The sequence below is a fragment of the Arthrobacter sp. Y3225116 genome, from assembly GCF_059091245.1.
Genome location: NZ_JBNHGL010000007.1, coordinates 1 through 48,987 on the forward strand (window position 1 = coordinate 1; position 48,987 = coordinate 48,987).

General features: G+C 67.3%; 54 protein-coding genes and 1 riboswitch. Of the genes, 26 read left to right on the plus strand and 28 right to left on the minus strand.

Features of this window, described 5'->3' with window-relative positions:
- The coding region (locus AC5RV2_RS01655; protein WP_494090880.1) for a PIN domain-containing protein at positions 1–440 on the plus strand (440 nt) is incomplete at its 5' end.
- A 299-nt stretch (positions 441–739) separates the two neighbouring features.
- The gene (locus AC5RV2_RS01660) at positions 740–2,050 is read left to right on the plus strand and encodes an Nramp family divalent metal transporter (RefSeq protein ID WP_494069197.1); all 1,311 of its coding nucleotides are present in this window, start codon (positions 740–742) and stop codon (positions 2,048–2,050) included.
- 189 nt (positions 2,051–2,239) lie between these two features.
- On the opposite strand, the gene AC5RV2_RS01665 is transcribed toward AC5RV2_RS01660, so the two are convergent.
- Both AC5RV2_RS01665 and AC5RV2_RS01670 read right to left on the minus strand, forming a co-directional pair.
- On the minus strand, positions 2,240–2,452 hold the full coding sequence (locus AC5RV2_RS01665) for a FitA-like ribbon-helix-helix domain-containing protein (RefSeq protein WP_494090881.1): 213 nt from the start codon (positions 2,450–2,452) through the stop codon (positions 2,240–2,242).
- Between the two features lie 111 nt (positions 2,453–2,563).
- Entirely contained in the window at positions 2,564–3,811 is a 1,248-nt protein-coding gene (locus tag AC5RV2_RS01670; RefSeq protein WP_494090882.1) for an NAD(P)/FAD-dependent oxidoreductase, read from the minus strand.
- A gap of 132 nt (positions 3,812–3,943) precedes the next feature.
- On the opposite strand from AC5RV2_RS01670, the gene AC5RV2_RS01675 reads away from it, so the two are divergent.
- Together AC5RV2_RS01675 and AC5RV2_RS01680 are read left to right on the plus strand one after the other, a co-directional pair.
- Positions 3,944–4,453 carry an Lrp/AsnC family transcriptional regulator gene (locus tag AC5RV2_RS01675; protein ID WP_494069200.1) on the plus strand — a complete coding sequence of 170 codons (510 nt, stop codon included), beginning with the start codon at positions 3,944–3,946 and terminating at the stop codon, positions 4,451–4,453.
- Positions 4,454–4,729: 276 nt separating this feature from the next.
- A complete protein-coding gene (locus tag AC5RV2_RS01680; RefSeq protein ID WP_494090883.1) occupies positions 4,730–5,446 on the plus strand; it encodes an NADPH-dependent FMN reductase in 717 nt (238 codons plus the stop codon).
- A gap of 166 nt (positions 5,447–5,612) precedes the next feature.
- Here the strand turns inward: AC5RV2_RS01680 and AC5RV2_RS01685 are convergent, their stop codons facing one another.
- The 3 genes from AC5RV2_RS01685 to AC5RV2_RS01695 all read right to left on the minus strand — a co-directional run bounded on the left by AC5RV2_RS01685 (position 5,613) and on the right by AC5RV2_RS01695 (position 8,024).
- On the minus strand, positions 5,613–6,863 hold the full coding sequence (locus AC5RV2_RS01685) for a hypothetical protein (RefSeq protein WP_494090884.1): 1,251 nt from the start codon (positions 6,861–6,863) through the stop codon (positions 5,613–5,615).
- A gap of 101 nt (positions 6,864–6,964) precedes the next feature.
- The gene (locus AC5RV2_RS01690; RefSeq protein ID WP_494069203.1) at positions 6,965–7,369 is read right to left on the minus strand and encodes a DUF4383 domain-containing protein; all 405 of its coding nucleotides are present in this window, start codon (positions 7,367–7,369) and stop codon (positions 6,965–6,967) included.
- 259 nt (positions 7,370–7,628) lie between these two features.
- Complete coding sequence (locus tag AC5RV2_RS01695) at positions 7,629–8,024, minus strand: SRPBCC family protein (RefSeq protein ID WP_494090885.1); 396 nt, start codon at positions 8,022–8,024, stop codon at positions 7,629–7,631.
- 170 nt (positions 8,025–8,194) lie between these two features.
- Here AC5RV2_RS01695 and AC5RV2_RS01700 point away from each other — a divergent pair, with 170 nt between their 5' ends.
- Positions 8,195–9,253, plus strand: coding sequence for an App1 family protein phosphatidate phosphatase (locus AC5RV2_RS01700; protein WP_494090886.1), 1,059 nt, complete (start codon positions 8,195–8,197; stop codon positions 9,251–9,253).
- A gap of 184 nt (positions 9,254–9,437) precedes the next feature.
- On the opposite strand, the gene AC5RV2_RS01705 is transcribed toward AC5RV2_RS01700, so the two are convergent.
- Positions 9,438–9,935 (minus strand): CarD family transcriptional regulator, encoded by a 498-nt coding sequence (locus tag AC5RV2_RS01705; protein WP_494001708.1) that lies wholly within the window; start codon positions 9,933–9,935, stop codon positions 9,438–9,440.
- Between the two features lie 80 nt (positions 9,936–10,015).
- Here AC5RV2_RS01705 and AC5RV2_RS01710 point away from each other — a divergent pair, with 80 nt between their 5' ends.
- Entirely contained in the window at positions 10,016–10,687 is a 672-nt protein-coding gene (locus AC5RV2_RS01710; RefSeq protein ID WP_494090887.1) for a TetR family transcriptional regulator, read from the plus strand.
- Positions 10,688–10,689: 2 nt separating this feature from the next.
- Entirely contained in the window at positions 10,690–11,100 is a 411-nt protein-coding gene (locus tag AC5RV2_RS01715) for a YchJ family protein (protein ID WP_494090888.1), read from the plus strand.
- Between the two features lie 94 nt (positions 11,101–11,194).
- On the opposite strand, the gene AC5RV2_RS01720 is transcribed toward AC5RV2_RS01715, so the two are convergent.
- From AC5RV2_RS01720 to AC5RV2_RS01730, 3 genes are all read right to left on the minus strand, one after another.
- A complete protein-coding gene (locus tag AC5RV2_RS01720; protein WP_494090889.1) occupies positions 11,195–11,539 on the minus strand; it encodes a DUF202 domain-containing protein in 345 nt (114 codons plus the stop codon).
- Positions 11,539–11,934 carry a YidH family protein gene (locus AC5RV2_RS01725; protein ID WP_494090890.1) on the minus strand — a complete coding sequence of 132 codons (396 nt, stop codon included), beginning with the start codon at positions 11,932–11,934 and terminating at the stop codon, positions 11,539–11,541. Before AC5RV2_RS01725 ends, AC5RV2_RS01720 begins: the two co-directional genes overlap by 1 nt.
- Positions 11,935–11,997: 63 nt before the next feature.
- Complete coding sequence (locus AC5RV2_RS01730; protein WP_494090891.1) at positions 11,998–12,273, minus strand: hypothetical protein; 276 nt, start codon at positions 12,271–12,273, stop codon at positions 11,998–12,000.
- Positions 12,274–12,425: 152 nt separating this feature from the next.
- On the opposite strand from AC5RV2_RS01730, the gene AC5RV2_RS01735 reads away from it, so the two are divergent.
- The gene (locus tag AC5RV2_RS01735) at positions 12,426–12,902 is read left to right on the plus strand and encodes an acyl-CoA thioesterase (protein ID WP_494069212.1); all 477 of its coding nucleotides are present in this window, start codon (positions 12,426–12,428) and stop codon (positions 12,900–12,902) included.
- A 27-nt stretch (positions 12,903–12,929) separates the two neighbouring features.
- Here the strand turns inward: AC5RV2_RS01735 and AC5RV2_RS01740 are convergent, their stop codons facing one another.
- Positions 12,930–13,349: a MarR family winged helix-turn-helix transcriptional regulator gene (locus AC5RV2_RS01740; protein WP_494090892.1), complete on the minus strand. Its 420-nt coding sequence runs from the start codon at positions 13,347–13,349 to the stop codon at positions 12,930–12,932.
- Between the two features lie 298 nt (positions 13,350–13,647).
- On the opposite strand from AC5RV2_RS01740, the gene AC5RV2_RS01745 reads away from it, so the two are divergent.
- Positions 13,648–14,256, plus strand: a complete 609-nt coding sequence (locus tag AC5RV2_RS01745) for a helix-turn-helix domain-containing protein (RefSeq protein WP_494090893.1) — start codon at positions 13,648–13,650, stop codon at positions 14,254–14,256.
- A 310-nt stretch (positions 14,257–14,566) separates the two neighbouring features.
- On the opposite strand, the gene AC5RV2_RS01750 is transcribed toward AC5RV2_RS01745, so the two are convergent.
- Complete coding sequence (locus AC5RV2_RS01750; protein ID WP_494090894.1) at positions 14,567–14,995, minus strand: DoxX family protein; 429 nt, start codon at positions 14,993–14,995, stop codon at positions 14,567–14,569.
- Between the two features lie 225 nt (positions 14,996–15,220).
- Entirely contained in the window at positions 15,221–15,835 is a 615-nt protein-coding gene (locus tag AC5RV2_RS01755; RefSeq protein ID WP_494090895.1) for a GyrI-like domain-containing protein, read from the minus strand.
- A gap of 72 nt (positions 15,836–15,907) precedes the next feature.
- On the opposite strand from AC5RV2_RS01755, the gene AC5RV2_RS01760 reads away from it, so the two are divergent.
- Together AC5RV2_RS01760 and AC5RV2_RS01765 are read left to right on the plus strand one after the other, a co-directional pair.
- On the plus strand, positions 15,908–16,657 hold the full coding sequence (locus tag AC5RV2_RS01760; protein ID WP_494090896.1) for a M50 family metallopeptidase: 750 nt from the start codon (positions 15,908–15,910) through the stop codon (positions 16,655–16,657).
- A gap of 209 nt (positions 16,658–16,866) precedes the next feature.
- Positions 16,867–17,169: a DUF4193 domain-containing protein gene (locus AC5RV2_RS01765; RefSeq protein ID WP_493979582.1), complete on the plus strand. Its 303-nt coding sequence runs from the start codon at positions 16,867–16,869 to the stop codon at positions 17,167–17,169.
- A gap of 54 nt (positions 17,170–17,223) precedes the next feature.
- On the opposite strand, the gene AC5RV2_RS01770 is transcribed toward AC5RV2_RS01765, so the two are convergent.
- The 3 genes from AC5RV2_RS01770 to AC5RV2_RS01780 form a co-directional block, all read right to left on the minus strand.
- On the minus strand, positions 17,224–17,874 hold the full coding sequence (locus tag AC5RV2_RS01770; RefSeq protein ID WP_494090897.1) for an SDR family oxidoreductase: 651 nt from the start codon (positions 17,872–17,874) through the stop codon (positions 17,224–17,226).
- Between the two features lie 194 nt (positions 17,875–18,068).
- The gene (locus AC5RV2_RS01775) at positions 18,069–18,890 is read right to left on the minus strand and encodes a family 1 encapsulin nanocompartment shell protein (protein WP_494090898.1); all 822 of its coding nucleotides are present in this window, start codon (positions 18,888–18,890) and stop codon (positions 18,069–18,071) included.
- Positions 18,887–19,345: a ferritin family protein gene (locus AC5RV2_RS01780; protein ID WP_494090899.1), complete on the minus strand. Its 459-nt coding sequence runs from the start codon at positions 19,343–19,345 to the stop codon at positions 18,887–18,889. Before AC5RV2_RS01780 ends, AC5RV2_RS01775 begins: the two co-directional genes overlap by 4 nt.
- 401 nt (positions 19,346–19,746) lie before the next feature.
- On the opposite strand from AC5RV2_RS01780, the gene AC5RV2_RS01785 reads away from it, so the two are divergent.
- Together AC5RV2_RS01785 and AC5RV2_RS01790 are read left to right on the plus strand one after the other, a co-directional pair.
- On the plus strand, positions 19,747–20,100 hold the full coding sequence (locus AC5RV2_RS01785; RefSeq protein WP_494090900.1) for a DUF3040 domain-containing protein: 354 nt from the start codon (positions 19,747–19,749) through the stop codon (positions 20,098–20,100).
- 140 nt (positions 20,101–20,240) lie between these two features.
- A complete protein-coding gene (locus tag AC5RV2_RS01790) occupies positions 20,241–20,624 on the plus strand; it encodes a hypothetical protein (RefSeq protein ID WP_494090901.1) in 384 nt (127 codons plus the stop codon).
- 95 nt (positions 20,625–20,719) lie between these two features.
- Here AC5RV2_RS01790 and AC5RV2_RS01795 read toward each other — a convergent pair whose 3' ends face one another.
- The 3 genes from AC5RV2_RS01795 to AC5RV2_RS01805 all read right to left on the minus strand — a co-directional run bounded on the left by AC5RV2_RS01795 (position 20,720) and on the right by AC5RV2_RS01805 (position 25,680).
- The gene (locus AC5RV2_RS01795; RefSeq protein WP_494090902.1) at positions 20,720–22,504 is read right to left on the minus strand and encodes an HNH endonuclease signature motif containing protein; all 1,785 of its coding nucleotides are present in this window, start codon (positions 22,502–22,504) and stop codon (positions 20,720–20,722) included.
- Positions 22,505–22,781: 277 nt separating this feature from the next.
- The gene (locus AC5RV2_RS01800; RefSeq protein WP_494090925.1) at positions 22,782–24,299 is read right to left on the minus strand and encodes an MDR family MFS transporter; all 1,518 of its coding nucleotides are present in this window, start codon (positions 24,297–24,299) and stop codon (positions 22,782–22,784) included.
- Between the two features lie 463 nt (positions 24,300–24,762).
- Complete coding sequence (locus tag AC5RV2_RS01805) at positions 24,763–25,680, minus strand: C40 family peptidase (protein WP_494090903.1); 918 nt, start codon at positions 25,678–25,680, stop codon at positions 24,763–24,765.
- A gap of 3 nt (positions 25,681–25,683) precedes the next feature.
- Positions 25,684–25,848, minus strand: a riboswitch (cyclic di-AMP (ydaO/yuaA leader).
- Between the two features lie 249 nt (positions 25,849–26,097).
- Between AC5RV2_RS01805 and AC5RV2_RS01810 the strand changes: the two genes are divergently transcribed.
- Positions 26,098–27,030, plus strand: a complete 933-nt coding sequence (locus tag AC5RV2_RS01810) for a LysR substrate-binding domain-containing protein (RefSeq protein ID WP_494090904.1) — start codon at positions 26,098–26,100, stop codon at positions 27,028–27,030.
- A 126-nt stretch (positions 27,031–27,156) separates the two neighbouring features.
- Here the strand turns inward: AC5RV2_RS01810 and AC5RV2_RS01815 are convergent, their stop codons facing one another.
- Together AC5RV2_RS01815 and AC5RV2_RS01820 are read right to left on the minus strand one after the other, a co-directional pair.
- Positions 27,157–28,518 (minus strand): MFS transporter, encoded by a 1,362-nt coding sequence (locus AC5RV2_RS01815; RefSeq protein WP_494090905.1) that lies wholly within the window; start codon positions 28,516–28,518, stop codon positions 27,157–27,159.
- Complete coding sequence (locus AC5RV2_RS01820) at positions 28,515–29,585, minus strand: MBL fold metallo-hydrolase (protein WP_494090906.1); 1,071 nt, start codon at positions 29,583–29,585, stop codon at positions 28,515–28,517. The genes AC5RV2_RS01815 and AC5RV2_RS01820 overlap by 4 nt, the downstream gene beginning before the upstream one ends.
- Before the next feature lie 285 nt (positions 29,586–29,870).
- On the opposite strand from AC5RV2_RS01820, the gene AC5RV2_RS01825 reads away from it, so the two are divergent.
- Positions 29,871–31,334: an aldehyde dehydrogenase family protein gene (locus AC5RV2_RS01825; RefSeq protein WP_494090907.1), complete on the plus strand. Its 1,464-nt coding sequence runs from the start codon at positions 29,871–29,873 to the stop codon at positions 31,332–31,334.
- 4 nt (positions 31,335–31,338) lie between these two features.
- On the opposite strand, the gene glsA is transcribed toward AC5RV2_RS01825, so the two are convergent.
- Positions 31,339–33,153, minus strand: a complete 1,815-nt coding sequence (gene glsA, locus AC5RV2_RS01830) for a glutaminase A (protein ID WP_494090908.1) — start codon at positions 33,151–33,153, stop codon at positions 31,339–31,341.
- Positions 33,154–33,373: 220 nt separating this feature from the next.
- Between glsA and AC5RV2_RS01835 the strand changes: the two genes are divergently transcribed.
- The 4 genes from AC5RV2_RS01835 (at position 33,374) to AC5RV2_RS01850 (ending at position 37,181) form a co-directional block, all read left to right on the plus strand.
- Positions 33,374–34,168, plus strand: coding sequence for a hypothetical protein (locus tag AC5RV2_RS01835; RefSeq protein WP_494090909.1), 795 nt, complete (start codon positions 33,374–33,376; stop codon positions 34,166–34,168).
- 172 nt (positions 34,169–34,340) lie between these two features.
- On the plus strand, positions 34,341–36,110 hold the full coding sequence (locus tag AC5RV2_RS01840) for a hypothetical protein (RefSeq protein WP_494090910.1): 1,770 nt from the start codon (positions 34,341–34,343) through the stop codon (positions 36,108–36,110).
- A 71-nt stretch (positions 36,111–36,181) separates the two neighbouring features.
- On the plus strand, positions 36,182–36,619 hold the full coding sequence (locus AC5RV2_RS01845; protein WP_494090911.1) for a LapA family protein: 438 nt from the start codon (positions 36,182–36,184) through the stop codon (positions 36,617–36,619).
- 13 nt (positions 36,620–36,632) lie between these two features.
- Positions 36,633–37,181, plus strand: coding sequence for a DUF488 domain-containing protein (locus tag AC5RV2_RS01850; RefSeq protein WP_494090912.1), 549 nt, complete (start codon positions 36,633–36,635; stop codon positions 37,179–37,181).
- 21 nt (positions 37,182–37,202) lie between these two features.
- On the opposite strand, the gene AC5RV2_RS01855 is transcribed toward AC5RV2_RS01850, so the two are convergent.
- From AC5RV2_RS01855 to AC5RV2_RS01875, 5 genes are all read right to left on the minus strand, one after another.
- Positions 37,203–37,502, minus strand: a complete 300-nt coding sequence (locus AC5RV2_RS01855; protein ID WP_493987708.1) for a hypothetical protein — start codon at positions 37,500–37,502, stop codon at positions 37,203–37,205.
- Between the two features lie 122 nt (positions 37,503–37,624).
- Positions 37,625–38,488: a phosphatase PAP2 family protein gene (locus AC5RV2_RS01860; RefSeq protein WP_494090913.1), complete on the minus strand. Its 864-nt coding sequence runs from the start codon at positions 38,486–38,488 to the stop codon at positions 37,625–37,627.
- Between the two features lie 141 nt (positions 38,489–38,629).
- Positions 38,630–38,839 (minus strand): CDGSH iron-sulfur domain-containing protein, encoded by a 210-nt coding sequence (locus tag AC5RV2_RS01865; RefSeq protein ID WP_494069233.1) that lies wholly within the window; start codon positions 38,837–38,839, stop codon positions 38,630–38,632.
- Complete coding sequence (locus AC5RV2_RS01870) at positions 38,775–39,809, minus strand: glycosyltransferase family 2 protein (RefSeq protein WP_494090914.1); 1,035 nt, start codon at positions 39,807–39,809, stop codon at positions 38,775–38,777. Before AC5RV2_RS01870 ends, AC5RV2_RS01865 begins: the two co-directional genes overlap by 65 nt.
- Positions 39,806–40,864, minus strand: a complete 1,059-nt coding sequence (locus AC5RV2_RS01875; RefSeq protein WP_494090915.1) for an iron-containing redox enzyme family protein — start codon at positions 40,862–40,864, stop codon at positions 39,806–39,808. Before AC5RV2_RS01875 ends, AC5RV2_RS01870 begins: the two co-directional genes overlap by 4 nt.
- 199 nt (positions 40,865–41,063) lie before the next feature.
- Between AC5RV2_RS01875 and AC5RV2_RS01880 the strand changes: the two genes are divergently transcribed.
- The 3 genes from AC5RV2_RS01880 (at position 41,064) to AC5RV2_RS01890 (ending at position 42,850) form a co-directional block, all read left to right on the plus strand.
- Complete coding sequence (locus AC5RV2_RS01880; RefSeq protein ID WP_494090916.1) at positions 41,064–41,624, plus strand: type 1 glutamine amidotransferase domain-containing protein; 561 nt, start codon at positions 41,064–41,066, stop codon at positions 41,622–41,624.
- Positions 41,625–41,698: 74 nt separating this feature from the next.
- A complete protein-coding gene (locus AC5RV2_RS01885; protein ID WP_494090917.1) occupies positions 41,699–42,259 on the plus strand; it encodes a GNAT family N-acetyltransferase in 561 nt (186 codons plus the stop codon).
- A 156-nt stretch (positions 42,260–42,415) separates the two neighbouring features.
- Positions 42,416–42,850 (plus strand): Hsp20/alpha crystallin family protein, encoded by a 435-nt coding sequence (locus AC5RV2_RS01890; RefSeq protein ID WP_494090918.1) that lies wholly within the window; start codon positions 42,416–42,418, stop codon positions 42,848–42,850.
- Between the two features lie 106 nt (positions 42,851–42,956).
- Here AC5RV2_RS01890 and AC5RV2_RS01895 read toward each other — a convergent pair whose 3' ends face one another.
- The gene (locus AC5RV2_RS01895) at positions 42,957–43,706 is read right to left on the minus strand and encodes a SurA N-terminal domain-containing protein (protein ID WP_494090919.1); all 750 of its coding nucleotides are present in this window, start codon (positions 43,704–43,706) and stop codon (positions 42,957–42,959) included.
- A 159-nt stretch (positions 43,707–43,865) separates the two neighbouring features.
- On the opposite strand from AC5RV2_RS01895, the gene AC5RV2_RS01900 reads away from it, so the two are divergent.
- The 4 genes from AC5RV2_RS01900 to AC5RV2_RS01915 all read left to right on the plus strand — a co-directional run bounded on the left by AC5RV2_RS01900 (position 43,866) and on the right by AC5RV2_RS01915 (position 48,432).
- Positions 43,866–44,309, plus strand: coding sequence for a glutaredoxin family protein (locus AC5RV2_RS01900; protein WP_494090920.1), 444 nt, complete (start codon positions 43,866–43,868; stop codon positions 44,307–44,309).
- A gap of 390 nt (positions 44,310–44,699) precedes the next feature.
- Positions 44,700–46,394: a DUF4389 domain-containing protein gene (locus AC5RV2_RS01905; protein ID WP_494090921.1), complete on the plus strand. Its 1,695-nt coding sequence runs from the start codon at positions 44,700–44,702 to the stop codon at positions 46,392–46,394.
- Between the two features lie 539 nt (positions 46,395–46,933).
- The gene (locus AC5RV2_RS01910; protein ID WP_494090922.1) at positions 46,934–48,124 is read left to right on the plus strand and encodes a glycosyltransferase family 2 protein; all 1,191 of its coding nucleotides are present in this window, start codon (positions 46,934–46,936) and stop codon (positions 48,122–48,124) included.
- Positions 48,070–48,432 (plus strand): hypothetical protein, encoded by a 363-nt coding sequence (locus AC5RV2_RS01915; RefSeq protein WP_494090923.1) that lies wholly within the window; start codon positions 48,070–48,072, stop codon positions 48,430–48,432. The genes AC5RV2_RS01910 and AC5RV2_RS01915 overlap by 55 nt, the downstream gene beginning before the upstream one ends.
- Here the strand turns inward: AC5RV2_RS01915 and AC5RV2_RS01920 are convergent.
- Positions 48,429–48,987 (minus strand): copper resistance D family protein (locus AC5RV2_RS01920; protein WP_494090924.1); only part of this gene is annotated, 559 nt, incomplete at its 5' end. The genes AC5RV2_RS01915 and AC5RV2_RS01920 overlap by 4 nt on opposite strands.

The window sequence follows — 48,987 nt, forward strand, 5'->3', positions numbered from 1 at the left end:
AGACGCCGGCCGCAGCTCCGGGACCGCGGCGGGCCCGCGGGCTGCTGCTGGACACCGACGTCGTGGTCAAGCTCAGGCGCGAAAGCCCGGCCCCCGCCGTCGTCGACTTCCTGCGGCGGCGCCGCCGCTCCCGGGTCTACATCTCCGCCCTGACCCTGGGGGAGCTGCGCGCGCTGAGCACCCAGGACACCGCGCTGACCGGGCAGGCCGACGCGTGGCTGGTCGAGCTGACCGCGCGCTTCTCGGCCTTTATCCTGCCGGTGGACCAGCAGGTGGCCGAGGCCTGGGCGCCGCTGGCCATCCAGGACGTGCCGGCCGTCGAGTCGCTGATCGCCGCGACCGCTTCCAGGCACTGCCTGACCGTGGTGTCCGGCAATGCCGAGGGCTATCGGCGGCTTGCGGTCGAAGCCTGCGACCCCTGGGCGGCGGCCCGCCCGTAGGCCTGCAGCACCCGCGGCCTGAGCGCCCAGCACCGCACCCCGAGCACCACCCCCCAGTCCGGGCGCCCCGAGACCCCGTAACCCACCGCACCGCCTATGCGAACGGCCACAATCGCACGTCACTTTCCCGCCGAAGGGTGCCTGGGCTGCGCCGAACGGTTCCGCGAGTGGCCCCCTCGGCTATTTACCGACCGGGCGTTCAGAACGCGTGAGAAACTAGACGGGGTCCGGTGACGGGCGGCACTCTTGCCCCCTCTTTTCTGCGGACAAGCTCCATCACGGTAAGGAATACACGGCTCATGGCCACTGAGAACAATGCCCCGGGCACGCTCGATGCCGCTGCACGGGTGGATAACGACGGCGGTGCTCCCGCCAAGTGGAAGATCGTCGGTCCCGGTCTCGTTGTCGCCGCCACGGGCGTCGGCGCCGCGGACATGGTGGCCACGCTGGTGGCGGGGTCCCGCTACGGCTACGGGCTTTTCTGGGCGGTGATCGTCGGCGTCATCCTGAAGATCATCCTGGTTGAAGGTGCCGGACGCTTTACCCTGGCCACGGGCAAGACCATCTTCGAGGGCTGGCGCTCACTGGGCCGCTGGACCACCTGGTACTTCGGTCCGTACATCATGATCTGGGGCTTCGTCTACGGTGCCACGGCAATGTCATCGGCAGCGCTGCCGTTGGCCGCAATGTTCCCGGTGCTGCCGCTGTGGGCCTGGGCCATCATGATGGGCCTGGCCGGATTCGTCATGGTCTGGTTCGGCAAATACGCCACCTTCGAGAAGATCACCGCCTTCTTCGTCGGGCTGATGTTCGTCACCGTCGTCGGGCTGGCCGTCATCGCCGTGCCCAACATCCCGGAGATGATCGGCGGCCTCGTGCCGATGATCCCGCAGGAAGAGGGCGCGGTGTTCTACACCCTTGCGCTTGCGGGCGGCGTGGGCGGCACCATCACGCTGGCGGCCTACGGCTACTGGCTGCGCGAAAAGGGCTGGCACACGCCCAAGTGGATGCGCGTCATGCGCATCGACAACTCCGTGGCCTACATCATGACCGGCATCTTCGTCATCGCCATGCTGATCGTCGGCGCCGAGGTGGTCCGCACAGCGGGTGTTTCGCTGAGCGCCGGCGACGAAGGACTGCTGGACCTGTACGGGGTGCTCAAGGATGAGTACGGAGACGTGGTCGGCACCGGCTTCCTGGTCGGTTTCTGGGCCGCCTCCTTCTCCTCCATCATCGGCGTCTGGAACGGCGTGTCCCTGATGTTCGCCGACTTCTGGGGCAACATGCGCAAGAAGGAGTCCGGCCACCCGGACACGCGCGTGGGCGGCAAGTACTTCAAGTTCTACGTCCTCTGGCTGACGTTCCCGCCCATGCTGCTGTTCATGCTGGGCAAGCCGATCGCGCTGATCCTGCTCTACGGCGCACTGGGGTCGTTGTTCATGCCGTTCCTGGCGCTGACGCTGCTGGGCCTGCTCAACGGCAAGCGGATCCCGAAGGAATGGGCCAACCGCCTGCACACGAACATCGCGTTGGGCATCTGTGCCCTGCTGTTCGTGGTCCTCGGTGTCTACCAGTTGTGGAACTCCGTCTCGCCGCTCTTCGGCGGCTGATTTTCCACAGGCTCCGCTGCCCCGTACCGTTTCGGTGCGGGGCAGCGCTTGTTTAAGCAACGACGACGACGGGCGCCCGGTATTGAGCGCTGGGCGGCGGTGGCGCGGTTTTGTGCGCTCGACGGCGCCGGCGCGGTTTTAGCGCGTCGACTGCCTGCGCGGTCGGGTGCCGCGCGGCATCGAGCTCGCCTACTCCCGGCCGGCCCGGCGTTTGCGGTCGTCGGCCGAATCGTCGTCGCCGATGATCGAGGCCAGGAGTTCGTCCGCCTCGCCCAGCCCCCGGACGGCCTGCACAAGGATCGCCCGGGCCTCGGCTTCGGGTGAGCGATGGTGCGTATCGGCGAGGATCCGGAGTCCTTCCATGGTCCGCGCGTCCAGCTCGGGCACCGTGAGCGATTCCATGACAGCCACCTTTCCGTGGAGCATTGCGCCCCAAGTGCCGCCCATACTAGTCCCGCCCCGACGAGCTGTCAGCGGCCGTCAGCGGGCCGCCGGCGGGCCGTCGGTGGGCCGTCAGCGCAGCGGGTCGAACGGCCGGATTTCGTCGGGCACCCGGCCGGTGACAATCTGTTCGGCCAGCAGCTTGCCGGTCGCCGGACCCAGCACGATGCCCCACATCCCGTGCCCGCCGGCAACGTACACGCCGGGGGAGCGGGTGGCGCCGATGAGCGGCAGCCCGTCGGGCGTGACCGGTCGCGGGCCAACCCAGATATCCTCGAGGTGCTCCAGGTCCATGTTGGTGAACAGCGGCCGCACGGCGGCCAGGATCGCGTCGATCCGCCCGGTCTGCAGCGGTTCGTCCGGGCCGCGGAACTCCATGGTTCCGGCGATGCGCAGCCGCCCCTCGTAGGGGGTGCAGGCCACGCGGCGCGCCGGGAAGTAGATGGGGAACTCGGCCGGCTGATCGGTGGCCACGCTGAACGAGTAACCGCGCCCGGCCTGCACCATGGTGCGAACGCCCAGCGGCTTGGCGAGATCGGGCAGCCAGGCGCCGGTGGCCAGCACTACGACGTCGGCGTGGAACGGCTCATGCGCGTAGGTCTCCACCGAAATCCCGGTGTGGCCGTGGCGCAGGGAGCGGACCTCGGCGCCGGAAATGATCTTCCCGCCGCGTGCCACCACGGATGCAGCTAGGGCCTCGACGAACGGGCCGGGCTCAAGGAACCGCTGGCCTTCCAGCTCGAACACCGTCGAGACGCCGGCGGACAGCTGCGGCACCTTGACCTGGGGGTTGTCCAGGCGGGTCAGCGGGACGGACTGGCCGGCCTTCTCCACGCTGGCCAGCTCGTGCACAAAGTGGCGGCTTTCCTTCTCCTCCTCGAAACCGACGATGAAGGGTCCCTTGCGCGTCCACGATTCGACGCCGTTATCGGTCAACTCATCGAAGCTCTCCAGCGCCATCTTGTCGATCGGCGTCAGCGCGGCCATGGTCCGGTCCCAGGCCTTCTGCGTGCCGTGCAGCGCGAAGCGGGCCAGGAACTTCCACAACTGCGGGTCCAGGCGGGCGGGAATGTGCAGCGGCGCCGTCGGGTCAACCAGCGCCTTGGGCCCGTAGGTCCAGACGGTCGGGTCCGACAACGGCATGGCCATGCCGGGCGTGAGCCAGCCAGCATTGCCCCACGAGGCGCCGGCGGCGACGCCGGATCGGTCCAAAACGGTGACTTCTACGCCGCGTTCCTGCAGATGCCAGGCGGTGGCCAAGCCAACCATGCCTGCACCCACGACGACGGCGGTGCTCGGGGCGTGTGCGCGAGAGTACATCGTGTGCTCCTCGGGTCGACTCTTCTCTCGGACCCATCCTGAAGAATGTTTACCCGTTTCTCAAGCGGTTAGGAGAAGATTCTGTAAGAGTGAGGCATGCAGGCAGTAAGTTCAGAAAGTGGTGGCGATCACATGGCCGAATCGAACGATCTTCGACGCCCGTTCGGGGCTCCCGCGGGGTCGGGGCTGGACCGCATCGACCGGTTGATCGTCGAGATGCTCCAAGCCGACGCCCGAACCCCCAACAACGCGATCGCGGCGGCCGCCGGCATCGCCCCCTCGACGTGCCTGAGCCGGATCCGCTCCCTGCGCGAACGCGGCGTCATCCGCGGCTTCCATGCCGACGTGGACCCTGCGGCCGTGGGGCGCGGCCTGCAGGCGCTGATCTCCATCCGGTTGCAGGCGCACGCGCGGTCGAACCTGACCCAGTTCAAGGACTTCCTGTCGGGCCTGCCCGCGGTAGAGGGGATCTTCTTCGTGACCGGCGACCGCGACTTCCTGATCCACGTTGCCGTGGCGGACTCCAACGCGCTGCGCGACCTGGTCGCGAACAACCTCAGCGTCCGCCCCGAGGTTGCCGGCACGAATACCACGGTCATCTTCGAACACGTCCGCCCGCCCGGCAGTTCGCTCGCTCCCTGATTCGCGGGGCCGGGTTCCCGGAGCATGCCCGTACCCTGGCTGGCCGGAGTGCAGCCGCGGCAGCAGTTCGCGCAACTCCCCGGTTTCCCAGGCCACGCCCGCACCTTGGCTGCGGGACCCCGGAAGAGGCCCGCCTCTGCACCGCGCTGCCCGGATTCAGGGCGGATTCCACCCACTCGCACATGCCTCGGAGCGGGCTGTGTCTACCTTTGTTGACATGTCATTCTTCGGCCGGATAGGATAGTTGAAAGCTCAAGCAATCTATCGAAGGCTGCAATGTCCTGGTTTAAGAATCTTTTCAGCAAGTCCAGCGCCCGCCGGTCTGCCGCCAACCCCGCGGCCTCCGCTGCGGAGCCCCGCACGGATGCACCCGTCGCCCAGCCGGTCGAGGCCGCTAGCAGCGAAGCCGTCGCCGGCCTCCCCAAGATCGCCATCATCACCGGCAGCACGCGCCCGGGCCGGGTCAATGACTCCGTCGCCAACTGGGTCGCCGCCGAACTGGCCTCCCGGACGGACGCCACGTTTGAGGTCGTCGACATCGCCGACTTCAACCTGCCGCTGCTGGACGAGGCCTACCCGGCCGCGTACCAGAACTACCAGGCCGACCACACCAAGGCCTGGTCGGCCAAGATCAGCGAGTTTGACGGCTACATCTTCGTGGCCAACGAATACAACCACACGGTCTCGTCCGCCCTGGCCAACGCGTTGTCCTACCTGAACGTCGAGTTCAACAACAAGGCTGCCGGCATCGTTTCCTACGGCTCGATGGGCGGCGTCCGGGCTGCCGAACACCTGCGCAATATGCTGGCCGAGCTGCAGGTGGCCGTGGTCCGCAACCAGGTGATGTTCTCGCTGTTCACCGACTTCGAGAACTTCTCCGAGTTCAAGCCGACCGAGCAGAATGCCGGAACGCTGTCCCCGATGATCGACCAGCTCGTGCTGTGGGCACAAGGCTTCGCCACCATCCGCACTCCGCAGAACGCCGCCGCTTAATACCCCAAGCCCGGCACGCCCGCCGCCTCCGTTCGGCGGGCTGTTCTGCCGCCGGCCTCCGGGCCGGCCAACACCGCCCCCGCCGTTTCCTTACCCGGCGGGGGCGGTGCTGTTCTCTGGGACAGGCACCGTTCCGTCGCCTGAACCCGCCGAAGCAGTCGGTGGACTACCCGCGCTCGGCCCCAAGGATGGTGGCCATGGAGATGACGAAACCGGGCGTGCAGGCCACGGCCAACACCACCAAAGCGACGCGTCCGCCCAGCAGCACCCTCCGCTGCAGCACCTTTTCCCGCCGTCCCGAGCCCGCATGCCGCCCCGCTGACGGCTCTGCGAAGAGCTTCAACCTGAGGGCTGCAAGTGCCCAGCCCACGACGATGGCGGCGACGATCCAGGCCGCGACCACCACGCTGGCGCCGCCCAGCGGGACCAGTAGGAGCAGCAGCGGAAGGTACCACTGCAGGTCCTTGGCCGTCCGCAGCAGCGGGACGCGTCGGGACAGCCAAGCCGTGGCCACCGCGATAAGCATGCCGTGGGCAATGGCCAGCGCGGAGAAGGCTGCGATCGACAGCCAGCCCGGGCCCACTACCTCAAAGTCCCGACTGTCCGGCTCCAGCGGCCCAAGCGCTGTGCCGAGTACCAGCAACAACAACAGCCCGAAGGCCGCTCCGCCGGCCCGGCCGGCCGGCAACCACCACCGCACCATGCCGTAGAGGAGTGCCGTCCCGCAGCCGATGGCCACGCCGAACAGGACGAAGCTCCCGGTCCCTTCCAGGCTGATCTCTCCGATGGTCTGGTTGTTATCGGTCAGCCTTCCATCGTCTTCCGGCGACGTCACCGCCAACAGTCGCATGATCAACCGGCCGCCGGCGCCCGCCATGCACAGCCCGGCCACCCCGCCTGCGGCCAGCAGCACTGTCGCCCACCACAGCACCCTGCGCGCAACGCGCGCCAGGAGGGCACCGCCGCTGCTGGGCCGGGCACGGCCGCGGCGCAGAAGTGCTCCGTCGCCGTTCCCGTGGGCGCCGCCGTCCGGTACGAGCACACCGTCGTCGTCCACGACTGTGCCGCCGTAGTGCACGAGGGCTCCCTCGTCGTTCCCGCGACCGCCGCCGTCGAGGACGAGGGTTCCGTCGTCGTTCCCGTGGGCGCCGGCGTCGAACACGAGGGCGCCGTCGTCGTTCCCGTGGGCGCTGGCGTCGAACACGAGGGCGCCGTCGTCGTTCGTGTCAGTGCCACGGTCGAGGACAGGGGCGCCGTCGTCGTTCGTGTCAGTGCCACGGTCGAGGACAGGGGCGCCGTCGTCCCGACCCAGGTCCTCGTCACGGCCCGGCGGAGGCTGGAACCGCTCCCCGCCCCGGAAGGCCACCGCGGCCAGCCCGGCGGCCACCAGCACGCCGCACAGGATCATGAGTATCACGGAGCCAGTATCCGACGGCCCCCGGAAGCCAGCGAACCCCAGTCATGTCGACTGGGGTCCGCAGCGAACCGTCCGCCGAAAACCCGGCGGGGCGGTTTCGGTTAGCGTGCCTCGCGCGCCTCGTCCCGGTGGCGCACCATGTAGGCGATGGCCAGGGCCAGCATCACGGCGCCCAGGACGAAGTTGAGCCAGGTGGTGGCTGCATTGGTGGACAGGAAGTTGGCCGCTGATTCGCCGGGGCCGACGATCAGGCCGTACAGCCACATCGCCAGGTACAGGATGCCCGCTCCCATGAGGAAGTCCCGGGCACCACTGGTGGTGCGGCTCATGATGTAGCCCACCACGCCTACCACCAGGTAGACGATGTTGAGCAGCATGGACACTTGGAACGCGTTGATCAGCATGGCGCCGGAGCCGCTGGCGAAAGCCATTTCTCCGTACTCCATGGTGATGCCGGGAATGAAGCCCAGCACACCGATCACAAAGAGAACAATTCCCGAAGTCATCGCGGCATTACGCACATTTCCGCGCGAGACGTGTGCGTGATGGGCATGCGGTGATGCGGTAGTCATTTCTCCTCCCAGACAATGAGTTTGAAACTTCGTCGAGTAACAACCCGGCTGTTGGTAGGGGCGCATCTGACGTCAGAACCAGCGCTTTCAGTTTACGTCCGTTGGCCCGCTGTGGCGGGAAAAAATGACGACGGCGGTGGGCCCGCCAGTCCTGTCGGCGCGGCTTCTCAGGTGGTCTGGAACCGGGGCCGGTTTAGGCCTCGAGCAGCCTCTTGAGCGTGTGCAGGTCCCGGTCCACGGCGGCGGCATCGGCTTCGAACGCCGCCTCGTCCATGCCGTCACGGCGGTACAGGGTGAACACGACCTCCGCGCCCTCGCCGTTGCCGAGCACGCGCAGCGGGTTGTAGACGGATTCGCCCGACGGCAACGTCACGTAGTGGTCCAGCACGCCGAACTCATTGCGTTCGGTAAACGTGACCCGAACCGGCCCATAGTCGGTCTCGGCGACCCAGGCGTCGTCGACCACACCGATGGAGGAGCTGAGCCCGGCGGCCCACTGCGGCATGTTCTCGGGTTTGGCGGCGAACTCGTAGACCTCTCCAGCGGGGCGGTTGATGGCGATGCTGATGTGCCGCGATGCAAACGTCATGTGGCCAGTCTTCAGGTTCGCTTCGACGCGGGCAAGACCCGGGGAGGCGGCGGCACCGCCGGGAGGAACCGCGGGCTGGTGTCGCCGTCGGGCGTGCCCCGTGGTTGGCGCGGTGGCGGCGCGCTGCCGCGGGTTCGAGCCGGAAAGCGTGTGCATGACAGACTTGGACCATGGCATCCCTTACCGGCAACGGCGACGATCTCCAGGAGAAGGCAGCCCACATCGGCATGCGCCTCGAAGACCGCTGGCAGGCGGTCCGGGAACGGCGGGCACGGCAGCGCGGCGACGTGGCCACCGTCATGCCGTTCACCGGCTACGGTACCGACGGCTGGGTCCGCGTGCTCGCCCGGGTCGTGATGGCGCGGCCCGGTGCCTTCGACAACGGCCGCATGCCCTCGAAGCTGGTGGCCGACGGCATCCGCGGCTGGCGCAATTTCATCAGCCCGCCCGTGGCCAACGCCCGGGTGGCGATCCACGCCGACGGCATCGAGCACCAGGTGGTGGCCGACCGGGGCGGCGTGGTGGACGCCAAGGTTCCGGTGAGCCTGGCTCCAGGCTGGCACACCGTCACGCTGCGCTGCGAGGACTCGGAACCGGTGGAAGCCGCGGTCTACGTGGTGCCGCCGGACGCCCGCTTCGGCGTGGTGTCCGACGTCGATGACACCGTCATGGTCACGGCGCTGCCCCGCCCGATGCTCGCGGCCTGGAACACGTTCGTGCTGGATGAACATGCGCGCAACGCCACGCCGGGCATGGCCGTGATGCTGGAGCGGGTCACGCGCGAGCATCCGGGGAGCCCGGTCTTGTATCTTTCCACCGGTGCCTGGAACGTTGCCCAGACGTTGACGCGGTTCCTGTCCCGGAACATGTATCCGGACGGTGCGCTGCTGCTCACCGACTGGGGGCCGACGAAGGACCGCTGGTTCCGCAGCGGTCAGATGCACAAGGTGGACCAGCTGCGGCGGCTGGCCGAAGAATTCCCGAAGATCAAGTGGCTGCTGATCGGCGACGACGGCCAGCACGACGAAGCCATCTACGCAGGCTTTGCGCTGCGCTATCCCGAGCATGTGGCGGCCATCGCCATCCGCCAGCTGTCGGTTAGCGAAGCGGTGCTGGCCGGCGGCCGTTCACAGGACGGCCCGGTCGGACCCGCGCGCAGCATCCCGTGGATCTACGCCTCGGACGGGAAAGGCCTGGCGAACCAGCTTCAGCAGCTGGGAATCCTCTAACGAGGACGCCGCCCCACGGCTGGGAATCCTCTAACGACGGCGGCGCGCCCACAGCTGGGAATCCTTCAGCGCCGACGCCGCCCCACGGCTGAGAAACCTTTAACGACGACGGCGCCCCGCTCGTGATGGAGCGGGGCGCCGTCAAGCGGCAGTGCCCGGACGTCATTCCTGCGGGCGCGGCCTGTTAAACGGTGGCCTCCAGCGGGCCGAAAACAGCTTCGATCATGGCCCGCGCCGTGTCGTTGTCAGTCTTTTCGGCCAGCGCAAGCTCCGAGGACAGGATCCGCATGGCCTGTTCGAGCTGGTGCTTTTCACCGGCCGAGGAGCCGCGTTCGATGGCCCGCAGCGAGAGGTCGCGGACCACTTCGCTGACCCGGTAGATGTCGCCGCTGTTAATCTTTTCCTGGTTGGCCTTGAACCGGCGCGACCAGTTTTCCTGATCCTCCGGCACCTTCGCCTTCAGGATCGCAAAGACTTCCTTGACGCCCTTTTTGCTGATGGCCTTGCGTACGCCGACCGTTTCCGCGTTGCCCAGCGGCAGTTCGATCAGCAGGCCGTCGTGATGCGCGCGGAACTGAACGAACTTGGTCTGGCAGTCCTTGAACGGACGGGTCCGGAGATCGGTCACGGTAACAGCGCCGTGTGGGGGATAGACGAGGGTGTCGCCAACTTTAATGTTCATTGATGCCCTTTCATGCCATTATGGCAGATACTGCCACATTGGCAGCGAATACTCAAATATGGGGTATCTTGGAAGCTGCTATGCCACAGAAAACGCCGACCAGCGGCGCTTCCAGAACCGATGTGCCCGGCCCGACCACGGCTGAGCTCCCTGTCGCTGCACCCGGATTAAGGGAGCGGCGCCGGCGCCAGACCCGGACGGAAATCAGCGAGGCCGCGCTGCATCTGTTTCAGGAACACGGCGTGGATGCCACCACCGTGGACGGCATCGCCCACGCTGCCGGGATTTCCCAGCGCACGTTCTTCCGGTACTTCACCAGCAAGGAAGAAGCCGCGCTGCCGGCACACCAGGATTTTGACGCCGCGCTCGAGGCCGGGCTGCTCACGATCGATCCGGCCGGCAACCCGCGCGAAGAGCTTGAGCGCGTCTACCACGAGGTCATGCAGGGGTATGCGGACAACGACGCCCCGGCAGCCCGCCGCATGTTGCTCGTCAACCAGCTCATCCGCAAGGAGCCCCTGCTGAAGGCGGCCATGCTCAAGCACAATGCCACCCGGACAACCGGGCTGGTGGACGCCCTGATGGACCGGTTCGGCCGCGACGGGGTGAGCGACCTGCAGATCAGGCTTGCGTTCGAGACCTGTGCGGCAGTGGTCCGGGTCGCCTTCGAGGTTTGGGTGACCCGGCGCGAGGCCGGTCGGAATGACAACCTGCCGGACATTTACGCGGCTGCCCTGCAGCTGTCCCACTGACCATGCGGAACACGCGAACCACTCCAGTCCTTACGACGACGACGCCGTGTCCGTGCCGGAGCGGCCGGCCGTACGGCGAGTGCTGCGGGCCGTTCCACCGCGGCGAGGCGGAGGCGCCGACGGCGGAGGCGCTGATGCGGTCGCGCTACACGGCGTTCGTCGCGGGGGATGCCGCCTATCTGCTGCGCACGTGGCATTCGGAAACGCGGCCCGCGCAGCTTGAGCTCGACCCCGGGCTGCACTGGACCGGACTGGAAATCCTCAAGACCGTCCGCGGCGGCGAATCCGACCGCGCGGGCACCGTGGAGTTCCGCGCCGGCTACCGCGAGGGCGGCCGGGACCGCGCGCAGCAGGAGAAGAGCACATTCGTTCGCGAGGACGGCCGCTGGGTCTACCGCGACGCCATAGCCTGACTCCAGCGCAGCCCGGCCGAGACGAGCCGCTGATACCACCCGGGCCGTCCGTCAGCCGCCCGCGCGAGCGCGATCGGGCGGACGCCGTCGTTGTTCAGTCCAGGAACAGGACGGCATAGATGCCGAGCGCGCCGAGCACCACCACGCTGCCGGCAACCCAGGCGGCAGCCGCGGCGTCGGCGTGGATCCTCTCGTCGGCCACGCCGGAGACCGCCCGGCGGTACCGGAGCTTCTGCGTGATGTAGATGCCGAACGCCGTGCACAACGCCACGGCGACCAGGGTCCCGGTGAACCAGCCGTATTCCGGCATCCAGCGCAGGAACATGGCTGTCGCCACGATCATGGCCAGGGTGGTCCGGCTCCAGGCCAGGGACGTGCGTTCGGGCTGCAGGCCGGCGTCGTGGTGTTCCGGCTCCGGCACGGTACGGGCGCGTCGCATCAGGACGGCCGCAGGACGACGAAGACCACCAGCAGCGCCGCCACCACACCGCCGCCTACCGCCAGGATCGGGGCAATCAGCGGCAGCGGCAGGGGAGTCTTGTGGCGCATGGCCCGCTCGACGTTGAGCCAGCGGAAGAACGAGCCGCCGCCGATCGCCATGGCCAGGACCAGGAGGATGATGGCGATGGTCTTGCGGATTTCCGGGACGAAGACGCCGCCGGTGAAGACCTCCACCGCGATGCCGCCGGCCAGGAGTGCCAGCGAGGTGCGGATCCACGCCAGGAAGGTGCGCTCGTTGGCCAGCGTGAACCGCGGGTCGGGTTCGGTGCCGCCGCGGAGCAGTTTGCCGGCGAGTTTGCCGCGTTCCGGGGGCGGGGGCGAAGAAGTAGGCACGGCTTCATGGTAACGAAGTCCGCAGGAGGCGCGGCGACGGCTTACGTCACATGTCAGGCGGCGTCAGGCCGCCGGCCGGTCCCTGTCGTCGTCGTTGTCCTGGTCCATGCGGGCCACGGTGAAGAAGCGGTTGCCCGCCCCCTTGCGCGAACTCGGCACCAGGAGTTTGGAGTATTTTTCGCACCACTGGGCGGCGCCGCCGGAATCCGCGGCAGCCGCAGCGATGGCGTCAATATCGTCGGACCACCCCAGAACGCGTTCCCCCTCGAGGCAGAACTGGATGAGTCCCAATTCGGTATCTATGTGCAGTTCGACGTCCACCCAAACGTCGAATTGCACAGTGTTGCTGGCTGTATCTTCTGTTTTGTATGTGTTCATCACGAGACCTGTGTTGCGCGTCACACCCTGTGGCGCCCTCCCACTATAGGGTTCAGCATGCGGAATGCCAAACGGTTTCCCCTGCGTAAACGGCCGGTAAAGTGAATCGGGCGATGACTCAGACACCTTCCGCCCAGCGCCTCACCTGCAACGTGCCGATGCGTTGGGGAGACATGGATGCCTACGGGCACATCAACAACGTGGAGATCCTGCGCATTCTGGAGGAAGCTCGCATCCACGCGTTCGGGCCTCCGGCCGGCACCGGCGGTCCCGGGCTCGAGGTGGACCTGCCGGTCTTCTCCGACCTGCCCGAGTCCACTCAGGCTTTGGTGGCGGAGCACCGGGTGAAGTACGTCCGGCCGCTCAGTTACCGCAACATCCCGGCACACGTGGAGGTCTGGATCAGCGCGATCAAGGGCGCCAGCCTGACCATCGCCTACCGGATCATGGACCCGGTAACCGCCGAGCAATGCGTGCTGGCCGAAACCACGCTTGCGTTCTTCCACACGGACACAGGCCGGCTGCTGCGCCTGAATGAGCGCCAGCGATCGATCCTGGAACCCTACCTGGGGGAGTCCAACTTCGGCTGAGACGACGACGGCGGGCCGCCGTCGTGCCTAGCCCTCCCAGCCGAGGTTGCGGGCGATCCGCTCCAGCACGTCGAGGGTGGCTGTGTACTCTTCCTCGCTGATGCCGTCCGCCATGCGGGCGCGCGCGCGGTCGACCACCTCACCGAGTGAGGCAAAGCTGGCCCGCCCGGTGTCGGTCAGCGCGTAGCGGCCGTTCTCGGCGCTGACCCAGCCGCTTTCCACAAGTTCTTCGACCGGTTCCTGGGGTCCTTCGCCCTCTTCCTCCGGGATGAAAGGTCCCAGGGCTTCCGCGAGTTCGCCGGCGGTGGATGGCTTGTCTGCGAGCAGGTTCATCATCTGCCACTGCCGGCGGGTGATTCCGTGTTCCTCCATGGTCTCGATGAACTGCTCGTCGAGCAGCCGGTCAACGAGCTTCAGCCAATAACCGATAGGTCGTAGAGGTGCCATGCCGCCACCCTACAAGGGTCCGCGCGGCCGATCGACTGAAATTGCCGGACACGCCGCCGCTCCGAAGGCAAAAGCACCCCGGGGCTGACGTCAACCGGGTCCTGACGGGCGCGCGGTGGGGCCCGGCGGGCTGCGTTCTGGGGCGCGCGGTGGGGCTAAGACGGAGCCGCTTTCTGCCCAGAGCAGACCCTGCTGACGCCGACGGCACCGCTTCCTACGATGGAAGCAGCCAGAAGGGAGCTCCGCCGTGCTCGAACTTCAGAAGCTTCACCGCGGTCCAGGTTTAGGGCCTCCGCCTTTGCTCCGCGACGTCTATGGGGCGGTGCTGCGCAGGGAGCGCCGGCGCCAGCGGCGGACCCTCGACGACGTGGCCAGCCGGGCCGGCGTGTCCCTGCAGTACCTCTCGGAGATCGAACGCGGCCGCAAGGAGGCCTCCTCGGAGATCCTGGCGGCAGTCTGTGCGTCGCTGGGGTCGGGGCTGGCCGCCTTCCTGGCAGCAGTGCACCGTGAATTGGCGGCGGCCGAAGGAAAGGCCGTGCTGCATCTTCAGTCCACGCCTTCCGCCGCGCAACCCGCTGGCCGTGCACGGCAGGAACTGACCGGCGGGCAGATTCCGCCGGCCGATCCGGACTCTTCCGGCCTTGGCGGCAGCGCGACCGCCCTTCCTCCGTTGGCACAGGGCGTGGCTTCTGGGAACCCCGCCGGCAGGGGGCGGCAGGATGCAGATTCGGCCGGGCTGCGTTCTGTCGGCCTGACCGATCAGGGCCTGCAGTATATTGACGCCGATGACCTGCTTTCTGCAGTCCTCGCCGACCGCGACCTGGTGCCGCACGCCCCGGCGGATGCGGGCGGGGGCCTGGAGAAGGGCGCTCAAGGTGGGCCGCCGGCCATGCTGAGGGCCGCCTGACGATACCCGCGGCACGGACGTGCTGAAGGCATTCAGTCGCCGTGGGCATGCGCCACGCGGCGGGACGTGTTCCGGTAAGACCCCGCCGCCGCTGCTCGCCTCCGTACACTGCGCCGGCGTGTGCGGCGGTGTGAGCGAACGGCTGCGGCCGGGGACAGCAAAACGGGCAGGTGCAGCCTTTCGGATGCGCCTGCCCGTTTCGGTGTCCGCCCGTTGTTCGGGCGCCCGCTCGATCCGGAGTTGCCCGTTCGGGCGCCCCGCTTGATCCGGGGGTTGCCCGGCGGGGTCCGGGCCGGGGCTGCCTGAGAACTTAGGCCAGGGGAGCCAGCTTGGTCTTGCCGAAGACGGCGCGGTCCACGGAGATCCGGCCGGGGCCAACCAGTGCCAGCGCCAGCGCTGCGGCGCCGAGCAGCAGCACCAGTTCGTAGCCGCCGCCGTCCACGAAGACGCCGGCGGGAGCGTGGACGAGCACCAGGGCGCCGAGCATGTTCAGCGTCAACAGGGCAGCCACGAGCCGCGTCAGCAGGCCGAGGATCAGGGCGATGCCGCCGGCGAGCTCCAGGCCGGCCACGATTGGCGCGGCGATATCGGCGGCCGGGATGCCCATCTGGCCGAAGGCGGCCTGGGTGCCGGCGATGGTCCATTCGTTGAACTTCTGCCAGCCGTGGGCGACGAAGAGGAAGCCCAGGACGACGCGAAGAACTGTGCGTGCAGTGGTGGTCAAAGCGGAATTAGTCATGATGTTTTCACCGTTTCAATGGTCAGAGGATCGGCCGTCTGGAACGAGCGATAAGCATCAATAACTTGACGCTTCAATCAAATATTGACAGCAATTAGGTTGAAGTGTCAACTTTTGGGTCTTGGCTGCCCGTACGAGGCGGGCAGGACCCCATAACCCGGCTGGCCGGACCGCACGGGCTGGCCGTCCCGAACCCAGGACGCCAGAGAGCATGCCCTCTGAAGCTCAGGCGGGGCGGACAGGTTGGCGCAGAATTGTCTTGAGCTTGGCCGGTTCGGTCTTGCGCGGGTCGCCGAGATAGATCTCGTGGTGGTGCCCGTTCGGTTCCAACTCGTTGGCCGGTAGGAATTCATCCCTCAGGCGGACCAAGACCGGTCCTTCGTCGTCGTACGCACCCACGTGCATGACCTGGACGCTTAGCCCCTCGTCCAGAGAACCGTGCCGGAGCGATCCCATCGCGGGAAGATTCTTTGTGGTTGCCGCCTGCCGCATCGCGTCTTCGATGTGTTCCGGCTCCAGCCAGTCAGGCTGGCGGATCATCATCGTCCACGACCACTCGTCCTTGGCCCGCCGGGTGAAGGCGGTCATGTCCTCCGCCCACCAGAGGCCTTCCAATGGGCCGACGACATAGTCGCGCCCGAGTTGCTTCTTGCTGGCGAACTTCAGCGTGTAGGACACTGCGTACAAGGCCCCGACCGCCTGCCCGTATGTGTCTGCCGTGTTCGGATCGCCGTGGCCGTCCGCCTGCAGGAACTGCATGGGCGGTACGGTAACCAGCTGGAAATCCTTGCCCGGGGCGTACAGCTCCTTCTGGTCCTTCTTGAAATCCAGCTTGTCCATGGGGCTTTCCGGTGGTGGGCAGTGGGCAGTGTGGTCTAGTTATATCGCCTAGTCACGGATGAAACGAGGAACATGCTGCAGCAATTCGCCGCCGAATGGTGGACCAGGATCGCCGCCGGCTTCATGCGCGGTGAACCACTCCAAGCCGGGGTGCCGGAGCTGGGGGTCATCCTGGCCGCGGCGCTGCTGTTGTCGGTGCCCCGAGCAAGTTGGCGGTATTTCGGGTTGTTCGTCACAGCGGTCCATGAGCTTGGACACGCGTTCGCGGCGCTGGCCACGGGGCGGCTGGTGCGTGGAATCCATTTGCGGTTCGACCAATCCGGCGCCATGATCAGTCGCGGGGCGGGCCGGGCAGCCGCGGCCTGGACCGGTTTCTGGGGATACCCGGTGCCCGCGCTGGTCGGGGCAGCGCTGGTGTGGGCCGCCTTCGGCGGCTGGTCCGGTGCCGCCCTGTCCGTCAGCGCGCTGCTGCTGCTGGCCACGCTCCTGTTCATCCGGAACCTCGAGGGCGTCGTCATTGCCGTGGGGTTGGCGGTAGGCGCTCAGCTGCTGGTGTGGTTCGCGCCGGTGGAGTGGCTCGGGCACCTGACGCTCGCCATCGGCGTCGGGCTTCTGGTGGGGGCCGTGCGGGACTGGCTGAATCTGGTGAGCGTGCACACCCGGCGCCGGCACCAGCTGGCCAATTCCGACGCATTCATCATGGCGCGCCGGACCGGTGTCCCGGCCGCGCTCTGGCTGGCCGGGTTCGCGGTGGTCATCCTGCTTTGCTGGGCGGCTGCCGTGGCGACCGCGGCCGCTGTCGTCCCGCTGGCGGTTCTGTAACGGAGTCCCGGTCCCCTCGGCCTTCTGGAGTGGCCCTGCTCACAACAATGTCATTCGCCTTGGGGGCCCGCTGGAACCGCGCCGGTGCACGGGAATTATCGCCGTGTGTGAGACGTTGTTGACCGATGTTGAAATCTGTGGAACAGCAGCTATGATGGGCGCTCGCAGATAGGTCAAAACAACGAGAACTTCAGGAGTTTTAAACCCCGATGGCAACCGATTACGACGCACCGCGCAACAAGGACGACGACAACAATAATGAGTCGCTCGAAGCCCTTCAGGCTCAGCGCTCCGGTGGTGCGAAGACCGCGCTGATCGACGTCGAAGACTCGGACACCGCCGAGGGCATCGATCTGCCCGGTGCCGACCTCTCCGGTGAAGAACTGGTGGTTCAGGTTGTTCCTCCCCGTGAGGACGAATTCACCTGTGGCTCCTGCTTCCTCGTCCGTCACCGCAGCCAAGTAGCCCGCGAAAAGAACGGCGAGAAGTACTGCCGCGACTGCGAAGGCTAAATCCCCAATCTTCCGAACCCCGCGCTGGGACCAGCGCGGGGTTCTGTGGTTAAATCACACGCTTCGGACGGCCGCGCCGATCGGCGTGCCGCCGTTGATGAACTCGATCACCTTGCCTGCCGTGGCAGGAACGGCCAGCACTTCGGCCGCCACCATTGCAACGTCTTCGCGGCTCACTTCACCGTTAGGAGTACCCGGTCCGGCTTGGATCTTCCCGGTCGCTGGCTGCAGCGTCAACGAGCTCGGCCCCAGGATTGTCCAGTCCAGTGATGTGGACTTCAAGTAGTCGTCCGCGGCGGCCTTGGCATCGGCGTAGGGGAAGAACGCGTTGTCCTCCGGCACGCCGTGGTTCTTGCCGGCGCCCAGATAAGACACCATGATGTAGCGCTGCACCCCGGCCGCCACGGCCGCGTCCATCGACCGGATGGCCGCGTCCCGGTCCACTGCATAGGTCCGGGCGGGATTGCCTCCGCCAGCGCCGGCCGACCAGACGACGGCGTCGTGGCCGCGCAGCTGGTCTGCCAGGTCGTCGGTGGTCGTCTTCTCGACGTCGGCGATCACCGGCACCGCACCGGTTTCCCGGACGTCGGCGACGTGGTCCGGATTGCGGATGATGGAGCTGACTTCGTGGCCCTGCGCGGTGAGGATGCGGGACAGGTGCAGCGCGACCTTGCCGTGGCCTCCGAAAATGGCAATGCGTGACATGGGGTTCCTTTCGATGTGGTCCAACCCAATGTAGGCACGGAGTCAGGTGGCGGCCAATGGTCGGCTCTTCAACGGCGCGCGGCCGTAACCGGCGGCCAGGTGTGCTCATTCTGCGCTGGCTCCGTTTGACGCCCGCCCGGTGGGCTGGTCCGCTGGTCAGGCGGCCGCGAGCCCGGTCCTCCGATTCCGCCGTCTTAGCCGTCGCTGCCGGTGAGATGGATCCCGGCTTCCGGCGTGGCCACCCGGAAACTGAAGGACTGCTCGATGTACAGGTACACGAACTCTTCGTCGTGCCGGTCGTAGCCCACCGAGAGGTCCTGGCCGGATTCGAACAGGAAATCCCCGCCGCGCAGGCTCATCACGATCGCCCCGCGGACTCCCGGCGCCCAGACAATCGGACCGCCCAGCAATTTGCGCAGGTGCTCGGACAGCAGGTAGCCGCCGCGCTCGGTCGCCTCCACCACGGCCGTGTAGTGTCCGGGGCCGAGTGCCAGGCCGAACGGACCTCCGATGCCGGCCTGGAGCAGCGCCGATACGGCCTTGGCAATACGCTTGGGGTAGTCATTGAAGTCATTCACGCGGGGAACCGGCGAATGCGGCGTGGCGCTCGTGACCCCCTCAATGCCCACCTGTCTCCAGCCATGGAATACGGCCGCGTTCTCCGCAATGGCAATCTGCATCGCCGCCTCGGCCAAGTCCGTGAGGTCCACATCGGCCGCGCCCCGGTCATGGTCAAGCAGTTCCAGCCGGGAAACCTTGAATGGGGCGCGCATCTCCACCAGGGGCAGCACCCCGCGCCGTCGCGTCGCCACGCCGTCGGCCAAGGCCGGACCCGTGATGCTTTCGGTGCGGCCGAGGTTTGTCGCCGAATACTCCCAGCCGAACGGACCAGCGAAATCCACCATTTTGCGGGCCCCGAGCGCAACCGTGAGGCGCTCCTTGGCCTCCCGGTCCAACAGCCCCCAGCCACCGTCGGAGATGGGGGCGTGCTCGCGCAGCAGGTGATCCATGGTCATGAGAAGTCCTCCTTGAGGCTGCCGATTCCCAGGGACGAATCAGAACCGGCTCGCCTCCGGCGAGGGTACGTACGACTTGCCGCACCCGACGGAGACCGGCCGACCGGCCCGGACGCGGGGACTACGGTTTCATCCGTGCCGGCAGCCGTTGCTGCCTCGGCCGCCCCGCCGTTGGCCACAATGTCGCCGTCCTGGAAGAGGGTGCCCCGGGCAATCTGGCGCCATTTAGGCTTCCTGCGCAGGAGAAACTCCAGGTCCATACTGAAATGTTTGAACTCCTCCGTCAGGGAATCCTCCATGATGGCGACCGATTCCGGGTCCTTCTCCAGCGACATCCGTTGTTCGTACCAGCCGATGGCTTCGGCCTCCTCCGTCAGGTTGGCGCACATACGCGCAAAGGTCCGCGTCTCGGCGGAGAGCTCTGCGGCGGGTTCGTGGTACTGGTCAAAGCCCATCTGGATTCCTCCGTGAGGTTGTGCCTCTCTGCCAGCGTAGCCACGGCCCCGCCGGCTGACTACCTTTGACGGCCCGATGGCCCGGGAGTGCGGCCTGGCTACCGTGTGCCCCTTAGGCGTAGCCATAGATCGGCCGAGCTGCTGCGTTTTTGTCGATCTCTGGCCGGCCGAGATCGGCCATCTTCCGGGCGCTAGGATTGCCCCATCGAATGAGGGCTTCTGCCGGTGAAATTCGCCCTTTTTCATTCCCCGAGACACGTCGGCGTAACAGTTCGCAACCGACTGTTCGGCGGGCTTTGATTTTCATACTCTAAAGGCCCTACGCAGTACCCACCGGAAGAATCCCATGAAGAACCACACGCAGGTGCACGCGTCCATCACAGAACGGGCCGGCACCAACGATGCAACTTTCTGACGCCGAACGACGCGAATTCGCAAAAATCGAACGGCATCTCGCCGCCGAAGATCCGGCGTTAGCTCGGGCGCTGTCGATGCCCGCCGGACCGCTGAACTCCCAGCAGGGAGTCGACGCGGATGCGCAGGGCGACACCAGCGCGGTGATCACGCTTTCGCTGCCTATCGTCGGCCAGCAAACTCCTCCGCCGGAACAGGTTCATAAGCGGCGCAGCCTGGGCCGTTGGCTCATGGCGGCGGGGGTGGCAACAGTGGCTGCAAGTATGGTGACCGGCGCCGTGGCCGCCGCAGCCGGAGGTCTCCTGCTCATCGCCGCGGGCAAGTTCACGGCGGACCGCTAGGGACGGCCCGACACCGAGTCCACGGCGGACCGCTAGGGACGGCCCGACACCGAGTCCACGGCGGACCGCTAGGGACGGCCCGGCGCCGCCGGCGCCGACGCGTTATCGGGAACGCTGCCGCGGCATAGTAAAGTTGCAGGGTGAATCGCCGATACTCCGCCTTGCTCCTGCTGCCGCTCGTCGCCCTGCTTGCCACCGGCTGTGCTCAGGTCGAACAGGCCGCCTCCGACGCCGTCGACCAGGCGGCTAATTCCGCTTCCGAGGCGGTGAGTCAGGCCGCGTCCAACTTGGCCAACGCAGCGGTCGGAGAAGCAGTCAAGCAGGTGTGTGCCCCGATTCAGGACGGCAGCATCGGTCCAAAGGAAAAGGAGATGCTCGGGGGTCTGGTTTCTGCCGCCGACGCAGCCGGCGTTCCCGCGGAGATCACCGGGCCGATGTCGCAGATCGCCGAGTCCGGCGACCAGATTCCGGCCGACGCCCTGGCCTCCATGCAGCAGGCCTGCGACAACAACGGTGCTGGGTAGTCAGGCAACCAACTGACCACTCCCAAACGCTCTTGCGCGGAATGGGAAAGCTTTTGGGTCACCGGGGGAGCTGGGTCCGGCGGCAACGCCCGTTGTCAGAACGGGGGCGTTGCAGGCTGGGCCGGCCAACCGTCAAATGGACTGGAACTATTGCCGGGCACGGCGGTGCCTCCCGCGGCGCTCTCCACCCCGATATCGAGTTCCGACTGCATCGGGACCTGCGACGGATTGGAGTGGCGCACGGCCGTCCTGCGGACCGCCGCGTCAGGGTCCAATGGGCCGCCTCCACGCGGTGAAGGGCCGCCGGGCGGACCGGAGCCTGAGCCCGCCCCGGCCGGCTCCGGCAGGCGTTCGGGCAGCCGCGCGGCTTTCAACCACACGTGGTTGCGAAGAGGCTTTTGAGCCGGGTCGACGCTGAGCGGCGGTAAGAACCAAGGCACGCCCTTGCTCACCTCGACCCGCCAATCGCCCTGATGCAGCAGATGGTGGTGGTGCCCGCAGAGCAAGACGCCATTGTCGACAGAGGTCGGACCACCCTTTTCAAACCACTGGATGTGATGCACTTCGGTCCAGGGAGCGGGCGCAGTACAGCCGGGGAAGGCGCAACCTCCGTCCCTGGCAATGATTGCCAGCCGCATGTACCTCGGAAACAACCGTTGGGACTGACCAACATCCAGAATCGCACCCGTACCGGAGAGGATCACCGGGATGATGTCGGCATCGCAAGCGATCCGCCGGATTGTCTTGGCGGTCAGCGGCCCGGAGAAGATGCTGGTTCCCGGACGTCCGACTTCGGAGGCCAAGTCCTTGTAGTCGATGGTGACCAGCAGTTGCGGGCGGCGTCCGCCAGCGGCTGGCAGAAGATCAGACGTGAGAGCGATTTTGCAGGCACCAATGAGCCCGTCGAGCTGCTTCTGCTGGCGGGTACGCCCGTCCTCTACCGTCGCGTTAACTAAAACGTCCGCTCCGCTGTCCTCAGCATCCGCGTCTGAGTCGTCGTCGTTATCGGAAGCGCCGCTCATTTGGGAGTCGGTGTCAGGTGCGTCAACCGCATCAAATCCTACTGCCCCGGCCGTGGCCGTTCCTTCCCTCAACCGAGGGTTGGTGGCGGTGTTGTAGACGGTTGCCAGAACCTCGTTCTGCTCGTCGGTGGCGTTGATCTCGTAGCAGTGCAGGCCATTGCGCCGCCCGCGATAGAACAGGCCCTGGCGTGCTTTGAGCTCGGCTGGCCCAAGGTCGGCGCCGGTTGGGTTGAGGCCGCCTTCCCAATGCCGGATCAGCAGCCTGAGCGAGTCGGTGTCGTAATCGGAGGCATGCTGAACCAGTGCCTCTTCCATCTTGCGGAGCTGCTCCGGGCCGGCGGTGCGACGCAGCCCGTCGACAGCCTTCCGGATCAGAGTTGCGGCTTGCCCGGAGACCATTCCTTCGTCCATTGCACGGGCGAGCACCGGCAGCCTGGGCTGCACAACAGGCTTACCCTGGGGCGCCGGGCGGACTTCGGTGGCCTCGGCGAGCTGGAAGCGTCGTGCAGCCTCCTGCCGGGGAATGCCCAGCTTCGCCCGCAGATAGTCTTCGTTCGTTTTGTAGGCGCCGCGCATACGCTGATTCGGTTCCTCGGGGTCATGCGGCTTGTCCGTTTCTCCAACGGCGGCGATGTTTTGCGCTTTGATGATGCCAGCCAGAATCAGCTGGGTTTGACCAACAATGTTGGCCAGCTCTTCAACCTGTGCCGCCGTCCGGGCCACCGACTTGGTACTGCGGGTCAGCCCGTCGCGCCGAAGGCGATGATTCAGTTCACTGACCTCGGCGCGGATCCGGGCCAGCAGGACGGAATCATCCTGCCCTGCTCCCGGAGCCTCATCCAGCACCTCAATCGCCATAAATACAGCCTATGAAGCCCTCGAACAGGGGAGGAGAACCAAGGGTCGGTATGTGGATGAGCAAGCGCACGGGGCTGGCTGTGGAGAAGAAGTGGATGGGTGCTCAAGCACGGGCGTCGAAAGTCAAGCGTTCTCGATGTGTGCAGTCCGACATCGACCGGCTCAAGCGAGCGGATCTCGACCGGCTGGGGTGCGACCCGAGCTCGGCCGGCTAAGTGCGGCTGGGCTCCAGAAGCACCGTCTGTGCCCCTGGGTCAGGCCCGCCCGAACTCCGTCGTCAGCGGGCGACCGGCGCGCCCTCCACCGAAGCCGGCTCGTCGGCGGGCTCCTCCACCGGTTTCCGGATGAAGAACGCCGCCGCCACGGCCACGATGGAGATGAGGGCGCCGGTCAGGAAAGCCATCCGCACTCCGCCTGCCACCGCCGTCGTCGTTGCCGCACCTCCAGCGGAAAGAGCGGCCGCCTGCATGGACATGACGGTGACGAACATGGCGGTGCCCGCCGCGCCGGCCACTTGCTGCACCGTACCGATGACGGCGCTCCCGTGCGAGTACAGCTGCCTCCGCACCGACCCGAGACCAGCGGAGAACAGCGGCGTGAACAGCAGCGCCAGGCCCACGCTGAGCACGATGTGCGCCGCCAGCAGCGTCAGCGGGGCGGTGTCCTCGCCGACCGTGGAGAAGAACCAGAGCACGGCGCTGACCACCGTCGTCCCCGGCACCAGCAGCACCCTCGGGCCGAACCTGTCATAGAGCCGGCCAACGGCCGGGGCCAGCAGGCCCATCAACAGCCCGCCCGGCAGCAGCATCAACCCGACCTGCAGCGGCTCGAGCCCCAAAACCTGCTGCATATATATAGGGAGCAGAATGATGGTGCCGAACAGTGCGGCCATGCTGACAGCCATGAGCCCGACGGACACGGAGAAGTTGCCGGAACGGAAGGTCCGCAGGTCCAGCAACGCCCTGTCCGAGCGCTGCAGCCGAACCTGGCGCAGCAGGAATGCCAGCAGCCCCACGCCGCCGGCCGCAAACGCAACCCACATGGCGGCACCCGTGCCCGGCCCCGCCGTCGTTGTTCCGTGCCCGGCGCCGACCTGGCTGAGGCCGTAGATCAGGCCGCCGAAGCCGATGGCGGAGAGCGCCACGGACGGCAGGTCCAACGGCACCGGCCGGGGCTCGGTCACGTTCTGGATCCGCCGGTTGCCGACCACCAGCATGGCCAGAGCGATCGGCAGCACCAGCCAGAACATCCAGCGCCAGGACAAGGTGTTGAGGATGATGCCGGAGATGGTCGGGCCGATGGCGGGCGCCACCGATATGACAATCGAGACGTTGCCCATCGTCTTGCCGCGGTCCTCGGCCGGCACCAGGTTCATCAGCGTGGTCATCAGCAGCGGCATCATGATCGCGGTGCCCGACGCCTGCACCACGCGGGCCACCAGCAGCACCTCGAACCCCGGAGCAAGCGCGGCCAGCAGCGTTCCCGCGGAGAACAGCGCCATCGACGCGGTGAAGACCTGACGGGTGGTGAAACGCTGCAGAAGGAACCCGGTCACCGGGATGACCACCGCCATCGTCAGCATGAACGCCGTGGTTAGCCACTGCGCCGCGCGGGCGCTGATGTCCAGGTCGACCATTAGCTCGGTCAGCGCCACGGACATGATGGTCTCGTTCAGGATCACCACGAACGCAGAGACCAAGAGGATGCCAATCACGCGGTGGTTCCGGCGCGACTCATCAGCCGTCAGCCCGCTGCGGGCAGGTCCGGGCCGTGCCGAGGCTCTGTTCGTCGACATGTCTTTATTCACGGGAAGATCCTCGAGTGGAAATCGTGCTGTTGCGGGCGGCCGGAAACAGCCCAAAAACGCCGGGCGCAGGCGGAGTAGTAGCTTAACCTGCCCCCGCTTACTCCTATTCCCGGCGGTCAACCTCGAATAAACAACGACGCCGGTGCTCACCGCCGGGCGCGAACCGCCACCTGCGGGGGAGGGGTGCGCGTGATGGATTCTCCCACCGGTCCTTTTCAGGAGGAACATTCCCCCCGCATAGAAGTGGATAGAGTCCCGCTTGCGCGGTGAAAGAGGAGAAGCCCGCCAAGCATGGAACCCGCCATTAATTAAAAGAGGTGCACTCCCGTGTCACGTTGAAGGAGACAGCGCATAAAGAGGAGAAGCCCCGCCGGCGCAAGGCCGACGAGGCTTCCCTGTGATCCTGGACCGGCCGTTGGGGGAATAGCCGGTCCAGGAGTCTTTGGGGTGGTTACATCGTGTAGTAACCGGTAACGGGCATGGCGTTCACGTCGTGCACCAAGGTGCCCTGGCTCGGGTTCAGGGCGCTGATCATTTTGCCGCCGCCCAGGTAGATGCCCACGTGGCCGCCGCCGTTCTGCACCACCAGGTCGCCCGGCTTCGGGTTGCTGGTCGGGGTCAGGGCGCTGCCCTGGTGCTGGCTGAGGCGGGGCAGGTCGACACCAGCCTGTGCGTAGACCCACTGGGTGAAGCCGGAGCAGTCCCAGCCGGCAGTGGAGGTGCCGCCCCAGACGTAGGGCGTTCCCTGTGCCGACATGGCGATGTCCACGATGCTCTGGTTGCCGCCGGTGGAGGCGGGCTTGATGTCGGCGCTGGCCAGCGAGACAGTCGCGGCGTCGGTCGACGCAGCCAGGGTCGTAGCGGCTCCGCCGCCACCCTGCGCTGCCTGGCCGCCACCGGACTGGGCGCCCTGCGCGGAGCCGGTCAGCGCGATCTGGTCGCCCGGGTAAATGATGGAGTACGCGCTCAGGCCGTTGATGGCCAGCACGTCCTGCACATTTTGGCCGTACTGGGCGGCAATCGTGCCCACGGTGTCGCCCGCGACCACGGTGTGCGTGGTGGCACCTGCAGCGGCACCGTCGTCGGCAGCCGAGCTAGTAACGGAAGCGCGCTCCACCTCGAAGCCGGCGTTGGCCGGAGCGGCAACGGTGTCCGTCGCATTGGCAGCGCCGTAGGTCGGGACCGTGACATCGGCGGCGGCATTGGCCGGCAGGCCGGCACCCAGCATCAGGCCACCGGCGGCGGTGACGACGGCAGCGCCGCGGCCGACGGTTCCGGCGCGGGACGAGACAGCCTGGGACAGACCGGCCACGGTGGTGTTGCGGACCGGGGTGGCACGGTGGCGTGCGCGATTGTTTTTGAGCAGCAAGAAGATACCTCTCCCAATGCCTGCGAGGTAAGCTGTCGGGTTCGGGTGGGAGTCACCCGGCCGTGCGGCAGCGCGGTATGCACTCCGTACGACTTAACCCCAAGAGCCCCAAGAGGGGCCCGGAATGTGGGTCCCCCGCCTCTGCCAGATGTCTAGCGAACGAACTCGGAAAGGCTGGCAGAGCTAGGCAATACCCTCCGAGGACATCGGCGCATGATCGCCGACGTGCTGAAAACACTACATAACGGTTCGGTAACTGTCCAAGCGCTGAAATTTACCTGTGGATAACCTGAGAGCCATCTTCCCGTCAGGGGCGAGCAACCCCCAGCGACCGTTGCAAGGCGTCCGTCACGGTACATCGGGCGCAACAATCGGCTGGTTACGCCGCCGGTGCGGGCCAACTTGTACGCTGGCAGAGTGGTGGACTTCACGCTTAAACAGCTGCAGTACTTTGTTGCAGTCGCCGATCACGGCTCAATCTCGGCCGCCGCGGCCGCCAGCCACATCTCGCAGGCAGCCATGTCCCAAGCGCTGACAGAGCTGGAACGGATCGTCGGCGCGCAGCTGATGGTCCGGCACCGTTCCCGCGGAATCGCCCTGACCGGCGTCGGGCAGCAGTTCCTGCGCGACGTCCGGAGCCTGGTCCGGCATGCCGACGACGTGCAGAACAGCATCATCGAGCGCCAGCAGGGGTTGGTCGGCCCGCTGGCCATCGGCTGTTACAGCACCCTGTCCGCCTTCTGGGTTCCGGTGATCAGCGAACGGTTCATCAAGCCGCATCCGCGCCTCACCGTGACCATGGAGGAAGGCGAGGCCGCCGAGCTGCAGCACCGGATGCAAGAGGGCTATCTGGATGCGGTGCTGACGCACACGCGGCACCTGTTGCCCGGCGTGCAGGCCCGAACCGTCAAGGAAGGCCGGCCCTACGTCCTGCTGGCCGCGGACCACCCGCTGGCTTCCCGCAAAAGCGTCCGGCTGGCCGAGCTGGCCGAAGAGGACTTTGTCTCGCTGGACATCCCCACCGTGCGCGACAACCAGCTGGTCAATCTGCGGCTGTCCGGGCTGGATCCGAAGATCGCCTGGCGTTCGTCGAGTTTTGAGGCGGTGCGGGGCATGGTGGCGCGCGGCCTCGGCTACACCGTGCTGGTGCAGCGGCCGCCGGGCAACTACAGCTACGACGGGCTTCCCCTGGCCACGGTGGAAATCGACGGGCCGGTCGGGCACAGCGACGTCTGCGTGGCCTACGCCAGCGTCACCCGGCCCAGCCTCAGGCTGCGGGCATTCCTGGACTTCTGCGCCGAGGTCGGCGGCGCAGCGGCGAGCGGATGGGATGAGCATACGACGGCGTAATCCCGTCCCGTCAGTTCGGCGAGCAAGGTGACGGGCGGGCATACGACGGCCTGACCCCGCTTAACCGCGACGGCGGCCGCTGCCCCGGGCAACGGCCGCCGTCGCGGTTAACCATGGCTGGAGGAACTACATGCTCTCCGCGGTAAGGTCCTGGTCCTTTCCTTCCTTGATCGCCAGGATGCACAGCCCCGCGAGGACGAAGGCGCCGGCCCAGACCGTCGCCACCAGCCACAGCTCGCCGCCGGCCGCCAGCACCAGGCCGCTGGCGATCATGGGCGTGAAACCTGCGCCCAGCGTTGAGGAGAGCTGGTAGACCAGCGAGGCGCCGGTGTAGCGCATCCGGGTCGGGAACAGCTCTGCGGTGAACGCCCCGAACGGGCCGAAAATCGTGCCCTGGATGACGCCGTTGGCCAGGAACAGCCCGATCGCGAACAGCCACAGCGTCCCGAGCTCCAGCATCCACATGATGGGGAAGGCCAGTACCGCGCCGGCGGCGATGCCGATCAGCATCACGGGCCGGCGGCCGAGCTTGTCGCTGTGCCGGGCCGCAAACCAGATGGCGACGACGGTCAGCGCCGCGCCCAACGCTTTGACGTTGAGGACGCTCGTCCGGTCCAGGCCGACCTCGTCCACCACATAGGAGATGGCCCAGACGGTCATCAGGCCCTGGACGGTGTAGGAGCTCATCCCCACCAGCGTGCCCATGATCACGTTCTTCGGGTACTTCGTCAGCACCTCGAGAATCGGGATCTTCTTCTCCTCGGCCTTGTCCTCCAGCGCCAGGAACAGCGGGGACTCGGCGACCTTGAGGCGGACGATCAGGCCGATGCCCACCAGGACGATGCTGATCAGGAACGGCAGCCGCCAGCCCCAGGTCAGGAACTGCTCGTCCGGCAGCACGGACACGGCCGAAACCGCCAGGGTGGCCAACACCGCACCGGCGGGACCTCCCATGTTGGCGAAACTGGCCGCGAACCCGCGGCGTTCCTTCGGAGCGTGCTCCAGGCCCATCAGCATGGCACCGCCCCACTCGCCCCCGACGGCCAAGCCCTGGACGATGCGCAGGACGATTAGCGCCAGCGGAGCCGCCATGCCTATCTGGGCCGTGGTCGGCAGCAGGCCGATCAGGGTGGTGGCCACGCCCATGAGCACCATGGAGGTGATCAGCACCCCCTTGCGCCCCAGCCGGTCACCGAAGTGGCCGAAGATGATCCCGCCGAGCGGCCGGGCGATGTAACCGACCGCCAGTGTGGCGAACGAGGCGAAGATCCCCACCGCGGGGTCCAGGTTCACGAAGAACACCGTGTTGAAAACCAGCGCCGCCGCGGTGGCGTAGAGGATGAAATCGTAGAATTCGATGGCGCTGCCCAGGAAGCTGGACGCCAGGATGCGCCGCATTTCCGGGGTGTTGAGGCTGGGAACCTTCAGGTCCCCGGGCTGCCTGTCGTTCGCGGCAGGGGCCGACGCCGTCGTCGTGTCATTGCTCATGGTGCAACCGCCATTTCGTCATGATCGGCGACTCCGGTGAATTCCGGGTCGCTGGAAGAGAAGGAGATAACGTCCAGATCGTCGGGGATCAGGAACGTGCCGTTGAAGTCCTTGCCGTGTGCCTGCCAGACGGCGTCCGGCGTGGTTCCCGGCACCAGATGGTGCAGCGCCAAGGTGCGTGCTCCGGCCTGCCGGGCAATCGCGATGGCGTCCTGCGGCGAGGTGTGGGACCTGCGGTGGTGGTCGATGGAGGCCCGGGCTTCGTCGGAATCGATGCTGCCGTACGCCCGCTGCACCCAGTCGAAGTCGATGGCCTCGTGCAGGAGCAGGTCCGTGCCGCGGGCCAGCCGCACCAGGTTCTGGCAGGGGGCGGTGTCGCCGGAGATCGTGACCGACCCTTCGGCCGTGTCGAACCGGAAGGCGAAGGCGGGTGCCACGGGCGGATGCTCCACGAGGGTGGCTGTCACGGTGACCAGCTCATCCCGGTAGATTTCGAACGGCTCCATGCCGGCCGGCGTCGGGTTCTGGTTCGGGTGGTAGCCGATGGCGTCGGGGACGACGATGTCTTCGGCCACGAAATAGTCCAGCGGCGAGGGGCGCAGAGCGTCGATGACCCGGTCGTTGAGATCGGTGGCGTACGCCTGCATCAGGTGGTGGAACATGTCCCGGGTGCCCGGCGTCGGCAACTGCGGAAAAACGGGCGACGGCGGAACCGTGGCGCGGGGTGAAGCCGGCGGCAATTCTCCCCGGTCGCCCGGTCCCAGGATGCGGATGCTCCGCTGGCCCGGCGTGAGGGTGAACAATCCGAAGATGGCCAGCCCGGCCAGATCGATCGTGTGGTCGGAATGCAGGTGGGTCAGGAAAATCCCGCGCAAGGACGAAACCTGCAGGCCGGCCTTCATCAGCTGGCGTCCGACGCCGTTGCCGGCATCCACCAAGTAGACGGCATCGCCGACGACGACGGCGGTGGCGATGCCGGTGCGGCGGCCTGCGTTCTCGCCGGTCCACCAGCGGGGACCGCCCGCCGTGCCCAGCGTGACGACGTGCGGCGTGAGGGAATGGGTCATGGGTCGAGCTCCTCGGAAGTCTTTCCGCCTGTGGTGCCGGCGGAACCTGAATTCCATGATGCGGCTCACACACACTTTCGTAAAACGGTAATAACCGACCAACTTAAACGGTTTCACTTATGACCGGGCAGCCCGTCGGCCGCCGGCGGCCCTCATCCGCGGGCCGTCCCATTGTCCGGGCACGACGGCGGGAGTAGGCTCCGCCTTATCCGGGCCGCGGGGACGGCCGGAGCTTCGGCTGTGGCCGGCGGCGTGGCCCAGCCACTTCGGAAAGGAATGAGCGCCATGCCCATCACGCGTGAGTTGATCATCAACGGCGAGCACGTCCCGGCAGCCTCCGGCAAGACCACCGAGGACATCAGCCCCTACACGGGCGAACCCTTCGCCACCGTCGCTGCCGCCGGGCCGGAAGATGTCACGCGAGCGGTCGACGCGGCCTCGGCGGCCTTCGACGGTTGGGCCGGAACGCCTCCCACCCAGCGGGCCAAGATTTTCCTGAAAGCGGCAGACCTGTTCGAGGAACGGATGCAGCAGGGCATCGAGCTGATGGCCGGCGAGGTGGGCGGCGTGGCGGTCTGGGCCGGGTTCAACGTCCAGTTGGCCGCCAACATCCTGCGCTCGGCCGCCGCCGCCACCACCGCCCCTCGCGGCGACGTGCTGGCCACCGACCTGCCCGGCAAGTTCTCGTTCTCCGTCCGGCAGCCCTACGGCGTGGTGGCGGCGCTGTCTCCGTGGAACGCGCCCTTCATCCTGGGGATGCGGGCCATGGCCATCCCGATGGCCGTGGGAAACACCGTGGTGCTCAAGCCCAGCGAGGACGCGCCGCTTTCCTGCGGCCTGTTCCTGGCGGACGCGTTGCTGGATGCGGGCCTGCCCGCCGGAGTGCTGAACGTCATCACGAATGACCGGGCGGACGCGAACGAGGTGGTGAGCACCCTGGTCTCCGACCCCCGCGTTCGGAACGTGAACTTCACCGGTTCCACCAAGGTGGGGCGCATCGTCGGCACGCTGGCGGCGCAGAACCTGAAGCCGGCGGTGCTTGAGCTCGGCGGCAAGAACTCCCTGGTGGTGCTCAAGGACGCCGACGTCGACTACGCCGTGCAGGCGGCGACCTTCGGCTCGTTCATGAACGCCGGGCAGATCTGCATGTCCGTGGACCGGGTGATCGTGGACCGCAGCATTTCCGAGGAGTTCTCGAGCCGGTTCGCGGAGAAGGTCGCCACACTGCCCACCGGGGACCCGATGAAGCAGGACACGGTGATCGGACCGCAGGTCACCCAGGCCTCGGCGGACCGGCAGTACGCGCTGATCGACGACGCCGTGTCCAAGGGTGCGACGGTGCTGGCCGGCGGCGGGAAGGCGGCCCAGGCCGTGGTGCCCGCGACGGTACTCTCCGGGATCACCGAGGAGATGCGGATCTACGACGAGGAGATCTTCGGTTCGGCGACCACGGTGATGGAGGTGGACGGCCCGGAACAGGCGGTGCAGCTGGCGAACGACACGCACTACGGCCTGACCTCCGGTGTCATCACGGAGAACCTGGCCGCGGGCATCGAGGTGGCGCAGCGGCTCAAGACCGGCATCGGCCACGTCAACGACCAGCCGGTGCTGGACGAACCGATGGCCCCGTTCGGCGGCATCCAGCAGTCGGGCTACGGCAAGTTCGGCGGGCAGGCCGGCATCAATTCGTTCACCGAGGAGCGCTGGATCACCATCCAGCAGAACGGGCACGCGCAGTACCCGTTCTGAGCCGTCAGTCGCGGATGCGCACGGCCGTTTCACGCATGTATCGGTCCACGTGCGCATACGCGTCGCGGGTCAGGGCTTTCCAGAGTTCGACGGCGAGGCGCGGGTTTTCGCTCTCCAGCCGGCTCATGGTTTCGGCCGAAAGGAGCCTGACCCGGACGGGGCCATCCGCGCGCACGGTGGTCTCCTGCCGGTCCGCGCTGCCCAGCGCCATTTCGCCGAACGTCATGCCGGCGCTGAGCGTGGTGAGTTTGACTCTGGTGTTCCCCGGCCCGGCGGAGGTGGTGGTGACGCGGCCGGACAGGATGAAATAGACGCCGGCGAAGCGCTGGCCGACCCGGCGGATGAGCTCGCCGTCGTCATAGCTGCGCTCTTCCATCAGCTCCGCGAGCGCGGCGGAGTCCTCCGGGTCCAGCGGGCTGAGCGCGGGGGAGTCGGGCACCTCCACGGTGGCGGGCCGGCAGAGCTCGTCGCCGTAGCCGGCGATCAGCCGGTTTTCGGCGAATTCGACGGCGGTGCTGCGGGTGGCGAACGACGGCACCGGCCGCCCGGATTCCTCGAACCGCTGCGCCAGGGCGCCCTCGCCGTCGATCATCACCAGTTCGCGCCCGGCCTCCGCGAGCGAGGCGCGCAGCTGCTCCAGCATGTCCAGGGCGACCGGGGCGGTTTCGTCCACCCGGCGCATGTCCAGGATGACGAGTTCCACCGACTCGTCCAGGTCGCTGACCTCGCGCACCATGGATTCCGTGCCGGCGAACAGCAGGTCCCCGTTCAGCTCGATCACGCGGGCGCGGTGCCCGTTGGCGCGCAGCACCTCGGCGGCCTCGTCGTTGCGGCGGATCCCGGACGGGGCGCCGGTGATGTCGTAGCTGGCGCGGATGGCGTTGCGGCCGGTGCGCGCGGCCCGGACGAAGTGCAGCCCCATGTCGTGCGAGATCCGCCGGCTGGCCGCCACGCCGCGCACGCTGCTGCCGTGATCGTCCAGCGGCGGCGAATAAACGGCCAGGCCCAACTGGCCCGGCAACACCGCGAGCAGGCCGCCGCCGACTCCGGACTTTGCCGGCATGCCCACGTCCGAGAGCCACGCACCGGCGTCGTCGTACATGCCGCAGGTCGCCATCACGGAGAGGACCCGTTCCTCCACCTCCAGCTCCAGCACCTGTTTTCCGGTGAGCGGGTTGGTGCCCCCGTTGGCCAAGGTGGCCGCCATGACCGACAGGTCGCGGCAGGTGACGAGCACCGAGCATTGCCGGAAGTAGTCTTCGGCCACCGGGTCCGGATCCTGCTCGATGACGTCGAAGGAGCGCAGCAGGTGGGCCAGCGCCCGGTTGCGGTAGCCGTGCCGGGCCTCGGACTGGAACGTGCGTTCGCTGACCGACAGGTCGCGGCCGGCGAAGGCGGAATAGTGCTCGAGGATGCGTCGGAAACCGGTCTTGCCGCCGCTGCCCTTGATCAGGGAGGTGGCGGTCAGTGCTCCGGCATTGATCATCGCGTTGGCCGGACGGCCGGTGCCCGGAGCCAGCGAGATCTCGTTGAAGGCGTTGCCCGAGGGCTCCACGTCCACCTTCCGGTCCACAGCGTCGAGGCCCAGGTCGGAGAGCGCGAGCCCGTACGTGAAGGGCTTGGAAATGGACTGGATGGTGAACTCTTCGTTCGAATCGCCGACCTCGTACACGTAGCCGTCCACGGTGGCCAAGCAGATGGCGAACTTGTCCGGGTCCGCGCCGGCCATCGCGGGAATCCCGCCGTACGGCTTGCCGTCCTTGAGGCCGGCGAGCTCGGCGTGCAGGGTGCGGAGATAGCTCTGGATAGGGGAGTCCATGATGCCAGCCTATGGGGTGGCTGGAACGTACAACCAACGGAGTCGGACCCCACGGGCCGGGCCGGACCCACGGGCCGGACCCAGGGGCCGGACCCAGGGGCCGCCCCCACGGGCCGGACCCAATGGACCGCCCACGGCCATGCCCGGCGAGCGGGCCGCCGAGGTGCCGGTCGTGTTCCGCTAGCGGAGCTGCCGGCCTCCGGCGGGTTAGATTGGCGGTATGACCGATCCCGGGCCGGTTCCGGCCGCCGACAATCCGCTGTTCGACTTGCTGGGCGCCGGTGATCGCGCCGGGGTTCTTGGCTACGCGGCAGCCATGCCGGACAGCGAAAAGCGGCTTCAGAAGTCGATGGTCCGGAGGTTCCGGATGGTGGTCTCGGCAGAAGCGACCGGCGAGCGCTCGCCGGACGGGTGGTGGCGGGGCCCGTTGCAGCCCGATCATTGGGCCGCCGCGGACATCGCCCACATGGCCTGCATCGGCGCGGAACGGTCCGCCGCCCTGTCCTACACGGATTTCAAAGTTGCGCGCGACGTGCCGCCGGTGTTGTTTCCGGGCCACCTGGACCTGTTCGTCGAGGCATGGGCGGCCCGCTATCTGCGTAATCCCAAAGGCTGGGACCGTAACCGCGGTATCGACGCGATGTTTGACTGGGTCCGCGACGGCCTCGTGCCTGCCCCGGCGCATCGAGGCGCGATGCTCCTGCTGTTGAGCCAGACGCAGGTTAAAGCCATCGACTTTCTGAAGTTCCTGCGGGCGCGGCCGGGATTAATCGACGTGACGCTCAAGGAACTGTTCCACGTACCCGGGATCAAGGGTGCCAGCGCCATGCAGTTCGATGAGGGCAATCCTTGGGAGAACCGCAAGCTGGCGGTTTTGCTGCCCCAACTGGTCAAGCTGGGCTACTGGGACGCCGAGTGGGTCCGGCAGGGGATCGAACGCGTCCTGGTGAGCGACGAATGGCCGGACTACCAGAAGCGCTTTTTCAAGCTGTTGCGCAGCAACCTCGCGGAGTAGCGAGGGCCAGCGGGGGACCTCGAATGCGCGGCCATGCGGCAGGCCTCGGTCAAATGCGGCGCGCCGGCCGACGCATCTTCGGGTCCGTTCTCGCAGGACTGTCAGTGCTGGCTGCGAGACTCAGAATAAGAGCGTGGTGTCCGGCTGCGCGCGAAAGAGTTGGGGAACTCGAATGGCGGTTGAGGAATGGCAGGGCACCGGGGCGGAACTGGCAGAACTGGTCATGTCTCGCCGAGAGCGACATCTCGTCGTTATCTCGCATGCGGCTGGCAATGAGGCAAAGCAGTTCGATGCAGAGACAGTCGCGGCAGAGGTCGAGGGTTGGGCCGACGTGATAACGGTGGCCAGCGGCCCCATCACTTACCAGTTGAAAAGCGATCTGCCGGCAGACTGGGATGTGTACGGAACGGCCGCCCGCGTCTACCCAGTTGGAATGGAACGGGGTGTTGAACCAGGCCCCTACTATTTGGCGGCCGACCCAGGAAGAGTGTCTCGGCTGACACAGGAACTGTTGGACGATGTTCTGGGAAGGCCCAATCCAAATATGTATCCGGATGCGGCAGGGTTTGGCGACTCCCGGACCCGTTCCACAACGTTCGTGTCAAAGGCTCCGCGGACTGCGACCGGATGGGTCTCCGGCTTTATCGGTTCAGGGGAGCGGGCCCTCGTGGAACTCGATACCGGAGACAGGGTGGTCATCCGACGAGAGGACCTGGGGATCGAGGCCCGGCTCGATTGGCTGCTGAAGCACGGCCAGCGGGTGACCGGAGTGTTGGAACCGCTTGAAAAGGTTCTGGACATCCGCAACATCGTGACTATTCCCCGACTGGGTGTTGCTTATAGCTGGCGACAGGTCGTGTTGTGTCTGGTTGCTTCTGCCGAGGCAGACCAGGCGGTATTGGTTCCGCTGCCGGGCGTCAACATCACGGTTGAACGGGCGGACATCAGTTCGAATCCTCTGGACGACGTCAATACGCTCCTCGCTCCAGGACAAGTCGTCCCTGCGCGGCTCGTCCAGTCAATGGGCGTCCCCAGGTTGATATTGACCGACGTGGGAGACGACGAACCGGTCGTGGAAGCACCGGTGTTAGTTGCCGGGGGTGTTCCATGGCTCCAGCCAGACCGTGACTTGTTGCCTGACGTATCGCTGAACTTCGACGCCTTGGATGACAATAACGCCGCGGCGCGTGCCAGCGGTGACAGCGCCGTGGCCGGCGAGGCCGTCGTCGTGAACGCAGCAGGAGTAAAGCGTGGGCAGGCATTCCGAGACGCACTGTTGACCATTGAGCGGCTTAACGCTGAGCTTCGCGCGGCCTCAGCGGGAGATGCCTCGCAGCAGCAGGCGGTCGCCGAAGCCCAGCAGTTAGGCAAACAGCTCGAGCAGACAAAATCAGATCTTGCGGAAGTGGTCTACGAGCTATCCGCCCTTCAACTCAGGCACAGGCGGCAGACAGAATTGCTCAATGCTTCACAAAAGAAAGCACGCAAGGCCCTGAAAACAGTGCACGACCAGGAAACGGACCCGCGGGACAGCTTTCCCGACCACGAGGCGGCTGTGCGCCATGAACTCTATCTTGCCTGGGTGGAACGGACTCCTGCACAGGACAAGAAGAAACGGCCCTGGAACCAGGACTACTTGGTCGGCTCGAAATTCGCCGCTAGCTACTTCGCCTTGCCATTGTCGCTGCGCCGTAAAGCTGCGAAGGCGGTAGTGCATCTCTTGACTGGCCTGGCGGCAGACCTGCCGGCGCGTGAGCTTCACCCACTCCGCACCGGAATGGGTGCGAATGAACCACATGTCGGTCGAGAGGACGGCGCCATGTGCTGGAGAATGGCGGTGGAGAAGGATGTTCCCGCTGCCCGCCGCATTCATTATTGGAAGTTGCCAGGTGGGCAGATTGAATTGCACGAAGTCGTGGGGCATGACGTGTTTGCGGTTTGACGCCGGTGTCGCTGCGCTGATGCATCGTCTACGCTGAGGGAAAAGGCGCCGCGGCGAAAGGCAGGACAGCGATGACTTCCAATCCGAAGGGCACGGGACGGGACGGAGCCGAGGCCGGGGGGACCAACACCGGCCGATCGGGACCGGGGCCGTCCGGTGGCTCCGGGCAGGGCGGATCCGACGGTCTTGGGCCCAAAACCGGCGGGACCGGCGGGGACGCGCTCGATGGGCGCGAGGCGAGGCAACAAGGCACCCGGCTGGGGATGATCTGGACGTCGGTGGTCGTTGCCCTGCTCCTGCTGGTGCTGCTGATTGTGTTCATCGCGCAGAACCAGGACCAGGTCCTGCTGCGCTATTTCGGTTTCGAGGGGCAGGTCGCACTGGGGCTGGCGCTGTTCGTGGCGTCGGTCGCCGGGGGAATCTTCGTCGCCGCCGCCGGGGCAGCCCGCATCATCCAGTTGCGCTACCGCACCCGCGTCAGCCGCAAGAACGGTTCGGTCCCGCGTTAATCCGGGTTCGCAGATGCCACAAGACATACACCGCCGGCTGTACACGGTCGGTCACGGCACCAGCACGCCCGAAGAGCTGGCCGAACTGCTCCACGGCGCCGGCGTGCAGAAGGTCGTCGATGTCCGACGCTTCCCGGGCAGCCGCAAGCATCCCGACATGGGCCGCGACGCGCTCACCGAATGGCTTCCGACGGCGGGCCTCGGCTACCGCTGGGAAGAAGAGTTGGGCGGACGACGGCGGATTCCCGCCGGCGAGCCGGAGCCGGACAGCTGGTGGCAAGTCGCTGCGTTCCGGGCCTATGCCGCCTACACCCGCACCCCGGAATTCGGCAACGGACTGGGACGCCTGCTGACCGACGCCGAGGCCGCCGACGTGGCGATCATGTGCAGCGAGAGCGTGTGGTGGCGCTGCCACCGCCGGATCATCTCGGACGTCCTGGTGCTGCTGCACGACTTTGAGGTGGTGCACCTGCTGCCCGGCGGCAAAAAATCCTTGCACGAGCCGGCGCCGGGTGCGCGAACCGACGCCGGCCGGTTGTACTGGGACCTGCCGGCGGCATGACGCCCGCGCGCTAGTGGGCGGTCAGCGCTTGCGGCCGAAGACCAGCGAAGCCAGCGCCGTCGCCGCCGTCACCGTATAAACCGCCGGCCAGGCGCCGATCTTCTTGGCCAGCGGGTGGGACACGCCGAAGGCCGCCAGATAGCCACCGGTCAGTGCAGCCGCCCGGCCGGTGCCGGCGTTGCGCTGCCACATCGCGAAGGCTCCGGCTCCCGCGGCGGCCAGCACGGCGCCGGCCAGCGGGCGGTTCTTGGTCGCCTGGCCGGTCTTGAAACCGCCGAGCAGGCCGGTGCTGGTGAGCAGGGTGGGGAGGACGGAACTCATGGGCATCTCCTTGGACGTCGGGACTTCCAGACTATCCCCGCCCAGTCGCCAGCGGGGTGCCCGGCAACCTTGGCCGGCGTCCTGGTCAAACCCGCCTGAGGGCATCTGCCCGAGGTGCCGCGCTAGGATGCCGCGGGCGGGGATCTCCTTCTGGTGGAATCCCGGCCGGCCCCGCGGTGCCAGACGGTGAGGTACAGGCGGTGGGCGGTGATGACCAGCGCCAGCCAGGCTACGCCGAGGGTCCAGGCGACCAGGACATCGGTGAACCAGTGGTGGCCCAGGAAGACCCTGCTCAATCCCATGGCCACCGCGAACAGGGCCGCGGCGCCGACCGTGAGGATCTTCGACCGCCGCCTGGCCTGGCGCAGGATGAGCAGGTAGGCCACCACGCCGGCGATGACAACCGCGTTGAGGGAGTGCCCGCTGGGAAAGGACGCCGAATATTCGAAGGGCGGCACCGCCTCCCGCAGCGCCGGGCGGGCCCGTCCGATGAACTGCTTGGCGGCAACCGTCATCAACAGCGACCCGGCGGCGGCGGTGGTGATGAGGATGGCCGGTGTCCAGGACCGCCGGCGGAAGGTCAGGATACCCATGACCAGCAACGCGAGGATCGGCATCCCGATGGGCCCGCCGATGTTCGTGAACGCGGTAACCGCCGTATTGAGCCAGGGTGACCGGACGCTTTGTGCCGCGTCCAGGACCGGCTGGTCGAATTCGGCAACGCCGTCTTCGTCGGTCACCGCCTCGTAGATCTCCGCCGACGCGACGGTGAGCAGCACGGCGACCAGCGCTCCGGCGGCCAGCGTGAGGATCAACGCGGCGTGTGGACCCAGGATGCTGCTGAGGCGGTGCATTCCCCGCGCCAGAAACCTGCCCGGCGGCGTGCCCCACCTGGTCAGGTCCCGCCCGCCCAGAAAGCGCTCTTCACGCAGCCCGTCGACTGGCCGGGACGGTGCCCCGGCGTCGTCGTTCACTTCGTCAGGCACGGCGCACCCTCAGCAGCGGCGTCGCGTGGCGCTCCTGCAGCGTCGCGCGGGCAAGCTACGACGCCGCACAATCGCGCTAGGGCGCCGCACAACCTCGCTACGGCGCCGACTTCCACCGGGCTACTGGGCCGCACGACCGCGCTACTGCGCGGCCTTGCGCCTCGCCGCGAGCAGCTTGTGCGTTCCGTCGCAGTACGGTTTGATGCCCGACGCGCCGCAGCGGCACAGGGCGACCGTCTCCCGCGTCCGGGGCACCGCCTCGCCGTCGCCGTCCACAAGGGCAAAGTCACCGCGCACCAGCAGCGGCCCGTCGGGGCAGACGACGATCTCGGTCGGTTCCTGGCTCATCATAGATTTCTCCTATCGAGGCGTTGAGGTGGCTGAACCGCCGCCGGAGTGAGGCCGGGCTGCTGGCCGCGCTCCGCAGGCGACGGCCGGAATACGGCATGCCGCCCGCACAGCGCCAGCCCACGGCGAGCCATGAGGTCACGGCCCGCTCCAGCACCCACAGCGGTGCCCACAGCGGGGCCCGCGCGTCGAATACCCGGGCACCGCCGGCACGCCGCCGCCCCGCCTCCGCAAGGACGACGGCGGCGGTAACCCACAACCCATAGCCCGCCGGCCGGCGCGCCTGCAGCAGCAGGAGCGGGACCAGCAGCAGTTCGACGGCCAAGCGTGCGGGCTGGGTCTGTGAATCGTAAGCCTGCCGGACCCGCTGGCCCACGAAGTGCCGGAAGGTCGGCGGCAGCCGCCGGACATAGATGCCGTCGGCCCGGACCTGGCGTCCACCCGCCGCCTGGACCGTGCGGATCAGTTCCAGGTTCTCGAACAACACGTCGCCGCGGTAGCCGCCGGTCCTCAGCAGCAGCGAGCGGCGGACGCCGAGCGTGCCGGGGTAGTCGGACGCGATCGCCCGGTTCAGGAGGGACCGCGCGGTGTCCCAGCGGGCATGCCACGGCAGCGGGGCAAAGTAGTTCTGCGGGCGCACCAGCTCGGCCTGCCCCAGTAATTCCGCGACGGCGGCAAGGTTCTCCGGGGTGTAACGGACGTCGTCGTCGGCAATGATGACCCGGTCATGCCGCGCGTGCCGCAATCCGGTCAGCACCCCCTGCACCTTCCCGTTGGGCGTGGGCGGCCCGTCCGGGCGGAGATGCTGCACGCGCCGCCGCCAGAGTCGGTGATGCCCGGCGAAAACCGGCTCCGCCGAGCCGTCCACCACCGTCACGTCCACCCACTCCGGCAGGGACAGCAGATACCGGGTCAGTTCGGCGTCGCCGCCACCGTCCTGCCACTTCAGCGGCAGGACGTACTCGATCCTCACACCGAGGCGCCGGCGGCGACCGGTGCCTGCTGGCCCGCATCCAGGGGCTGGCGCAGCGCCGAACGGCCGGAGCTCCAGGCATCCAGCTGCCAGCCGCCGGCCAGCCCGTCCAGGTAGAGCGCGCTGCCCGCGCCAAAGAACACCTCGGCCGCCAGAGCCGGGTGCTCGGCGATCAGCCCGCCGGCCAGGTCCCGCCCGGCGATTTGTTCGTGGACAGCATCGGCCTCCACGTGTTCCTCGAAGTATTCCGTCACGTCGCCGTCGAAACCCAGCCGGCGGAAACCACGCGCGTATTTGCCGTTAGGGATCGAAGAGGTCATCTCGTAAATGGCCAGGTGGCCGCAGATCGCTCCGCGCAGCCGCCGCTGCAGCCCGAACAGCGACATGCTGTTGACCGACGCCAGCGTGATGGCCGGGACGGAGTCCAGATGGGCTCCGAACGAGGCGTCCAGCCCCAGGCCGCGCATGGTGCGGGCGAAGAGCTCCGAGTGCATCCGGCCCGGCTTGCCGCCCCCGTATTCGTCGGCCTGGATCTCCACCATGGCCGACTTGGCCCGCCCGTCCAGCCGGGGGATGGCCCAGGTGTGCGGATCCGCTTCCTTCAACTGGTACACCGAGCGAAGGACCAAAAATTCCTTGGCCTGTTCCAGCGAGGCCTCGCGGGCCATGAACGCGGAGAGGCTGGGCCCGTCGTCGTCGGCCGCCAGCTCGAACAGCCGGTCCGCCACCGCCTGCGGCGAAAGCTGTTGCGGGGCCGAAACGGAGACGGCCTCCCGCAGCCGGGCCTCCATCCGCTGCTCGATCAGGGCGCGGACCCGCAGGAGGGGCAGGTTCCACTCCCACCGGTCGTCCACGCCGTCCAGCCCGCCGTAGTGAAGTTCGTACAAGCAGAACAGTGCCAGCTGCAGGTCCTCGTCGAACAGGACGTCCTCGGTGACGGCCAGCGTGTTCTCGGCCGCGGCCTGCAGCTCCGGGAGCGCGTCGGGAATCTGGCTGCTGTGCAGGGTGCTCAACAACGTCTCGCTGACATGACCCCGGGGGTGTGGGAGCTTCACGGCGTCTCCTTACTGGATCGGCGCACGTCGCGCCGGTTCGTGATCTCCAGTTGACCCCGGCCCCCGGGACACGTCAAGAGTTGGCACGGCGCCGGGCGCCTGCCGGCGGCGGCACCTGCGCGGCAGCGCCTTGGCTTCGCTTCCCAGCAATGGCAAGGTGGAAGATGTCCGAACATCTCGACTGGAAGGACGGAAAACCATGCCCGAAATCGCAGGCAAAAAGGTCCTGGTAGCGGTGAGCAACCGCGGCGTCGAACAGGACGAGCTGAAAGTCCCGGTTGAAAAACTGCGCGCGGCCGGGGTCGACGTCACGATCGCGGCACCCGAAGCCGGCGACGTGGAAACCATGGTCGGGGACTGGGACCGCGGCGAAAAAATCCCGGTGGACAAATCCTTGCCGGATGTTTCCGACGGCGACTACGACCTGCTGGTCCTGCCCGGCGGGACGCTGAACGCGGACCAGCTGCGGCTGGACCCGGATGCCCAGGGCATCGTGCGGTCGTTCTCCGAATCCGGCCGGCCGATCGCCGCCATCTGCCACGGCCCGTGGCTCCTGGTGGAAACCGGGCGCACCCGCGGCAAGACCCTCACCTCCTACATCTCGCTCAAGGCGGACATCATGAATTCGGGCGGGCAGTGGGACGACGAGCCCGTGGTGATCGACCGCGAGCACGGCTGGACCCTGGTCACCTCCCGTAACCCGGGCGATCTGGACCAGTTCGTGGGCGGCATCATGGACGTCCTGGCCGAAACCACTTGAGCCCGGAGGTATCGCCGGTCCCTTCCGCGCCGCCGGTGCCGGCCACGCGCAGGGGAACCGGCGCACTCGCAGACATGGATGCACGCCTGCCCCTCGCTTGGCCGGAGGTCACGCCGGCGCGGGGCAGCGTGGTGCTGCGCCAATTCCGCAGCGACGACGCCCACCTGGCGTTGGAGCTGGCCCAGGATCCGTACATCCCGCTGATCAGTTCCATCCCTTCGCCGTGCCGGGAGGACGACGCGGTGGAGTGGATCCTGCGCCAGAACGGCCGGTTCACCTCCGGCGCGGGGTACTCCTTCGCGGTGGCGGATTCGGAGTCGGACCGGGCGGTCGGCCAGATCGGGCTGTGGCTGACCTACCTGCCGGAAGGCCGGGCCACCGCCGGTTACCTGATGGCCCCGGCACACCGGGGGCAGGGCCGGGCCGCGGATGCGCTCGCCGCCCTCGCGGCCTTCGCCTGGACCATTCCGGAACTGCACCGGCTGGAGCTGTACATCGAGCCCTGGAACAACGCCTCGATCCGGACCGCAGAGTCCGCAGGTTTCGGCCGCGAGGGCCTGCTGCGCAGCTATCAAACCATCGGCGGCGTGCGCCGCGACATGCTGCTCTATGCCGCGATCCGCCCGCAGGCCTGACCCATTCCGGTTTAGACCGGGCGGCTATACCATGTTGCCGTGCCGAACGCACCGGGTGCCTAATGCCAGGACCTGCACCTGCGAAAACTGAAGGGTATGACGGGCCGGCGCCGCTTGGCCGCCGGCCTGCCGGTTGCTGTCACAGGAGTGTGAGCCATGAGTGATGTGTCCAGGTGGTCGCCGTTCGAGCGCCGCTCGCCCTTCGAACTGGCGGAGCCGTTCCGCCGCTTCTTCGAAGGTGAACACGAAAAATCCATGATCCGGGTGGAGGAGGAGATCAAGGACAACGTCCTGACCATCCGCGCAGAGTTGCCCGGTATCGACCCGGAGAAAGATGCGGAGATTTCGGTCTCCGAGGGGCAGCTGCATATCCACGCCGAGCGCCACGAGCGGAAGGAGCAGAAGGAGAAGGGCAGCTACCGCTCGGAGTTCCGCTACGGATCCTTCTCCCGCAGCGTTCCGCTGCCCCAGGGCGTCAAGGACGAGGACATCACCGCCACCTACCGGGACGGGGTGCTGGAAATCAAGGCCCCGGTTCCGCAGCCGGAGACGGAGACGCCGCGGCAAAAGATACAGGTCAGGCGCGGGTAGGCTCCGGTTCCGTCAGCCGCCCGACAACTTCGTCAGCCGCCCCACAACTACGACGACGGTGCCCGCTGAGGCGGGCACCGTCGTCGTAGTTTCGCAAGAGGGGGAATCAGAGGTGGATCTTGACGTCCGCCTTCTCACGCAGGTCCGTGACCAGGGCCTGGGTGGCTTCGGTTTCCTTCTGCGCCTGGATCTGCTGTTCCAGGTTCGGCCGCATTTCCTTCATCGAGGGGACCTCGGCCTTCTGGCCGGTCTGTTCGCCCATCTGCTCCTGCTGCTTCTTGGCCTGCTCGTAGGCGGCCTTCAGCTCGTCCTCGGTGGGCTTGGCGTTGCCGGTCTCCTCGGCAATCAGCTTGTCCACCCGGACCTGGGTCTCCATCTCGGCATTGACCTCGTCCTCGGTCATGCCCTGTTCCTTGATGGCGGCCATGAGCTCGTCCACGGTCTTGAACTGGTTGGCCTTCGCCATCTCCTCCAGTGAGGCCTGCACGTCCTTGTCGGACGCCTTGATCCCGCGGTTGTCCGCTTCCTGGATCAGCAGCTGTGTGCCGACCATGGCCTCGGCCGTCTGCTTCTTCAGCGCGTCCTGGTCCACTTCCTGCCCCGTCATCTGGGACTGCATGGCCATCTGCTGGAACTGCCCTTCGTATGCGGCGGTGAACTTGTCCTTCGGGATCTCCGTCCCGTTGACCACGGCCACCACGTCCGGGATGCCTTCAAGATCCGGCTCCGGCAGCTGGGCCTGCTCTTCCGCACCCGCGCCGGCTTCCGCGGAGGCCGCCGGGCTCGAACCGCTCTCCGCCGGCGTCCCGCCGCAGGCGGTGAGGACGGCGATGGAGCCGGCAACGGCCAGGCTCATTAACCACTTCTTAGTCACACTGTTCTCCCATCTCGGTGCATAAGTCAGCGACACTACTGGCCCACCATGTGTGTTGCCGTGGCGAAAGCTGGGAGAAACCTAGGCAAAAGCGGAGGGAGGGCGTCGGGACCGGCGGTAGGGCGCGCGTACGCTGTGTCCATGAAACGCTACGAGCGATTCTTTCCCGCAGCAGCTTTGGCCGGGCTGGGCGTGGCTGCCCTGCTCTATAAGGGCCAGGACGGCGAATGGCTGCCCGGCATCATCTTCGCCACGCTGCTGCTGGCCGGCGCGTGGGCGGTCAGTCCCTTCTTCGGCAGCCGGCGGGCCGCCCCGTGGACCACGTTGCGGGACCAAAGCGACGACTCCGGCCGGGTGGTCATCTTCTGGCGGCCCGGCTGCGTCTACTGCCTGCGGCTGCGGGCAACCCTGGGCCGCCACGGCCGGGCCGCCCACTGGGTGAACATCTGGCAGGACCGGGAAGGCGCGGCGTTCGTCCGGCAGCACAACCACGGAAACGAAACCGTCCCCACGGTGCTGCTGGGCGGCGAGGTCCTGACGAACCCTGAGCCCGGCCTTGTCGGCCGGGCCTTGGCCGGCAGGTGAGCGTAGACCCTATCGCCGGTGGGAGCGGCTGAGTACCATGGTGCCTGCAGCCACGCGCGTCGAGCGCGAGGCCGGGCATTTGACGGACTGGGCTGCCTGATGTGCGCCGGCGTCCAGACGGGCCCCGTTCCTGCTGCATGAAGCGGGAGCCGGGCGCTGGAGATGCACTGTCACGGGGAAGCGCACCCAGGGGGAGGTGGCACGATGCGGGTTTCGATTGCCTCTGCCAGTCCCCACGGTGCGACGTTGGAGATCGCTCGGCGGAGTGCTGACGCGCTGACGCAAGAGAACCCCGTAGTTGGGCGCCGATCTGGCTGCCCGCATCCTGCAACCCCAGCCGTAGGCGCCTAATCCGGGCACGGTTCCGGCACGCGCTGCGAAAGGACCGTCATGACCGCCCAACCTGCCCCGCCTCCCGCGCCCGGTCCGGCGCCGCCAGCCGCACGGATGAAGCCCGGACACTGGGTGCTGCTGGTACTCGGCGTGTTGCTGACCGTCGCCGGGCTGGCCTTGACCATCAGCGCCGCCGTCATTCTGGGTGCCAGCGCCGTGCAGGGCGACGGCCGCTACCTGACCGGACCGACGGAACAGTACCAGAGCACGGGGTATGCCCTGGTCGGTCCTTCCGTGGACGTCGACGCCGGGGCTGCGGGAATGCCCAATATTCCGGCACTCGGAGACCTGGCCAGTTTCCAGGTGCGCGTCACCCCCGTGGTCCCGGACCAAGAGGTGTTCGTGGGCATCGCCGAGGCCTCCGACGCGGCGGCCTATCTGGAGGGCGTCTCCTACACCTCGCTGGGTGACGCCTCCCGCTCCGACACCGGGGACCGGCCGGGGCGCTCGTCGTGGTTCGATGACGACGACGAGGTGACCTCGGAAGGGGACCGCGTTCCGGCCCCGCCTGGCGAGCAGGACTTCTGGACGGAATCGACCTCCGGCAGCGGCCCGCAGCAGATTGCCTGGGAGCTGCAGCCCGGCCAATGGTCGCTGGTCGTGATGAACGCCGATGCCTCCCGCCCGGTGTGGGTGGAGGCGCAGGCAGGGGCACGATCCGATGTGCTGGGACCGGCCGGGAGCGGCCTCTTGATCGCCGGGCTGATCGGCCTGGTCATCGGTATTCCCCTCCTGTTGCTCGGTTCCGCCGGCCTGGGCCGCGACATCGATCCGGAGCGTTCCCGTCCGGGTCAGCACCCGGACGGCATGGATCCGTACCGCCGCCCGGGCCAGGGCCCCGGCGCCGCGCCGGCGGGGAATGCCGGGTGGGGAAGGTCGACGCAGATCTACCCGGTGCTGGTGACCGGCTTCCTGGACGGCCGGCTCTCGCGGTGGCTGTGGCTCGTCAAGTGGCTCTTGGCGATTCCGCATTACATCGTCCTGGCCGTGCTGTGGATCGCCGTGCTGGTGGCCACGATAGCGGCCGGGATCGTGATCCTGTTCACCGGGCGGTATCCGAGGTCCTGGTTCTGGTTCAACGTCGGTGTGCTGCGCTGGTCCTGGCGCGTGGGTTTCTATGGGTACTCCGCGCTGGGCACGGACCGGTATCCGCCGTTCACCCTGGCCGCCGCGGACTACCCGGCCGACCTGGACGTGGCGTACCCGCAGCGTCTCTCGCACTGGCTCGTGCTGGTGAAATGGTGGCTGCTGGCCATCCCGCACCTGCTCATTGTCGGCATCTTCACCAGCGGCACCGGAGCGGCCTGGGACCGGGGCTGGGGCAGGGGCTGGGGCGAGGACTCGTATGCGTCCCCGGCCACGTGGGGCCCCTCGCTGCTGGGTTTGCTCGTGCTGATCACCGCGGTGATCCTGCTCTTCAGCGGCCGCTACCGGCAGGAGCTGTTCGCCCTGATCATCGGCATCAACCGCTGGGCCTACCGGGTGGCGGCCTACGTCTTGCTGATGCGCGACGAATACCCGCCCTTCCGCCTGGATCAGGGGCCGGTCGACCCGTCCGCCCCGGGTGCAACGCAGGGGCCCGTTGATCCGTCCGCACCGGCCGCAGCGCAAGGGCCCGTCAACCTGCAGGCGCCGACAGCCCGGCCGCAAGAACCCGGGACACCCGGAACACCGCCGGCGGGCAATGGGTGACCCGGAGCCGTGGCTCCGGTCCGAAACGGCCGGTTCTCACGCCAGACCCGCCGCGCCAACGACGAGCTGACCCTGGCCGCCCCAAAAGTCTGGGGGAGTGTCAACCAGATCCGTGTGGGCTCGTGCACTGCCGGTCATCGACGGTTGTGGCTTGGGGGTGCTCCGACGTGTTCAAGCCGCCACCACGGGTCACATAACAACTTGAGCAAACGCAGCGGATAACCCTGCAGGCCCCAAACCCGTCCCCGCTATTCTTCAGCTGAGACGTTCATTCCAGCAGGAGCGGGTGTATGGAGCGGGGGCGGTTCAAACGGGGAGTCGGCGCGGTCATTGGGGTGACTGCCGCGGGCGCGGCGACGGGGCTTTGGTCCGCCGTTGCCGCAAACGATCGGGAAGCGCCCGCTTCCCCCTCCGAAGGCGTTATTTTCGGGCTTTGGAGCTTCCTCTACGACACGCAGGCTCCTCCCGCGCGGGTGATTCTGGCGGCCGCTGCCCTGGCGCTTCTGCTTGTGACCGGCATAGCGCTGCTCGAGCGGCTCGTGTCGACCAGATCGCGCCGCTCCATCGACCACCGGGCAACTCCCCTGGCTCCGAGGCTGGTGATGGCCGCAACCCGCGGTGTCTACGCAGGCCCGGTCACGGTGACCGTGTTGATTCCGGCCCACAATGAGGAGGCTTCCCTCCCCGAAACCATCGCTTCCCTGCTGGCCCAGTCGCACAAGCCGGAACGAATCATCGTTGTCGCCGATAACTGCACCGACTCCACCGTCCGACTTGCCGCCGAAGCCGGGGTCGAAGTCTTCGAAACAGTGGACAACACGCAAAAGAAGGCCGGAGCGCTGAACCAGGCGCTCAAGATGCTGCTGCCGGGACAAGGCGACAACGACGTCGTCATGGTGATGGACGCCGACACGAGACTCGATGACGGCTTTCTGGCGGCCGCGGTCCAACGCTTCACAGACGACCGCGCGCTGATGGCTGTGGGCGGGTTGTTTAACGGGGAGGAAGGGCACGGGCTGCTTGGCCAGTTCCAACGCAACGAGTACATCCGTTATGCCCGTGAGATGCGCCGCCGCCGCGGCCGGGTGTTCGTGCTCACCGGCACCGCCTCCCTCTTTCGTCCCGGTGCGCTGCGCGCGGCGGCACTGCAGCGCGGACAGTCGATTCCAGGGAAGCCAGGTGACGTCTATGACACGGCGTCACTGACGGAAGACAACGAACTAACCATCGCGCTGAAGTCTCTCGGCGCCCTGACGATCTCCCCGGCGCAGTGCACGGTCGTCACCGAACTGATGCCCACTTGGCGCACCTTGTGGGCGCAGCGCCTGCGCTGGCAGCGCGGTGCCCTGGAGAACATCGGCGCCTACGGCGTTACCCCACAGACGCTTCGTTACTGGGCCCAGCAACTGGGCATCGGCTACGGCGTCATTGCCCTGGGCTCCTACCTGCTGCTCATCGCGCTGATGGTGCTCTCACTTGATGATTGGATCTTGTTCCCATTCTGGCTCGGGATGGGTGCCCTGTTCGCCGTGGAACGGACGGCCACGGTGTGGAAGGGCGGCTGGCGGGCACGCCTGCTAGCACTCACGCTGTTGCCCGAACTGTTCTTCGACATGTTTATAAACATCGTCTACGTCAAAGGAATCATCGACATATCCCTGGGCCGGAAGGCCACATGGAAGCACGTCACGCGCCGCGGCCCGGCAACAGCAAGGGCGGCCCGGTCATGACCGGCGCCTACTTCATACTGCCCGCCGGAATCCTGCTTCCCGAACCGATCCTGCGCTCCGAACTGTTCGCGGTCCTAGCGGCCTTCGTCGCCATAAACACCGTCATGTATGCCGCGCTGGCCGTGACCAAGATTCTACCCAAGGTCTACCCCGCCGACTGGATGCGCAGAACCAACCAGCGCTCCGAGACGCGCAGCATCCACCCTGACACGCGCCGGGGGTACGCTCATTCCGGCGGACGCCGAGCTGACGGAATGGCTGTCCCTGCCCCGCCCGTCGTGGACATGCCACGCCGCGGAACCAGCTAGGGCAGGGGTGTCCGGGCCAGCGCTATCGCCAAGCCGTAGGCCGCCGCCATCACCACGAGCTCGGCGGCCGCCAGCTTCAGGAACGGCCGCAGCGCCGCGGGTCCGGCCGGCAGCCCGGGATCCGCCCTGGCCGGGAGGCCGGCGGGAGCACGTTCCCGGACAGCAAAGGCGCGCAGCGTCGTGCGGCGATGCAGCCAGCCGCACACAATCAACAGCGCGAACGCCGCCGCTTTGCCCAACACCAGGAACCCATAGCCGGAAACCAACGCGGCCGGGGCCTGAACCTGGAGCACGGCATTGACCAGGCCGCTGGCAGCCACCGCCGTGGCGCAGGCCAGCGCCAGCGTGCTGTAGCGCCGCACGGTCCGCAGGAGGTCGACGGGTGCCTGCAGCGCCAGGTACGCCACGCCCGCCAACCCGCCCGCCCAGAGGCCCGCGGCGGATACATGAAGGCCCAGGCTGGCAACCGCCAGGAAGTGTTCGTCGTGGCTGGAGGCGTGGCCCGCCAGCGGCGGCATCGCGAGGGCCGCCACCAGCAGGATCAGGGCCAGTCCC

What these genes read in the sequence shown, in the direction of transcription:
- AC5RV2_RS01660 (WP_494069197.1), top strand. Translation starts at nt 740, where the DNA reads ATGGCCACTGAGAACAATGCCCCGGGCACGCTCGATGCCGCTGCACGG.
- AC5RV2_RS01665 (WP_494090881.1), bottom strand. Translation starts at nt 2,452, where the DNA reads ATGGAATCGCTCACGGTGCCCGAGCTGGACGCGCGGACCATGGAAGGA.
- AC5RV2_RS01670 (WP_494090882.1), bottom strand. Translation starts at nt 3,811, where the DNA reads ATGTACTCTCGCGCACACGCCCCGAGCACCGCCGTCGTCGTGGGTGCA.
- AC5RV2_RS01675 (WP_494069200.1), top strand. Translation starts at nt 3,944, where the DNA reads ATGGCCGAATCGAACGATCTTCGACGCCCGTTCGGGGCTCCCGCGGGG.
- AC5RV2_RS01680 (WP_494090883.1), top strand. Translation starts at nt 4,730, where the DNA reads ATGTCCTGGTTTAAGAATCTTTTCAGCAAGTCCAGCGCCCGCCGGTCT.
- AC5RV2_RS01690 (WP_494069203.1), bottom strand. Translation starts at nt 7,369, where the DNA reads ATGACTTCGGGAATTGTTCTCTTTGTGATCGGTGTGCTGGGCTTCATT.
- AC5RV2_RS01695 (WP_494090885.1), bottom strand. Translation starts at nt 8,024, where the DNA reads ATGACGTTTGCATCGCGGCACATCAGCATCGCCATCAACCGCCCCGCT.
- AC5RV2_RS01700 (WP_494090886.1), top strand. Translation starts at nt 8,195, where the DNA reads ATGGCATCCCTTACCGGCAACGGCGACGATCTCCAGGAGAAGGCAGCC.
- AC5RV2_RS01705 (WP_494001708.1), bottom strand. Translation starts at nt 9,935, where the DNA reads ATGAACATTAAAGTTGGCGACACCCTCGTCTATCCCCCACACGGCGCT.
- AC5RV2_RS01710 (WP_494090887.1), top strand. Translation starts at nt 10,016, where the DNA reads ATGCCACAGAAAACGCCGACCAGCGGCGCTTCCAGAACCGATGTGCCC.
- AC5RV2_RS01715 (WP_494090888.1), top strand. Translation starts at nt 10,690, where the DNA reads ATGCGGAACACGCGAACCACTCCAGTCCTTACGACGACGACGCCGTGT.
- AC5RV2_RS01720 (WP_494090889.1), bottom strand. Translation starts at nt 11,539, where the DNA reads ATGCGACGCGCCCGTACCGTGCCGGAGCCGGAACACCACGACGCCGGC.
- AC5RV2_RS01735 (WP_494069212.1), top strand. Translation starts at nt 12,426, where the DNA reads ATGACTCAGACACCTTCCGCCCAGCGCCTCACCTGCAACGTGCCGATG.
- AC5RV2_RS01740 (WP_494090892.1), bottom strand. Translation starts at nt 13,349, where the DNA reads ATGGCACCTCTACGACCTATCGGTTATTGGCTGAAGCTCGTTGACCGG.
- AC5RV2_RS01750 (WP_494090894.1), bottom strand. Translation starts at nt 14,995, where the DNA reads ATGACTAATTCCGCTTTGACCACCACTGCACGCACAGTTCTTCGCGTC.
- AC5RV2_RS01755 (WP_494090895.1), bottom strand. Translation starts at nt 15,835, where the DNA reads ATGGACAAGCTGGATTTCAAGAAGGACCAGAAGGAGCTGTACGCCCCG.
- AC5RV2_RS01760 (WP_494090896.1), top strand. Translation starts at nt 15,908, where the DNA reads ATGCTGCAGCAATTCGCCGCCGAATGGTGGACCAGGATCGCCGCCGGC.
- AC5RV2_RS01765 (WP_493979582.1), top strand. Translation starts at nt 16,867, where the DNA reads ATGGCAACCGATTACGACGCACCGCGCAACAAGGACGACGACAACAAT.
- AC5RV2_RS01770 (WP_494090897.1), bottom strand. Translation starts at nt 17,874, where the DNA reads ATGTCACGCATTGCCATTTTCGGAGGCCACGGCAAGGTCGCGCTGCAC.
- AC5RV2_RS01775 (WP_494090898.1), bottom strand. Translation starts at nt 18,890, where the DNA reads ATGACCATGGATCACCTGCTGCGCGAGCACGCCCCCATCTCCGACGGT.
- AC5RV2_RS01780 (WP_494090899.1), bottom strand. Translation starts at nt 19,345, where the DNA reads ATGGGCTTTGACCAGTACCACGAACCCGCCGCAGAGCTCTCCGCCGAG.
- AC5RV2_RS01785 (WP_494090900.1), top strand. Translation starts at nt 19,747, where the DNA reads ATGCAACTTTCTGACGCCGAACGACGCGAATTCGCAAAAATCGAACGG.
- AC5RV2_RS01795 (WP_494090902.1), bottom strand. Translation starts at nt 22,504, where the DNA reads ATGGCGATTGAGGTGCTGGATGAGGCTCCGGGAGCAGGGCAGGATGAT.
- AC5RV2_RS01800 (WP_494090925.1), bottom strand. Translation starts at nt 24,299, where the DNA reads ATGTCGACGAACAGAGCCTCGGCACGGCCCGGACCTGCCCGCAGCGGG.
- AC5RV2_RS01815 (WP_494090905.1), bottom strand. Translation starts at nt 28,518, where the DNA reads ATGAGCAATGACACGACGACGGCGTCGGCCCCTGCCGCGAACGACAGG.
- AC5RV2_RS01820 (WP_494090906.1), bottom strand. Translation starts at nt 29,585, where the DNA reads ATGACCCATTCCCTCACGCCGCACGTCGTCACGCTGGGCACGGCGGGC.
- AC5RV2_RS01825 (WP_494090907.1), top strand. Translation starts at nt 29,871, where the DNA reads ATGCCCATCACGCGTGAGTTGATCATCAACGGCGAGCACGTCCCGGCA.
- glsA (WP_494090908.1), bottom strand. Translation starts at nt 33,153, where the DNA reads ATGGACTCCCCTATCCAGAGCTATCTCCGCACCCTGCACGCCGAGCTC.
- AC5RV2_RS01835 (WP_494090909.1), top strand. Translation starts at nt 33,374, where the DNA reads ATGACCGATCCCGGGCCGGTTCCGGCCGCCGACAATCCGCTGTTCGAC.
- AC5RV2_RS01840 (WP_494090910.1), top strand. Translation starts at nt 34,341, where the DNA reads ATGGCGGTTGAGGAATGGCAGGGCACCGGGGCGGAACTGGCAGAACTG.
- AC5RV2_RS01845 (WP_494090911.1), top strand. Translation starts at nt 36,182, where the DNA reads ATGACTTCCAATCCGAAGGGCACGGGACGGGACGGAGCCGAGGCCGGG.
- AC5RV2_RS01850 (WP_494090912.1), top strand. Translation starts at nt 36,633, where the DNA reads ATGCCACAAGACATACACCGCCGGCTGTACACGGTCGGTCACGGCACC.
- AC5RV2_RS01855 (WP_493987708.1), bottom strand. Translation starts at nt 37,502, where the DNA reads ATGAGTTCCGTCCTCCCCACCCTGCTCACCAGCACCGGCCTGCTCGGC.
- AC5RV2_RS01865 (WP_494069233.1), bottom strand. Translation starts at nt 38,839, where the DNA reads ATGATGAGCCAGGAACCGACCGAGATCGTCGTCTGCCCCGACGGGCCG.
- AC5RV2_RS01880 (WP_494090916.1), top strand. Translation starts at nt 41,064, where the DNA reads ATGCCCGAAATCGCAGGCAAAAAGGTCCTGGTAGCGGTGAGCAACCGC.
- AC5RV2_RS01885 (WP_494090917.1), top strand. Translation starts at nt 41,699, where the DNA reads ATGGATGCACGCCTGCCCCTCGCTTGGCCGGAGGTCACGCCGGCGCGG.
- AC5RV2_RS01890 (WP_494090918.1), top strand. Translation starts at nt 42,416, where the DNA reads ATGAGTGATGTGTCCAGGTGGTCGCCGTTCGAGCGCCGCTCGCCCTTC.
- AC5RV2_RS01895 (WP_494090919.1), bottom strand. Translation starts at nt 43,706, where the DNA reads ATGAGCCTGGCCGTTGCCGGCTCCATCGCCGTCCTCACCGCCTGCGGC.
- AC5RV2_RS01900 (WP_494090920.1), top strand. Translation starts at nt 43,866, where the DNA reads ATGAAACGCTACGAGCGATTCTTTCCCGCAGCAGCTTTGGCCGGGCTG.
- AC5RV2_RS01905 (WP_494090921.1), top strand. Translation starts at nt 44,700, where the DNA reads ATGACCGCCCAACCTGCCCCGCCTCCCGCGCCCGGTCCGGCGCCGCCA.
- AC5RV2_RS01915 (WP_494090923.1), top strand. Translation starts at nt 48,070, where the DNA reads ATGGAAGCACGTCACGCGCCGCGGCCCGGCAACAGCAAGGGCGGCCCG.